Annotated in this window: 51 protein-coding genes, 2 tRNA genes and 2 pseudogenes (1 of these 55 running past the window's edge); 37 read left to right on the top strand and 18 right to left on the bottom strand. The window is 73.8% G+C overall.

The window, feature by feature from the left end:
* The 5 genes and pseudogenes from FB00_RS09090 to FB00_RS09110 all read right to left on the bottom strand — a co-directional run.
* A pseudogene (locus FB00_RS09090) lies at positions 1–495 on the bottom strand (hypothetical protein); the annotation flags it as partial.
* Positions 492–845 (bottom strand): GntR family transcriptional regulator, encoded by a 354-nt coding sequence (locus FB00_RS09095; protein WP_047232609.1) that lies wholly within the window; start codon positions 843–845, stop codon positions 492–494. The pseudogene FB00_RS09090 and the gene FB00_RS09095, both read right to left, overlap by 4 nt.
* Positions 846–937: 92 nt before the next feature.
* Complete coding sequence (epsC, locus tag FB00_RS09100; protein ID WP_047232610.1) at positions 938–1,567, bottom strand: serine O-acetyltransferase EpsC; 630 nt, start codon at positions 1,565–1,567, stop codon at positions 938–940.
* 1 nt (position 1,568) lies between these two features.
* Positions 1,569–2,504, bottom strand: a complete 936-nt coding sequence (cysK, locus tag FB00_RS09105) for a cysteine synthase A (protein ID WP_047232611.1) — start codon at positions 2,502–2,504, stop codon at positions 1,569–1,571.
* Between the two features lie 524 nt (positions 2,505–3,028).
* A tRNA-Gly gene (locus FB00_RS09110) sits at positions 3,029–3,099 on the bottom strand.
* A gap of 198 nt (positions 3,100–3,297) precedes the next feature.
* Here FB00_RS09110 and FB00_RS09115 point away from each other — a divergent pair.
* The 6 genes from FB00_RS09115 (at position 3,298) to clpX (ending at position 9,089) form a co-directional block, all read left to right on the top strand.
* Positions 3,298–3,371 (top strand) — tRNA-Pro (locus tag FB00_RS09115).
* Between the two features lie 85 nt (positions 3,372–3,456).
* Positions 3,457–4,410, top strand: coding sequence for a DMT family transporter (locus tag FB00_RS09120; RefSeq protein ID WP_197088782.1), 954 nt, complete (start codon positions 3,457–3,459; stop codon positions 4,408–4,410).
* Between the two features lie 109 nt (positions 4,411–4,519).
* Positions 4,520–5,929 carry a trigger factor gene (gene tig / locus FB00_RS09125; protein ID WP_047232613.1) on the top strand — a complete coding sequence of 470 codons (1,410 nt, stop codon included), beginning with the start codon at positions 4,520–4,522 and terminating at the stop codon, positions 5,927–5,929.
* A gap of 259 nt (positions 5,930–6,188) precedes the next feature.
* Positions 6,189–6,836: an ATP-dependent Clp protease proteolytic subunit gene (locus FB00_RS09130; RefSeq protein WP_047232614.1), complete on the top strand. Its 648-nt coding sequence runs from the start codon at positions 6,189–6,191 to the stop codon at positions 6,834–6,836.
* Positions 6,837–6,873: 37 nt separating this feature from the next.
* Positions 6,874–7,590, top strand: coding sequence for an ATP-dependent Clp protease proteolytic subunit (locus tag FB00_RS09135; RefSeq protein ID WP_047232615.1), 717 nt, complete (start codon positions 6,874–6,876; stop codon positions 7,588–7,590).
* A gap of 212 nt (positions 7,591–7,802) precedes the next feature.
* Positions 7,803–9,089, top strand: a complete 1,287-nt coding sequence (gene clpX / locus FB00_RS09140; RefSeq protein ID WP_047232616.1) for an ATP-dependent Clp protease ATP-binding subunit ClpX — start codon at positions 7,803–7,805, stop codon at positions 9,087–9,089.
* A 715-nt stretch (positions 9,090–9,804) separates the two neighbouring features.
* Here the strand turns inward: clpX and FB00_RS09145 are convergent.
* Positions 9,805–11,622, bottom strand: a complete 1,818-nt coding sequence (locus tag FB00_RS09145) for an AMP-dependent synthetase/ligase (protein ID WP_047232617.1) — start codon at positions 11,620–11,622, stop codon at positions 9,805–9,807.
* A 107-nt stretch (positions 11,623–11,729) separates the two neighbouring features.
* Between FB00_RS09145 and FB00_RS09150 the strand changes: the two genes are divergently transcribed.
* Both FB00_RS09150 and FB00_RS09155 read left to right on the top strand, forming a co-directional pair.
* Entirely contained in the window at positions 11,730–12,080 is a 351-nt protein-coding gene (locus tag FB00_RS09150) for a chorismate mutase (protein ID WP_047232683.1), read from the top strand.
* Between the two features lie 154 nt (positions 12,081–12,234).
* A complete protein-coding gene (locus FB00_RS09155; RefSeq protein ID WP_047232618.1) occupies positions 12,235–13,434 on the top strand; it encodes a Vms1/Ankzf1 family peptidyl-tRNA hydrolase in 1,200 nt (399 codons plus the stop codon).
* 84 nt (positions 13,435–13,518) lie between these two features.
* On the opposite strand, the gene valS is transcribed toward FB00_RS09155, so the two are convergent.
* Positions 13,519–16,326 carry a valine--tRNA ligase gene (gene valS, locus FB00_RS09160; RefSeq protein ID WP_047232619.1) on the bottom strand — a complete coding sequence of 936 codons (2,808 nt, stop codon included), beginning with the start codon at positions 16,324–16,326 and terminating at the stop codon, positions 13,519–13,521.
* A 65-nt stretch (positions 16,327–16,391) separates the two neighbouring features.
* On the bottom strand, positions 16,392–17,372 hold the full coding sequence (locus FB00_RS09165; RefSeq protein WP_156186353.1) for a hypothetical protein: 981 nt from the start codon (positions 17,370–17,372) through the stop codon (positions 16,392–16,394).
* Between the two features lie 181 nt (positions 17,373–17,553).
* Here FB00_RS09165 and FB00_RS09170 point away from each other — a divergent pair, with 181 nt between their 5' ends.
* From FB00_RS09170 to FB00_RS09185, 4 genes and pseudogenes are all read left to right on the top strand, one after another.
* Complete coding sequence (locus FB00_RS09170; protein WP_047232621.1) at positions 17,554–19,482, top strand: DUF4914 family protein; 1,929 nt, start codon at positions 17,554–17,556, stop codon at positions 19,480–19,482.
* 84 nt (positions 19,483–19,566) lie between these two features.
* Positions 19,567–20,565 (top strand): TIGR03557 family F420-dependent LLM class oxidoreductase, encoded by a 999-nt coding sequence (locus FB00_RS09175; RefSeq protein ID WP_047232622.1) that lies wholly within the window; start codon positions 19,567–19,569, stop codon positions 20,563–20,565.
* Positions 20,562–21,427, top strand: a pseudogene (gene cofE, locus FB00_RS09180) (coenzyme F420-0:L-glutamate ligase). The gene FB00_RS09175 and the pseudogene cofE overlap by 4 nt, the downstream one beginning before the upstream one ends.
* Before the next feature lie 65 nt (positions 21,428–21,492).
* Positions 21,493–21,882 carry a hypothetical protein gene (locus FB00_RS09185; protein WP_047232623.1) on the top strand — a complete coding sequence of 130 codons (390 nt, stop codon included), beginning with the start codon at positions 21,493–21,495 and terminating at the stop codon, positions 21,880–21,882.
* A gap of 28 nt (positions 21,883–21,910) precedes the next feature.
* Here FB00_RS09185 and FB00_RS09190 read toward each other — a convergent pair whose 3' ends face one another.
* The 3 genes from FB00_RS09190 to FB00_RS09200 all read right to left on the bottom strand — a co-directional run bounded on the left by FB00_RS09190 (position 21,911) and on the right by FB00_RS09200 (position 24,253).
* Positions 21,911–22,276: a VOC family protein gene (locus FB00_RS09190; protein ID WP_047232624.1), complete on the bottom strand. Its 366-nt coding sequence runs from the start codon at positions 22,274–22,276 to the stop codon at positions 21,911–21,913.
* Between the two features lie 86 nt (positions 22,277–22,362).
* Positions 22,363–23,583, bottom strand: a complete 1,221-nt coding sequence (locus FB00_RS09195; RefSeq protein ID WP_082141160.1) for an AI-2E family transporter — start codon at positions 23,581–23,583, stop codon at positions 22,363–22,365.
* Positions 23,584–23,659: 76 nt separating this feature from the next.
* Positions 23,660–24,253, bottom strand: coding sequence for an HhH-GPD-type base excision DNA repair protein (locus tag FB00_RS09200; RefSeq protein WP_047232685.1), 594 nt, complete (start codon positions 24,251–24,253; stop codon positions 23,660–23,662).
* A gap of 243 nt (positions 24,254–24,496) precedes the next feature.
* On the opposite strand from FB00_RS09200, the gene FB00_RS09205 reads away from it, so the two are divergent.
* Complete coding sequence (locus FB00_RS09205; RefSeq protein WP_047232625.1) at positions 24,497–25,756, top strand: chitinase; 1,260 nt, start codon at positions 24,497–24,499, stop codon at positions 25,754–25,756.
* A 96-nt stretch (positions 25,757–25,852) separates the two neighbouring features.
* Here FB00_RS09205 and FB00_RS09210 read toward each other — a convergent pair whose 3' ends face one another.
* The gene (locus FB00_RS09210) at positions 25,853–26,275 is read right to left on the bottom strand and encodes a hypothetical protein (RefSeq protein ID WP_047232626.1); all 423 of its coding nucleotides are present in this window, start codon (positions 26,273–26,275) and stop codon (positions 25,853–25,855) included.
* A gap of 50 nt (positions 26,276–26,325) precedes the next feature.
* Between FB00_RS09210 and FB00_RS09215 the strand changes: the two genes are divergently transcribed.
* Positions 26,326–26,829 carry a metallophosphoesterase family protein gene (locus FB00_RS09215; protein WP_047232627.1) on the top strand — a complete coding sequence of 168 codons (504 nt, stop codon included), beginning with the start codon at positions 26,326–26,328 and terminating at the stop codon, positions 26,827–26,829.
* Positions 26,830–26,835: 6 nt separating this feature from the next.
* Here the strand turns inward: FB00_RS09215 and FB00_RS09220 are convergent, their stop codons facing one another.
* Positions 26,836–27,786, bottom strand: a complete 951-nt coding sequence (locus tag FB00_RS09220; RefSeq protein WP_047232628.1) for an AraC family transcriptional regulator — start codon at positions 27,784–27,786, stop codon at positions 26,836–26,838.
* Positions 27,787–27,950: 164 nt separating this feature from the next.
* Here FB00_RS09220 and FB00_RS09225 point away from each other — a divergent pair, with 164 nt between their 5' ends.
* The 4 genes from FB00_RS09225 (at position 27,951) to FB00_RS09240 (ending at position 30,266) form a co-directional block, all read left to right on the top strand.
* Positions 27,951–28,856 carry an NAD(P)H-binding protein gene (locus FB00_RS09225; protein WP_156186354.1) on the top strand — a complete coding sequence of 302 codons (906 nt, stop codon included), beginning with the start codon at positions 27,951–27,953 and terminating at the stop codon, positions 28,854–28,856.
* Positions 28,853–29,323 (top strand): anthrone oxygenase family protein, encoded by a 471-nt coding sequence (locus tag FB00_RS09230; RefSeq protein WP_047232629.1) that lies wholly within the window; start codon positions 28,853–28,855, stop codon positions 29,321–29,323. The genes FB00_RS09225 and FB00_RS09230 overlap by 4 nt, the downstream gene beginning before the upstream one ends.
* A gap of 62 nt (positions 29,324–29,385) precedes the next feature.
* Positions 29,386–29,838, top strand: coding sequence for a CoA-binding protein (locus FB00_RS09235; RefSeq protein ID WP_082141161.1), 453 nt, complete (start codon positions 29,386–29,388; stop codon positions 29,836–29,838).
* Positions 29,839–29,840: 2 nt separating this feature from the next.
* On the top strand, positions 29,841–30,266 hold the full coding sequence (locus FB00_RS09240; protein ID WP_197088783.1) for a TIGR03667 family PPOX class F420-dependent oxidoreductase: 426 nt from the start codon (positions 29,841–29,843) through the stop codon (positions 30,264–30,266).
* A 64-nt stretch (positions 30,267–30,330) separates the two neighbouring features.
* Here the strand turns inward: FB00_RS09240 and FB00_RS09245 are convergent, their stop codons facing one another.
* From FB00_RS09245 to FB00_RS09260, 4 genes are read right to left on the bottom strand one after another with little or no spacing between them, the layout of a single operon-like run.
* Entirely contained in the window at positions 30,331–30,864 is a 534-nt protein-coding gene (locus FB00_RS09245; RefSeq protein WP_047232631.1) for a hypothetical protein, read from the bottom strand.
* 17 nt (positions 30,865–30,881) lie between these two features.
* Complete coding sequence (locus FB00_RS09250) at positions 30,882–31,787, bottom strand: putative F420-0 ABC transporter ATP-binding protein (protein ID WP_082141162.1); 906 nt, start codon at positions 31,785–31,787, stop codon at positions 30,882–30,884.
* A complete protein-coding gene (locus FB00_RS09255) occupies positions 31,784–32,869 on the bottom strand; it encodes a putative F420-0 ABC transporter permease subunit (protein ID WP_197088784.1) in 1,086 nt (361 codons plus the stop codon). Before FB00_RS09255 ends, FB00_RS09250 begins: the two co-directional genes overlap by 4 nt.
* Complete coding sequence (locus FB00_RS09260; protein ID WP_231581787.1) at positions 32,866–33,921, bottom strand: putative F420-0 ABC transporter substrate-binding protein; 1,056 nt, start codon at positions 33,919–33,921, stop codon at positions 32,866–32,868. Before FB00_RS09260 ends, FB00_RS09255 begins: the two co-directional genes overlap by 4 nt.
* A 229-nt stretch (positions 33,922–34,150) precedes the next feature.
* On the opposite strand from FB00_RS09260, the gene FB00_RS09265 reads away from it, so the two are divergent.
* Positions 34,151–34,987 (top strand): SDR family oxidoreductase, encoded by an 837-nt coding sequence (locus FB00_RS09265; RefSeq protein WP_047232691.1) that lies wholly within the window; start codon positions 34,151–34,153, stop codon positions 34,985–34,987.
* Positions 34,988–35,002: 15 nt separating this feature from the next.
* Here FB00_RS09265 and FB00_RS09270 read toward each other — a convergent pair whose 3' ends face one another.
* Complete coding sequence (locus tag FB00_RS09270) at positions 35,003–35,815, bottom strand: class I SAM-dependent methyltransferase (protein ID WP_047232632.1); 813 nt, start codon at positions 35,813–35,815, stop codon at positions 35,003–35,005.
* Between the two features lie 142 nt (positions 35,816–35,957).
* On the opposite strand from FB00_RS09270, the gene FB00_RS09275 reads away from it, so the two are divergent.
* From FB00_RS09275 to FB00_RS09360, 18 genes are all read left to right on the top strand, one after another.
* Positions 35,958–36,662 (top strand): winged helix-turn-helix transcriptional regulator, encoded by a 705-nt coding sequence (locus FB00_RS09275; protein WP_197088785.1) that lies wholly within the window; start codon positions 35,958–35,960, stop codon positions 36,660–36,662.
* A gap of 37 nt (positions 36,663–36,699) precedes the next feature.
* Positions 36,700–38,283, top strand: coding sequence for a molybdopterin-dependent oxidoreductase (locus FB00_RS09280; protein WP_047232634.1), 1,584 nt, complete (start codon positions 36,700–36,702; stop codon positions 38,281–38,283).
* 320 nt (positions 38,284–38,603) lie between these two features.
* Complete coding sequence (locus FB00_RS09285) at positions 38,604–38,870, top strand: hypothetical protein (protein ID WP_047232635.1); 267 nt, start codon at positions 38,604–38,606, stop codon at positions 38,868–38,870.
* Positions 38,871–39,114: 244 nt separating this feature from the next.
* Complete coding sequence (gene ileS / locus FB00_RS09290) at positions 39,115–42,573, top strand: isoleucine--tRNA ligase (protein ID WP_047232636.1); 3,459 nt, start codon at positions 39,115–39,117, stop codon at positions 42,571–42,573.
* A complete protein-coding gene (locus FB00_RS09295) occupies positions 42,570–43,991 on the top strand; it encodes a bifunctional folylpolyglutamate synthase/dihydrofolate synthase (protein ID WP_047232637.1) in 1,422 nt (473 codons plus the stop codon). Before ileS ends, FB00_RS09295 begins: the two co-directional genes overlap by 4 nt.
* 172 nt (positions 43,992–44,163) lie before the next feature.
* Positions 44,164–45,159 carry a dihydroxyacetone kinase subunit DhaK gene (gene dhaK / locus FB00_RS09300; protein WP_047232638.1) on the top strand — a complete coding sequence of 332 codons (996 nt, stop codon included), beginning with the start codon at positions 44,164–44,166 and terminating at the stop codon, positions 45,157–45,159.
* A 69-nt stretch (positions 45,160–45,228) separates the two neighbouring features.
* On the top strand, positions 45,229–45,873 hold the full coding sequence (dhaL, locus tag FB00_RS09305; protein ID WP_047232639.1) for a dihydroxyacetone kinase subunit DhaL: 645 nt from the start codon (positions 45,229–45,231) through the stop codon (positions 45,871–45,873).
* Positions 45,870–46,607 (top strand): dihydroxyacetone kinase phosphoryl donor subunit DhaM, encoded by a 738-nt coding sequence (gene dhaM, locus FB00_RS09310; protein WP_047232640.1) that lies wholly within the window; start codon positions 45,870–45,872, stop codon positions 46,605–46,607. The genes dhaL and dhaM overlap by 4 nt, the downstream gene beginning before the upstream one ends.
* 74 nt (positions 46,608–46,681) lie before the next feature.
* The gene (locus tag FB00_RS09315) at positions 46,682–47,371 is read left to right on the top strand and encodes a TetR/AcrR family transcriptional regulator (protein ID WP_231581788.1); all 690 of its coding nucleotides are present in this window, start codon (positions 46,682–46,684) and stop codon (positions 47,369–47,371) included.
* A 92-nt stretch (positions 47,372–47,463) separates the two neighbouring features.
* Complete coding sequence (locus tag FB00_RS09320) at positions 47,464–49,194, top strand: MDR family MFS transporter (protein WP_047232641.1); 1,731 nt, start codon at positions 47,464–47,466, stop codon at positions 49,192–49,194.
* Positions 49,195–49,198: 4 nt separating this feature from the next.
* Positions 49,199–49,693, top strand: a complete 495-nt coding sequence (locus FB00_RS09325; RefSeq protein WP_313663571.1) for a DUF4233 domain-containing protein — start codon at positions 49,199–49,201, stop codon at positions 49,691–49,693.
* A gap of 76 nt (positions 49,694–49,769) precedes the next feature.
* Positions 49,770–50,222, top strand: coding sequence for a nucleoside-diphosphate kinase (ndk, locus tag FB00_RS09330; RefSeq protein WP_047232694.1), 453 nt, complete (start codon positions 49,770–49,772; stop codon positions 50,220–50,222).
* Between the two features lie 145 nt (positions 50,223–50,367).
* Positions 50,368–53,925, top strand: a complete 3,558-nt coding sequence (smc, locus tag FB00_RS09335; protein ID WP_197088786.1) for a chromosome segregation protein SMC — start codon at positions 50,368–50,370, stop codon at positions 53,923–53,925.
* 150 nt (positions 53,926–54,075) lie between these two features.
* Positions 54,076–54,456: a hypothetical protein gene (locus FB00_RS09340; protein WP_047232642.1), complete on the top strand. Its 381-nt coding sequence runs from the start codon at positions 54,076–54,078 to the stop codon at positions 54,454–54,456.
* Between the two features lie 51 nt (positions 54,457–54,507).
* On the top strand, positions 54,508–55,698 hold the full coding sequence (ftsY, locus tag FB00_RS09345; protein WP_047232643.1) for a signal recognition particle-docking protein FtsY: 1,191 nt from the start codon (positions 54,508–54,510) through the stop codon (positions 55,696–55,698).
* Between the two features lie 215 nt (positions 55,699–55,913).
* Positions 55,914–57,227 (top strand): ammonium transporter, encoded by a 1,314-nt coding sequence (locus FB00_RS09350; RefSeq protein ID WP_047232644.1) that lies wholly within the window; start codon positions 55,914–55,916, stop codon positions 57,225–57,227.
* On the top strand, positions 57,224–57,562 hold the full coding sequence (locus FB00_RS09355; protein WP_047232645.1) for a P-II family nitrogen regulator: 339 nt from the start codon (positions 57,224–57,226) through the stop codon (positions 57,560–57,562). The genes FB00_RS09350 and FB00_RS09355 overlap by 4 nt, the downstream gene beginning before the upstream one ends.
* A 16-nt stretch (positions 57,563–57,578) precedes the next feature.
* Positions 57,579–57,671, top strand: partial view of a [protein-PII] uridylyltransferase gene (locus tag FB00_RS09360; RefSeq protein ID WP_082141164.1) — the 5' end (the start) only. Its footprint extends 1,770 nt past the window's final position; the window shows 93 of its 1,863 coding nt (coding positions 1–93); the start codon lies at positions 57,579–57,581; its stop codon lies beyond the right edge, outside the window.

A 57,671-nucleotide genomic window follows, 5' to 3' on the forward strand; every position in this document is an offset into this window, starting at 1 on the left:
GTCGCCGGGATCAGCACCCGACCGCGACGCCACGAGGAGACCGGCGCCCAGCGCGACGGCCGTGACGGCGCTCACGCCCCCGACGTCGTGGGCGTCGGCGAGGCCGCGCTGGATCCAGAGCGACCCGAGGGTGAGGACCGCGAGCATGACCGGGAGCCCGACGGCGACCCCCGCGGCGACGCGCCGGTTCGCGGCCGACCGCCCCAGGAACGCCGTCATCGCGGCGAACCCCGCCGAGGTGAGCAGGCCCAGGGCCGTGCTTCCCGCCACCGCCGCACCGAGCGACGCGAAGCCGTCCGCGCCGCCGGTGCCCCAGTGGATCGCCACGGGGTCGGGGAGCTCCGCCGACCAGCTCAGCGCGACGAGCGCCGCGACCACGGTAACGACCGCCCCCGCGGCGCCGACGAGGAGCGCGAGGGTGCGGTGGTCGTCCGGGCGCGGACGGCCGTCCTCGGTCGGTCGTCCGGGCGAGCGGCGCGGGGTGGCTGGGGTCATCGGAGGGCCTCCTTCACGAGGGTCAGGACGGTCTCGGGCGGCAGCGCGAGGGCGCGGGCCTCGTCCGCGACGCGGTCGACGGCGGCGCGCAGGGACGCGAGGTCGACGGCGGCGGGTGCCGTGACGACGGCGCCGCGCCCGCGGCGGAGGTCGACGAGGCCCTCGTCGCGCAGCGCCTGGTAGGCGCGCAGCACGGTGTGCACGTTGACGTCGAGCGCCTCCGCGAGCTCACGGGCCGCGGGCAGCCGCTCGCCCGGGGCGAGCCGCCCCCGGACGACGCCGAGGCGCACCTGGGCGACGAGCTGCGCGAACAGCGGCTCGTCGGCCTGCGGGTCGATGCGGAACATCACGAGCCCAGTCTAGTTGTTCTAGGGAAACTAGAACAAATACGTCCGACGGCGGGGCCGCCGTCGTTCCCGACGGCGGCCCCGCGTCCGTGCGCTCAGATGACGTACTCGATGAGGAGCGACGGGTCCTCGAGGGCGTCCCGCGCCGCGGGTGCGGCGGCGGGCGTGCGGATCTTGGCCGGGACCCCGACCGCGACCGCCCCGGCGGGCACGTCCTTGACGACGACGGCGTTGGCCCCCACCTGCACGTCGTCGCCGATCCAGACGGGTCCGAGGATCTTCGCTCCCGCCCCGACGACGACGCGGTCCCCGAGCGTCGGGTGCCGCTTGCCGCGCTTCATCGACCGCCCGCCGAGGGTGGACGTGTGGAAGAGCACCACGTCGTCGCCGACGACCGCCGTCTCGCCCACGACGACCCCCATGCCGTGGTCGATGAACAGGCGCCGGCCGATGCGCGCGCCGGGGTGGATCTCCACGCCGGTCAGCGCCCGCGCCGCCTGCGAGACGAGGCGTGCCGGGAGGCGCAGCAGGGGCTCGCGCCACATGCGGTGCGCGAGCCGGTAGGCCCACACGGCGTGCACGCCCGGGTACGCCAGCGCGACCTCGAGGCGGCTGCGGGCGGCGGGGTCCCGCCGCCGGGCGGCCTCGAGGTCCTCGCCGAGCACGCGCACGAACCGACGCAGCCGGTAGCCGGCCGTCCGGTGGTGGGGACGCGGGTCCGTCACGTCAGTCCAGCAGGTCGGCGTAGAGCACGGAGGACAGGTAGCGCTCGCCGAAGGACGGGATGATCGTCACGATGAGCTTGCCCGCGTTCTCGGGGCGGGCGGCGAGCTGGAGCGCGGCGGCGATCGCGGCGCCGGACGAGATGCCGACGAGGAGGCCCTCCTCCTTGGCGGCGCGGCGCGCGTACTCGACCGCGGTCTCCGCGTTGACGTCGATCACCTCGTCGTAGACCGAGGTGTCGAGGATCTCGGGCACGAAGTTCGCGCCGATGCCCTGGATCTTGTGCGGGCCGGGCTGGCCGCCGTTGAGGATGGCCGACTCCTCGGGCTCGACCGCGACGATCTGCACGCCGGGCTTGCGCTCCTTGAGCACCTGGCCGACGCCGGTGATCGTGCCACCGGTACCGATCCCCGCGACGACGATGTCGACGGCGCCGTCCGTGTCGGCCCAGATCTCCTCCGCCGTCGTGCGGCGGTGGATCTCGGGGTTGGCCTCGTTCGCGAACTGGCGCGCGAGGATCGCGCCCTCGCGCTCGGCGACGATCTCGTCCGCGCGGTTGACCGCGCCCTTCATGCCCTCCGACCCCGGCGTGAGGATGAGCTCGGCGCCGAACGCGCGGAGCAGGGCGCGCCGCTCCTTCGACATCGTCTCGGGCATCGTCAGCACGACGTCGTACCCCCGTGCCGCACCGACCATGGCGAGCGCGATGCCGGTGTTGCCGGAGGTGGCCTCGACGATCGTCCCGCCCGGCTTCAGCTCGCCCGACGCCTCCGCGGCGTCGATGATCGCCACGCCGATGCGGTCCTTGACCGAGTTCGCGGGGTTGTAGAACTCGAGCTTGCCCACGACGGTGGCGCCGAGGCCGTCCGTGAGCTTGTTGAGACGGACCAGGGGGGTGTTGCCGACGAGCTGCGTGACGTCGTCGTAGATGCGTGCCATGTCTTCCTCTTCTGTCGACGGCTCGGGGTGAGCCGGGGTGGGGGTACTGATCAGGGGACGAGGGCCGTCGCGGTCCGTGACCACGGTGCCCAGCGTCTCGCGGGGACGCTACGGGCGCGCGGGCACGACGGCGGGGGCGGGCTCGTGCGGACGGGGCGGCCTGGGTGCGGCGCGGAGCGGCGCGCGGGGTCGGCGGCGGTTCGTCAGCGACAGCCGAGACAGCGACAACAGGAGACGCGCAACTCGGCGCGGTGCAGCGGTGCGGGACGCGCGATCGTCGCGGTCATTCCTCGCTCCTCCTGGTCGGTCGCGCCGCGGTCGCCCGGAGGTCCGGGCCTGCGGGCGGCGCGTGTGACCCCGAGGCTATCGGTCCGCGTCCGGACCCTGCAACGCCGTCCACGAGACGGTCGCGCGGTCGGAGGCGTCGGTGTGCGAGCGAGACGACGAGGGGCGCCCCGCCGTCCTGGCGGGGCGCCCCTCGTCACGTTCGGGTTCCGCGGCGGGACGGAGCCCGAGAGCGTCGGAGCGGGCGACGGGAATCGAACCCGCGTAGCCAGTTTGGAAGACTGGGGCTCTACCATTGAGCTACGCCCGCACGGGCCGTGGGACCGGGATCCGGGCCCCGACCGGAGGGCCGAGGACCGGCACGGCGCCGACCTGCGGCCGCAACCTTAGCAAACCCCGGTGGCTCTGCCCGCCGTGCACCCGCCGCCGCCCGGTGGTCTGCGGCGCGCCGACGAGGGTGCCCTCACCCGCCAGTACACTTGCCCTGGCCCGCCGCCGTGGCGGGCGACGGGGTGTGGCGCAGGTTGGTAGCGCGTCCGCTTTGGGAGCGGAAGGTCGCAGGTTCAAATCCTGTCACCCCGACCTTCGCGCGGCGCCCCTTCTGGGGCGTCGCGGGGCGTCGTCGACGTCCGGGCCGTCTCGTCGGTCCCGTCCTCGAGAGGTGCCCGTGACCACGTCCACCACCGCGACCGGACCGGCGACGCGCGTCACCCTCGCCGCGGTCGTCGCCGCGGGCAGCGGCGCCGTGCTCTCGCTCCAGGGCCGCCTCAACGGCGACCTCGCCGCCGCCGGGACCGGACCCGTGGTCGCGGCCTGGCTCTCCTACGTCGGGACCTTCCTCGCGACCGTTCTGGTGGTGGTCGCCCGCCGTCGGGTCGGCTCCACGCTGCACGTCCTGCGCACCTCCGCGTCGTGGTGGTGGTTCGCGGTCGGGCTGTGCAGCGTCCCGATCGTCGTCGCCATGGCCGCCGGGGTCCCGCTCGTCGGCGTCGCGGTCGCGTCGGTGTGCTCGGTCGCCGGCCAGACGGTCGCGGGGCTCGCGCTCGACGCGCGCGGCGTCGGGCTCCCGGCCCCGCTGCGGCTCACCGCGCGCCGGGCCGCCGCGGGGCTCGCGGCGCTCGTGGGCCTGGGCGTCGCGGTGCTCGGCGGCGCGACGACCGACGCGGGGTGGGGCGCCGTCCTCGCGGGGGTCGCGCTCTTCGTCGGCGGCGCCGTCCTGTGCGGGCAGCAGGCCGGGAACGGCCGGGTCACGCAGCTCACGGGCGACCCGGTCGTCGCGACCCTCACCTCGGTCACGGGCGGGCTCGTCGGCATCTCTGTCGTGTGCGCGCTGGCCGCGCCCCTCGGCGGTCTCGACGGCGTCACGCTGCCCGGGCAGTGGTGGCTCTACCTGGGCGGCCCGCTGGGGACCCTCATCACCGTGGCGGCCGCGTACGCGGTGCGCCACCTCGGCACGTTCGTCCTCACGCTGACGGTCGTCGGCGGCCAGATGGTCATGGCCGTGCTGCTCGACGTGCTTGGCGTGGTCGGGCTGCGGTGGCAGACCGTCGTCGCGACCGCCGTCGTCGGGCTCGCCGTCGTCCTGGTGGTGCAGCGCCCGGGTCCGCGCACGTCGGCCTGACCGCGACGCTTGACCGCTCGCGTACCATGGAACGGTTGCCCGTACGCCTGCGTGCGGAGCCGTCCCCGGCCGGACGCCGGCCCACCCCGATCAGTTGGAGATCATCGAAGTGAAGAGCGCCGTCGAGACCCTGGACCCCACCAAGGTCAAGCTGACCGTCGAGGTGGAGTACGACGAGCTCAAGCCGAGCATCGAGCACGCCTACCAGCACATCGCGGAGCAGGTGAACATCCCCGGCTTCCGCAAGGGCAAGGTCCCGCCGCGCGTGATCGACCAGCGCGTCGGCTGGGGCGCCGTCATCGAGCACGCCGTCAACGACGGCCTGTCCGGCTTCTACCGCCAGGCCGCGAGCGAGGAGAGCCTGCGCCCGCTCGGCCAGCCCGAGGTCGAGGTCACCGAGATCCCGGCCAAGGCCGGCGAGGGCCAGCTGGTCTTCACCGCCGAGGTCGAGGTCCGCCCCGAGATCACGCTGCCCGCCCTCGACACGCTCGCCATCACGGTCGAGCCCGCCGAGGTCACCGACGAGGACGTCACCGAGCGCCTCGACGCGCTGCGCGAGCGCTTCGGCACCCTCGTCGGCGTCGACCGTCCCGCGGCCGAGGGCGACTTCGTCGTGCTCGACCTCACGGCCGAGATCGACGGCGAGGAGGTCGACTCCGTCTCCGGCGTCAGCTACCAGATCGGCTCGGGCAACATGCTCGAGGGCCTGGACGAGGCGCTGACCGGTCTCTCGGCCGACGAGACGACCACGTTCAACGCCCCGCTGGCCGGTGGCGAGCACGAGGGCAAGGAGGCGTCCGTCACCGTCACGGCGACGTCCGTCAAGCAGCGCGACCTGCCCGAGGCGGACGACGACTTCGCCCAGCTCGCGTCCGAGTTCGACACGCTCGAGGAGCTCACCGCCGACCTGCGCGAGCAGGTCGCGAGCATCAAGACCTCGAACCAGGCCGTCGCCGCGCGCGACGAGCTCCTCAAGGCGCTCAACGACGCGGTCGAGATCCCCGTGCCGTCGGGCGTCGTCGAGGCCGAGGTGCACCGCCACCTCGAGTCCGAGGGCCGCCTGGAGGACGAGACGCACCGCGCCGAGGTCACCGTCGAGGCGACCGACGCCATCCGCAACCAGATCCTGCTCGACACCCTCGCCGAGCAGCTCGAGATCAAGGTCGCGCAGAACGAGCTCCTCGAGTACCTCGTGAGCGCGTCGCGCCAGTACGGGATGGACCCGAACCAGTTCATCCAGTCGCTCGACCAGGGCGGGCAGATCCCCGCGATGGTCGGCGAGGTCGCGCGCTCCAAGTCGCTCGCCGTCGCCCTGCGCCAGATCGAGGTCAAGGACTCCGCGGGCAACGTCGTCGACCTGACCGAGTTCATCGGCTCGGACGACGAGGACGCCGCCGCGGACGAGTCGGTCGAGGACGTCGCGGCCGAGCCCGTCGAGGAGGCCCTCGTCGACGACTCCGCTGCCGCCGCCGCCGAGGCGCCGGTCGAGGACGACGAGAAGGACGCGACGAAGGCCTGACACGGCACTGGCCCTCCGGCCGGAGCAGGTCCCACGACGGCCCGCACCCTCCGCGCGAGGGGGCGGGCCGTCGTCGTGCCCGTGCCGCGACGGCGCGCACCGGCCACGTGGTGCGCCGTCAGCGAAAACGCGCGCTATCGGGACGAACGCCGGGCACGGACCGCGTTAGGGTCACTTGCAGCACGGCTGGACCGGGACACGCTTCCGGTACCGGCCAGGGCAGCGCAGGCGGGGGCGACCCGCGGGAGCGACGAAGGAGATGGATGTGAACGAGCTGTACCTGCCGTCCGACGCGACGGCCCCGGTCAACCGCGCCGAGGGTCCGGGCTTCGGACTCAACGACTCCATCTACAACCGGCTCCTCAAGGAGCGCATCATCTGGCTCGGCTCGGAGGTGCGCGATGAGAACGCGAACGCCATCTGCGCCCAGATGATGCTGCTCGCCGCGGAGGACCCGGAGAAGGACATCTGGCTCTACATCAACTCGCCCGGCGGGTCGATCACGGCAGGGATGGCGATCTACGACACCATGCAGTACATCCAGCCGGACGTCGCGACGATCGCCATGGGCATGGCTGCCTCGATGGGGCAGTTCCTGCTCTCGTCCGGCACCAAGGGCAAGCGGTACGCGACGCCGCACGCGCGCGTCATGATGCACCAGCCCTCGGGCGGCATCGGCGGCACGGCGACCGACGTGCGCATCAACGCGCAGCTCATCATGCACATGAAGCAGGTGCTCTCCGAGCTCACGGCCGAGCAGACCGGCAAGCCGCTCGAGCAGATCCTCAAGGACAACGACCGCGACAGCTGGTTCACGGCCGAGGAGGCGCTGGAGTACGGCTTCATCGACCACGTCGTCACCAACGCGTCGTCCGTGACCGGCGGCGGCGGCACCACGGGTTCCTGACCCCGCACCGGACACCAGACTTCACCGAGGAGAACCCGTGAGCTTCAGCGCCGAGTCCCAGTACCTGTCCACCGCGCAGCGCCTCGCCGGCGCGGGCGCGCGCCCCGGCGGCATCGCGCTGCCGGGCGGCGCGCCGTCGGCCCGCTACGTGCTCCCGCAGTTCGAGGAGCGCACCGCGTACGGCTTCAAGCGCCAGGACCCCTACACCAAGCTGTTCGAGGACCGCATCATCTTCCTGGGCGTCCAGGTCGACGACGCGTCCGCGGACGACGTCATGGCCCAGCTCCTCGTGCTCGAGAGCCAGGACCCCGACCGCGACGTCATCCTCTACATCAACTCGCCGGGCGGGTCGTTCACCGCGATGACCGCGCTCTACGACACGATGCAGTACATCAAGCCGCAGATCCAGACGGTCTGCCTGGGCCAGGCGGCGTCCGCCGCCGCGGTCCTGCTCGCCGCGGGCCAGCCGGGCAAGCGCCTCGCCCTGCCGAACGCACGCGTGCTCATCCACCAGCCCGCGATGGAGGGCGGCGGCTACGCGCAGGCGTCGGACATCGAGATCCACGCGAACGAGCTCATCCGCATGCGCGAGTGGCTCGAGGACACGCTCGCGCTGCACTCGGGCAAGTCGGTCGAGCAGGTCCGCCAGGACATCGAGCGCGACAAGATCCTCACCGCCGAGCAGGCGAAGGAGTACGGCCTCGTCGACCAGGTCCTCGAGAGCCGCAAGGCCGTCGCGGTCAACAAGCCCTGACGTGACCGCCCGACCAGCATGACCTCACGCCGCGCCGTCGTCCCCCGCCGGGGGACGACGGCGCGACACGTTGCGCCCCGTACGGGGAGCCCACCTGACAACGGGGGCCCCGTGGTGTGGAATGGGGAGCAGGACTCGCTCGGCCGTGCCCGGGCCCCGCGTCGTCGACCCCGACGGCAGGAGGCCTCGGCACCGGGACAAGGAGACGCGTAGTGGCTCGTATCTCAGACGGCGCCGACCTGCTGAAGTGCTCGTTCTGCGGCAAGTCGCAGAAGCAGGTCAAGAAGCTCATCGCGGGCCCCGGGGTGTACATCTGCGACGAGTGCATCGACCTGTGCAACGAGATCATCGAGGAGGAGCTCGCCGAGGCGACGGAGCTCGGCCTCACGGAGCTGCCCAAGCCCAAGGAGATCTTCGAGTTCCTCGAGCAGTACGTCATCGGCCAGGACGCCGCGAAGCGGGCCCTGGCCGTCGCCGTCTACAACCACTACAAGCGCGTCCAGGCGGGCGAGCAGTCCAAGCCGTCGAGCCCCGACGACCCGGACTACGTGGAGCTGGCGAAGTCGAACATCCTTCTGATCGGTCCGACGGGGACGGGCAAGACGTATCTGGCGCAGACGTTGGCGCGGATGTTGAACGTGCCGTTCGCGATCGCGGACGCGACGGCGCTCACCGAGGCGGGGTATGTCGGTGAGGACGTGGAGAACATTCTGTTGAAGCTGGTGCAGGCGGCGGACTTCGACGTGAAGAAGGCGGAGACGGGGATCATCTATATCGACGAGATCGACAAGGTGGCTCGTAAGGCGGAGAACCCCTCGATCACGCGTGATGTGTCGGGTGAGGGTGTGCAGCAGGCGTTGTTGAAGATCATCGAGGGCACGAGCGCGTCGGTGCCGCCGCAGGGTGGTCGCAAGCATCCGCATCAGGAGTTCATCCAGGTGGACACGTCGAACGTGTTGTTCATCGTGGCGGGGGCGTTCGCGGGGTTGGACGACATCGTGGCGGCGCGGGCGCGTAAGCGGGGTGTGGGGTTTGGTGCGCCGATCGAGACGGGTGCGGGGGAGGATCTGTTCGCGCAGGTGCGTCCGGAGGATCTGCACCGGTTCGGGTTGATCCCGGAGTTCATCGGGCGGTTGCCGGTGATCGCGTCGGTGTCGGCGTTGGACTCCGAGGCGTTGGTGCGGATCTTGACGCAGCCGCGCAATGCGTTGGTGAAGCAGTATCAGCGGATGTTCGCGATCGACGGGGTGGAGCTGGAGTTCACCGAGGGTGCGGTGGAGGCGGTCGCGGAGCAGGCGTTGTTGCGTGGGACGGGGGCGCGGGGGTTGCGCGCGATCATGGAGGAGGTGTTGCAGCAGGTGATGTTCGACGTTCCTTCGCGTGATGACGTGGAGCGTGTGGTGATCACGCGTGAGGTCGTGCTGGACAACGTGAACCCCACGATCGTGCCGCGCACGTCGACCGCGCGCAGCCGTACCCCGCGGGAGAAGTCCGCCTGACGCCGAGATAGAACCCTGGTCGGCCGAGGTCGACGCTTGGTCGCGTCTCAGGCCCGCGTGGTCGGGTCCGCGGCGCGGGTGGCCTCGGTGCTCGGGGCTGCGGCGCCGTCACCCTGGTCTGTCGGCCGTGGGTTCGAGGAGCGCCGCTCTGACGCCCCTTCGCATCCGAGCCCACCCCCACCGCTCGGCGATCGTCTCGCCCGGAGACGTCGGTCGCCGCTCGCGACCATCGAGCGGCCCACCGGAGCCAGTGCGCCTGTGGCGAGTCGGCACGAGCTCGACCAGGCCGTCCTGGTGGGTCGAGCAGGCGACAAGGACGCGTCCCGCGCGCCAGACGCGCCCGAACCACCTGCCCGACGTGACGGCGCCGCGACCGGCGACTGTCCCGGCGCGGCGGTGCGGCGACCCGGCCGGTCGCGCGGCCTGGCCGGTCGCGCGGCCTGGCCGGCCGGGTCGGCGCGGGCCGAGCCCCACTCCGCGGGCGGTCGCCCAAGGTGAGCATCGACCAGGGTGAGACGGAGTAGGGCGGGGTGGGTGGTGGTGCCGCGTCGTGGCGGGCCTGGCGGGAGCCGCGAGGAACGAGCGGCGGATGGTAGACGCGGCACCACCACCCACCCCGACCACCCAACCCAACCACGCGGCGTCGAGCACAAGAACCACGGCTCTACCTCGCGTGACCACGGTTCTACCTCGGCCGACCAGGGTTCTACCTCGGTCAGGCGTCGGCGCCGACCTTGGCGCCGTAGAGGGTGTCGATGGTGTCGGCGAAGTCCTTGATGACGAGCCCGCGCTTCACCTTGAGGGACGGGGTGAGGTAGCCGTTCTGCTCGGTGAAGTCGGTCGTGAGCACGGTGATCTTGCGGATCGACTCGGCGCGGGAGACCGCCTCGTTGGCGTGCGCGACGGCGCGGTCGAGCGCAGCGAGGACGTCGGGGTCCTGCGCGGCGGTGCCGACGTCCATGGCCGGCAGGCCGTGGGTCGAGAGCCAGCCGGGCAGCATCTCGGCGTCGAGCGTGACGAGGGCGCCGATGAAGGGGCGCTGGTCGCCCACGACGACGACCTGGCTCACGAGCGGGTGGGCGCGCAGGCGGTCCTCGAGCACGGCGGGGGCGACGTTCTTGCCGCCGGCGGTGACGATGATCTCCTTCTTGCGGCCGGTGATGCGCAGGTAGCCGTCGTCGTCGAACGCGCCGAGGTCGCCGGTGCGGAACCAGCCGTCCTGGAGCGCCTCGGCCGTGAGCTCGGGCTGGTTGCGGTAGCCGCGGAACACGTGGTCGCCCTTGACGAGGAGCTCACCGTCGTCGTCGATGCGCAGCGAGGTGCCGGGGAACGCGGGCCCGACGGTGCCGATCTTGGTGAGGCCGGGCAGGTTCACGGCGGTGGGGGCGGTCGTCTCGGTGAGGCCGTAGCCCTCGAGGATGCGCAGCCCGACGCCCCGGTAGAAGTGGCCGAGCCGCTCGCCGAGGGGCGCGCCGCCGGAGATGGAGTACGTGAGCTGCCCGCCCATCGCGGCGCGCAGGGTCGAGTAGACGAGCCGGTCGGCGACGGCGTGCTGCACGCGCAGCCCGAACGGCGGCCCGCCCGCGGTGTCGAGCGCGCGCGACCAGGTGATCGCGACCTTGGCGGCCCAGTGGAAGACCTTGCGCTTGGCACCGGTCCCGGTCTTCTGCTCGGCGGTGTTGTAGACCTTCTCGAAGACGCGCGGCACCGCGAGCAGGAACGTCGGGTGGAACGTCCCGAGGTCGGCGACGAGGTTCTTCGTGTCCCACGAGTGGGCGAGCACGGCGTTCGACGCGACGACGACGACCTGGATGAAGCGCGCGAAGACGTGGGCGAGCGGCAGGAAGAGGAGGGTGCGGGCGCCGTCGGAGTCGAGGATCTCGGCGAGGCCCGCGCGGCCGTTGAGGGCGAGGTGGACGAAGTTCCGGTGCGTGAGCTCGACGCCCTTGGGCCGCCCGGTCGAGCCGGAGGTGTAGATGACCGTCGCGAGGTCGTCGACGCGCTGGGCGGCACGACGGCGGTCGATCTCCTCCGCGGGGACGTCGGCGCCCGCGGCGCGCAGGGCGTCGACGGCGCCGTCCTCGACGACGAGCACGTCCTCCAGGTCGGGGAGGCGGTCGCGGACGGATGCCACCTCGGCGGCGTGGGAGGCGGTCTCCACGACGGCGAGGCGGACGGCGGCGTCCGACAGGATCCAGTGCACCTGCTCGGCCGACGAGGTCTCGTAGACGGGCACGGGGACGGCGCCCACGGCCCACGTGGCGAAGTCGAGCAGCGTCCACTCGTAGCGCGTGCGGGACATGATCGCGACGTGGTCGCCGGGCTCGATGCCGCGGGCCACGAGGCCGCGCGCGACGTCCACGACGTCCGCCTCGAACTCCTGCGCGGTGACGGGCTCCCAGGGGCCGTCCGCGGTGGTCCGGCGCTCGACGAGCGTCGCGTGAGGGCCGCGGGCGACGCGGTCGGTGAGGAGGGTGCTGATGGTCGCCGTGGGGGAGACCTCGACGAGGCTCGGCGACGCGTGTTCCGTCATGGGACTCTCCGCTGAGTGGGACGGCAGGTAGGGACGGCGTGACACTTTACTCCGTACTCCGAGTATCGCGTTCCTCGGCGGTCGCCGGGCGCGCCTAGGATCAGGTGGTGACGAACCAGCCCGGCCCGCCCGCCGTCCCCGCCGAGATCCTCACGCTGCGCGACAGCATCGACAACATCGACGCGGCGCTCATGCACCTGCTCGCCGAGCGGTTCAAGTTCACGCGCCGGGTCGGGGAGCTCAAGGCGCAGGGCGGGCTGCCCCCGGCCGACCCGGACCGGGACCGGCAGCAGATCGCGCGTCTCACGGGGATCGCCGGTGCCGCGGGCCTCGACCCGGAGTTCGCGGAGCAGTTCCGCGAGTTCATCGTCCGCGAGGTCATCCGCCACCACGAGCGGATCGCGGCGGAGCACGCCGCGTCGGGCGAGGGCACGCCCGTCCTCGACACCTACTCCTGACGCTCGGCGCCCGCGGAGGACGCGCCTGACGCGCGGTGGCGACCCCGGTCGATCTGACAGACCCTGGAGGGGTCCCAGGGTGGGCCCCGGCGTCGGTACGACCCGCGCGCCGGGCGGCCCGCCCGCCACGCCGACGGACGCTAGAGGTGTTCGCATGAAGATCGATTGGCTCAAGCCCCTCCTCGGCCACCCGGGCCCCTTCGCGACGGTGTACATCGACGCCACGCGGGCCAACGAGGCCGGGGACCGCGAGGTCGAGAACCGCTGGAAGGGCGTGCGGCGCACGCTGCGCCAGGAGGGCGCGCCCGACGCCGTGCTCGACGACCTCGAGGAGGTGGTGCTGCGGCCGACGCGGGTCGGCGGCACCCACGGGCGCGTGCTGATCGCGGACGACACGGGTGTGCTGGTCGATCGCGTCGTCAAGGACCCGCCGGCGCTCACCAAGGGGTCGTGGGGGCCCGTTCCCGCCCTGCTCCAGGCGGCGCGCGCGGCGGACGAGTCCGTCGACTACGTGCGCGTCGTCGTCGACCGCCAGGGCGCGGACCTCACGTGGTCCGTCGCGGGCGGGCACCTGCCGTACGCCGAGCCCGAGTCGGTCGAGGGCGGCCACGACGTCATCAACAAGGTCCGCACCGGCGGGCTGTCGCACAAGCGCATCGAGTCGCGCGCGGAGGACTCGTGGGAGCGCAACGCCGAGGCGGTCGCGGCCGAGCTCGAGCGCCAGGCGGCGGAGTACCGACCCGAGCTCGTGCTCCTCACCGGCGACGTGCGTGCGGTGCCCCTCGTCCGGGGCGCGCTCGGCCACGCCATCGCCGATCGCGTGGTCGAGGTCCCGGGAGGCGGTCGCGGACCGGGCATCAACGAGGCCGCGTTCGAGTCGAACGTCGCCGACGCGCTCGACAGCTTCCGCGAGCGGCGACGGGAGAAGGTCCTCGCGGAGTTCCGCCAGGAGCAGGGCCGCGAGTCGGGCGCCGTGACGTCCGTCGAGGACGTCGTGGCGGTCCTCGCGCGCGGGCAGGTGAAGGAGCTCGTCCTGGCCGACGAGTACGGTCAGGACGCCGCCCTGGACGGCCGCTCGCTGTGGATCGGGCCGAGCCCGATGCACATCGCCGCGACGAAGGAGGAGATCCAGGACCTGGGGGTCACCGACGGCCTCGAGAAGCTGCCCGCGACGGTCGCGCTCGTCCGCGCCGCGATCGGCCAGGACGCCGGGCTGACGTTCGCGCCCGAGGGCAGCGTCGAGCTCATCGAGGGGGTCGGCGCGACACTGCGCTGGGCCGACGAGGGCACGCCGCGCGAGGTCGCGGCCACGATGTCCGGCGACGACGCGCGGCTGCGCGGCGAGATCATCTGACTTCTCGGCTGCGGTGGGCATGGAACGGGCCCGGTTCTGCGGTCAGAACCGGGCCCGTTCCATGCCCACCACCGGGGTGGGTCGTCAGGCCTTCTTGCGGGCCTCGGGCTCGCCGAGCTCGGAGGAGACGACGACGATCCCGCCCTGGACGGCCGGGTCGCCCTGGCCCTCGGTGGCTGCGACGAGGTCGAGCGTGCCGGTGACGCGACCGCCGTTGCGGACGTCGACGACCGACGCCTCGACGCCGGCAAGGGATGCCGCCGGGACGGCGACCTGCGCCGCGAGGATCGGCGTACGCATCGAGACCTTCGCCTCCGACTTGATCTTGCGCAGCGCGGCCAGCGCGTGGCCCGCGGCCGTGAGCACGGCCGGGTCGGCGTCGCCGGCCGCCGCGCGCGCGACGTCGGACGTCGGCCACGGCGCGCGGTGGATCGAGCCCTCCGACGCGCGCCACCACGACCAGACCTCCTCGGTCGCGAAGGGCACGAACGGTGCGAAGAGGCGCAGGAGCGTGTCGAGCGCGATCGCGAGCGCGACGCGCGCCGACCGGGTCTCGGTCGACACGTCGGACGCCGCGGCCCCGGCGCCGTACGCACGGTCCTTGACGAGCTCGAGGTAGTCGTCGCAGAACGTCCAGAAGAACGTCTCCGTGGTCTCGAGGGCGCGCGTGTGGTCGTACGCCTCGAACGCCTCGGTCGCCTTCTCGACGACCGACGCGAGGCCGGCGAGCATCGCGCGGTCGAGCGTCTCGGTGACGAGCGCCGGGTCGAGGACGATCTCGCCCGTCCCGGTCTCGGCGTCGACCCCGAACGACAGCGCGAACTTCGACGCGTTGAGGATCTTGATCGCGAGGCGACGGCCGATCTTCATCTGCCCGACCTCGAACGCGGCGTCCGTGCCCAGGCGGGCCGATGCCGCCCAGTACCGCACGGCGTCCGACCCGTGCTCCTCCAGCAGGCCCATCGGCGTGACGACGTTGCCCTTGGACTTCGACATCTTCTTGCGGTCGGGGTCGAGGATCCAGCCGGAGATCGCGGCGTTCTTCCACGGCAGCGAGCCGAACTCGAGGTGCGATCGCACGACCGTGGAGAAGAGCCACGTGCGGATGATGTCCTGGCCCTGCGGGCGCAGGTCCATGGGGAAGACGCGCTCGAACAGGTCGGGGTCGACCTCCCAGCCGCCCGCGATCTGCGGCGTGAGCGACGACGTCGCCCACGTGTCCATGATGTCGTTCTCGCCCACGAACCCGCCCGGCACGCCGCGCTGGTCCTCGGTGTACCCGGCCGGCACGTCGGACGACGGGTCGACGGGCAGGACGTCCTCGGACGGCACGATCGGGCGGTCGTGGTCGACCTCGCCCGACTCGAGCACGGGGTACCACAGCGGGATCGCGACGCCGAAGAAGCGCTGGCGCGAGATGAGCCAGTCGCCGTTGAGGCCGCCGACCCAGTTCTCGTAGCGCACGCGCATGAAGTCGGGGTGGAACGCGAGCTCCTTGCCGCGGTTCAGCAGCTCCTGGCGCAGGTCGCGCGTCGTGCCGTCGGCCGTCGTCCAGTCGCGGCCGCCGTTGCGGATGTACCACTGGCGCGACGTGACGATCTCGAGGGGCTTGTCGCCCTTCTCGAAGAAGTTCGCCTTGCGCTGGGTCGGCACGGGCTCGCCGTCGAGGTCGCCCGCGTCGCGCAGCGCGTCGACGACGACCTGACGCGCGGAGAACGTCGTCTTGCCCTCGATCTCGGCGAACACGCCCTGGCCGGCGTGCGACGTGATCCACTCCGGCGTCTCGCGCGTGATGCGACCGTCGCGCGTGATGATCGAGCGCGTCGGGAGCTGGAGCTCGCGCCACCACTGCACGTCGGTGAGGTCGCCGAACGTGCAGCACATCGCGATGCCCGCGCCCTTGTCGCGCTCGGCGGCGGGGTGGGCCAGGACGGGCAGCTCGACGTCGAACAGCGGCGAGCGCACCGAGGTGCCGAACAGGTGCTGGTAGCGCTCGTCGTCCGGGTGCGCGACGAGCGCGACGCACGCGGCGAGCAGCTCGGGGCGCGTGGTCTCGATGTAGACCGGCGCGCCGTCGTCGGGCGTGCCCGGCGCGACCCGGTGGAACGCGACCTTGTGGAAGTGCCCGGGGTAGTCGCGCGCCTCGAGCTCGGCCTGCGCGACCGCCGTCTGGAACGTCACGTCCCACAGCCCCGGCGCCTCGGCCTGGTACGCCTCGCCGCGGCCGAGGTTGCGCAGGAACGCGCGCTGCGCGGCCGTGCGCGACCGCGCGTCGATGGTCTGGTAGTGCTGCGCCCAGTCGACCGAGAGCCCGAGGCGGCGCCACAGCGCCTCGAACTGCTTCTCGTCCTCGGCGGTCAGACGCTCGCACAGCTCGATGAAGTTGCGGCGGCTCACCGGCACCTGGTCCGCGGCCTTGACCGACTTGCCCTCGCCGCCCTCGTGCGGGGGCTCGAAGCCCTCGACGTAGGGGAGCGTGGGGTCGCAGCGCACGCCGTAGTAGTTCTGCACGCGGCGCTCGGTGGGCAGGCCGTTGTCGTCCCAGCCCATCGGGTAGAACACCTCGAGGCCGCGCATGCGCTGGAACCGCGCGACGACGTCGGTGTGCGTGTAGGAGAACACGTGGCCCACGTGGAGGGACCCGGAGACCGTCGGCGGCGGGGTGTCGATGGAGAAGACCTGCTCGCGGGCCTTCGAGCGGTCGAACGCGTACGTCCCCTGCTCGGCCCAGCGCGCGTCGTACGTCTCCTCGAGCCCGTCGAGGCTCACCCGGTCGGGTACTCCCGCGACCACCGCGCGGACGACGTCGCCGGCTACGCGGCCGGCGGAGGAGGTCGTTGCAGCAGTGGCTTCGGCCGCGCCCGTCGGCGCGTTCGTCGGGAAGTCGCTCATGGTCGCCCATTCTCCCAGATCTCAGGGCCGCTCCCGACGCCGTCTCGCGGTCCCGGCCGCCGTCGTCACCGGGTGCCGGGCGCACCGCCCGGACCGCCGGGCCCGTCCGCGCGGGACAGGCGTGCGGCCAGGTCGGTCGCCGTGCCCAGGAGGCGTTCCCAGACCGCGGGGTCGAGCAGGTCGAGCGCGCGCTCGCTGAAGAGGAAGAGCCGGTCACCGGACACCTCGGCCGCGAGCGGGAGGGGGCCGCGGACGAGCATCTCGACGATCTCCGGGGTGAAGACGGCGCGCGCGGTGCCGGTCGCGGACCGCACGGGTCCGTAGGCCTGGTGCCGGTCGCCGAACGGGCCCTCGACCGGCAGCTCCCACACGCGCTCGACCCCCCGCGGCGCCCGCGCGCCCCGCATGCCCCGGGCGGGCATCGTCTCCACGACGACGCGGGGCAGCGTGCGGTCGAGGGCGACCATGGCGTAGGTGAACGCGAAGGGCTCGCCGTCGCGGTAGCCGGCGCTGTACGTGTAGGTCGCGACCTCCACGGTGCGCGGGCCCCGCGTGCGGACGACGTTCCGGGCGATGCGGAGGATGCCGACGTCGAACGCCCCGCTGGGCCGTGCGGGCTCGTCGACCTGCGGCTCGACCTCGAACCCGTTCGCCACGGCGAACCTGCTCAGCCGGTAGGCCAGCGCGTGCTCCCGGGCGGACGACCCCCGCACGCCCCGGGCGACGAGGAGACCGACCGCGAGGACGCCGGCCGCCACGAGCCCGACGGCGACCGGGACGGCGACTCCGGCGGCGACGAGGCCGACCACGACGAGGGCGAGGACGGCGCCGACGACGAACACCGCGAGGGCGAGCAGGAGGACGAGGAGGGTGGTTCCGAGCACCCGGGCGAGCACCCGGGACGCCACCGAGGATCTCGTGCGCGCTCGTCCCGCACGCGCCCGGCGACGGAGCTCCCGGTGGTGCGCGCGCACAGCCGCGCGGTCCACGGGCTCCACGAGGGCTCGCGTGTCCAGGGTCACGTCGGGCGGGGGAGAGGCGCTCACCGGCGAGAGGCTATCCGGGGCCGCGTGGCGCGGGCACGCGTGCCCGACCTCTGGGGCACCTCATGACAGGTCCAAGGTCCCTGGGGGTGATTGGTCATCGGCTCGTAACCTGCACGCAAAGACCCGGGTGCTCGTGGGCGCACCTCGATCTCGTCCCTCGCGCCGACCACCGGGAGCAACCATGACCCTCACGACCACCGACAGCGCGTCCACGACCGCGGCGCTGCCACCCGGCGTCGTCCTCCCGCCGGCGCTCGAGGCGGCGCTCGCAGGGTGCCCGGACCTCGTCGTCCCGTCCTCGCGCGACGAGCTGTACCGTCTCGCGCTCGGTCCCGCAGGGGGACCGCGGTTCGTCGTGGAGTACGACGCCGACGGCACGCTCGTGCCCGAGGCGGAGGTCGTGCGGTGCCGGAACGGGATCGCCGTGAACTACCCCGAGGACTACATGCGCCGGCGCGACCCGGACTGCATGCGCATCGCCGACGACCTGCCGACCGACAAGCCGCGCTACCGCGACGTCTTCGGGACGGGGTTCGGCCCGGTCAAGGACGAGACGCTCGCGTGGCTCGGGACCCAGGAGCTCGTCGTCGTGCCGTTCCGCGCCGGCGGGCGGACCCACGGCTACCCGTCCCTCGCCGTCTGCCCCGTCAACGCGGCGTTCTTCGCGCTCGCGCTCGTCGACCTCCAGGGGTGGGTCACGTTCGACGAGCTCGGCCCGTTCGAGCCGCGCTCGATCCTCTACGTCGCCCCGCCGTTCCGCCACACCCGTTTCGACGGGCGCCAGGTCGTCGTGCACGACCGCTCCGAGACGCTGCACGAGGTGTTCGCCTACAACCTCTACCCCGGACCGAGCGCGAAGAAGGGCGTGTTCTCGGTCCTGCTCGACGTGGGCGAGCGCGAGGGCTGGGTCACGGCCCACGCGTCGTCGGTCCGCGTCACCACGCCGTACGAGAACGAGACCGTCGTCATGCACGAGGGCGCGTCGGGCGGCGGCAAGTCCGAGATGTGCCAGGAGATCCGGCGGCAGGAGGACGGCCGGATCCTGCTCGGCACGAACGTCGTGACCGACGAGCCGTACGTCATCACGCTCGGGGAGACGAGCGCGCTCGCCCCCGTCACCGACGACATGACGCTGTGCCACGCCGGGCTCCAGACCGGCGACGGCCGTCTGGTCGTCACGGACGCGGAGGAAGGCTGGTTCGTGCGGGTGGACAACCTCACCGGCTACGGCCAGGACGCGCACCTGGAGCGCGCGTGCATCCACCCCGACGTCCCGCTCGTCTTCTTCAACATCGACGGCGTCCCCGACGCCACCGTGCTGCCCTGGGAGCACTCGCTCGACTCGGACGGCCGGCGGTGCCCCAACCCGCGGGTCGTCGTGCCCCGCCACCTGCTCACCGACGTCGCGGGGCCGGCGGAGGTCGACGTCCGGACCTTCGGCGCCCGCATGCCGGCCTGCACCCGGGACCACCCGACCTACGGGATCATGGGCATGACCCACGTCGTCCCCGCCTCGCTCGCGTGGATCTGGCGGCTCGTCGCGCCGCGCGGCGACAAGAACCCCTCGATCGGCGAGTCGCGGTCGGCGACGGAGGCCCTGGCGCACGGCGGCATGGTCGCGGAGGGCGTCGGGTCGTACTGGCCCTTCGCGACCGGGACCAAGGTCGCGGCCGCGAACCTCCTGCTGCGTCAGCTCGTGGAGATGGACCGGACCCGGTACGTCCTGACGCCCAACCAGCACATCGGCGCGTACCAGGTCGACTTCGCCGCCGAGTGGCTGACCCGCGAGTACCTCGCGCGGCGCGGGGGTGGGCGCCTGCGCCCCGAGGAGCTCACCCCGGCCCGCTGCCCGCTCTTCGGGTACACGCTCACCGAGATGAAGATCGACGGCCAGCTCGTGCGGCCCACGTTCCTGCGCCCGGAGCTCCAGTCCCAGGTCGGCCTCGAGGCCTACGACGCCGGAGCGCGGATCATCACCGACTTCTTCGCGAGCGAGCTCCGGCAGTTTCTCACCGACGACCTCGACCCGCTGGGGCGGCAGATCATCGAGGTCTGCCTGCGCAACGGCTCCGTCGAGGAGTACGCGGCGCTGACACCGGTCTACTTCTAGCGCGGCGCCCGGCCGGGACCGTCGCAGCAGACGGCCCCGGCCCGCTCGGGCGAGTCGTCGCCCAGCGCGTACTAGGGTCGGAGCATGGGTCTGACGATCGGCTACGCCGCCATGCTGGAGCAGTTCCACCCGACCGAGGCCGTCGCGCTCTCGGCCTACGCCGAGGAGCACGGCTTCTCCGGCACCATGGCGGCCGACCACTTCCAGCCGTGGGTCCCGGCGCAGGGCGAGTCGTCGTTCGTGTGGAACGTGCTCACCGCGCTCGGCGAGCGCACGACGGGCGACCTCGGGCCGGGCGTCACCGCGCCGACGTTCCGCTGGCACCCCGCGATGGTCGCGCAGGCCTCGGCGACGCTCGCCGCGATGTACCCCGGTCGGCACTGGCTCGGGCTCGGCTCGGGCGAGGCGCTCAACGAGCACGTCGTCGCGGGCTACTGGCCCGAGGCGCCCGAGCGCATCAACCGCATGTTCGAGGCGATCGACGTCATCAAGAAGCTGTTCCAGTCGGGGCTGGACAACAAGGACGTCAAGCACTCCGGGCAGTTCTACAAGATGGAGTCCACGCGCCTGTGGACCATGCCCGAGGTCGCGCCCGAGATCCTCGTCGCGACGGCCGGCCCGGTGACGGCCAAGCGCGCCGGGCGGCACGCGGACGGCCTCATCACGGTCGGCGCGCCGCTGGAGAAGATCTCGATGCTGTTCGGCAAGTTCGACGACGGCGTCCGCGAGTCCGGTCGCGACCCGCAGGCGATGCCCAAGGTGCTCCAGCTCCACCTGTCCTGGGCCGCGACCGACGAGGAGGCGCTCGCGAACGCGATGACCGAGTGGCCCAACGGCGGCATGAAGTTCCCCAAGGCCGACATCCGCTCACCCCACGACTTCGAGCAGATGGCCAAGCTCGTGCGCCCCGAGGACTTCGAGGGCCGCATGGTGATCTCGGCCGACCCCGACGAGCACCGCGCGTACATCCAGAAGTTCGTCGACCTCGGCTTCGACCGGATCTACCTCCACAACGTGGGCCGCAACCAGCGGGAGTGGATCGAGGTCTTCGGCCGCGAGGTCCTGCCGAAGCTGGCGCGATGACCTCCGGCGGCGCAGGCGCAGGCGTGCCCGGCGGCGGGGGTGACGCCGCGCGCCTGTCCGTGTGGGCGCCGTCGGGCCTGGGCGAGGTGCGCCCGGGCGACGACCTCGCCGCGCTCGTCGGCGACCTGCTCGCCGCGGCCGCGCCGGGCGACGCGCTCGCGGAGGGCGACGTCGTCGTGGTGACGAGCAAGGTCGTGTCCAAGGCGGAGGGCCGCGTCGTCGCCGCCGCGGACCGCGAGCAGGCGATCACGGACGAGACGGTGCGCGTCGTCGCGACGCGCGAGCGCCCGGGCCAGGCGCCGCTGCGCATCGTCGAGAACCACCTGGGCCTGGTCATGGCCGCGGCCGGGGTCGACGCGTCCAACACGCCCGAGGGGACGGTGCTGCTGCTCCCGCTCGACCCGGACGCCTCGCCCGGGCGCTGCGGGCCGCGCTGCGCGAGCGGTTCGGTCTCGCCCGCCTCGGCGTCGTGGTCACGGACACCGCGGGGCGCGCGTGGCGCGACGGGCTGGTCGACGTCGCGATCGGCGCGGCGGGGATCGTCGTGGCCGAGGACCTGCGCGGCGGCGTGGACGCCCACGGCCGGCCCCTCTCCGTGACCGTCACCGCCGTCGCCGACGAGGTGGCCTCCGCGAGCGAGCTCGTGCGCGGCAAGACGGCGGGGAGGCCCGTCGCCGTCGTGCGGGGGCTCGGCCGGTACGTGGGCGACGACGACGGCCCCAGGGCGCGCTCGCTCGTGCGGCCCTCGGTCGACGACCTGTTCCGGGAGGGGAGCGCCGAGGCCTACGACCGCGGCTACCGCGACGGGTTCGGCGAGGGCTTCCGCGAGGGGTCGGGCGACGAGCAGGTCCCCGTCGACTGAGCGGACGAGCGCGACCGGGCCGCAATCCCGTGGCTCGCGGGACGGTGGGCGGCTAGCCTGCCGGGATGCTGCCCGCCGAGTGGATCCCGCACCGCCGCCCCGACGACCGCGAGCACGTGGGCTGGATCCGTCCCGACGGTGACGCCTGGGTCGCCGTCTCGCTCCTCGGGCGCGAGCTGACCGGACCGGTGGACTGGCTGGAGGCCGAGGAGGCGCTCGACGAGGTCAGCCTCGCGTGGCTGGCCGACGTCTGGATGCTCGAGCAGGAGGACGCGCCGCCGCTGCGCGTCCGGCTCGTGGAGGTCACGCCGGACGGCGTGGTCGTGCAGACCGACGACTTCGGCGCGATCGACGTCCCCGTGGAGCGCTACGACCTCCCGTGGCCGCCTCCGCCCACGCTACGGCCGCGCCGACCGGACGACCCGGACGGTCGCGTGCTGTCGCTCGGACCGTGACGACCGCCCGGGGTGCGCGCCCGGTGCGTCAGCCGGCGTCCGTCGTGCCCTCGTAGAGGCCGATCTGGTTCCCGTCGGCGTCCTCGAACGCCGCCCACCAGGACGTCGGGCTGATCTCGGACTTCTCCAGGACCACGCGCCCGCCGAGCTCGCGCACCTTCGCGAGCGTGTCCTCGATCGAGTCGACCTCGACGTAGCTGCGCGGGGTCGTGAACCCCTCGGACCGCGGCGCGAGGCCGCCGCCGCTGATCTTGTTCGGTGCCTGCCACATCGGGTAGCCCTCGAAGCCGGGGACCTCGGCGATCTGCCAGCCGAACAGCTCGCCGTAGAACTGCGTGGCCCTGCCGCTGTCGCTCACCGGGATGTCGATGTGCGTGATGTCTCCGTGCGCCATGGTTCCTCCCCCGTACCGGTGACGGGCGGACACCCGCCGTCTGCCAGCCTAAGGACCGCCGGCACCGGCGCAACAGGGTGTGCGCGCTAGGACTTCTCCGGGGCGGCACGGTCGCCGACCACAAAACCCTCAGGCTGCACCTGAGGCTCTGGCTCTGGCTCGGGCACCGGCTCGTCGGCCGTCTTGCCGTCCGGTACGGCCGGGTCCGCCGTCCCCACCGGTGCGGCGTCCGGGGTGGGGCCCGGCGTCGGGTCGTGCCGCGGGACGTCGTCGCCGGAGAGCCAGCGCAGCCAGCCCGAGCCCGGGTCGGGCTCGAGGACGAGCGCGCGCACGAGCAGCGTGAGCGGGATGGCGAGGATCGCTCCGAGCGGCCCGATGACGAAGGTCCAGAACACGACCGAGACGAAGCTGAGGGTCAGGCTGAGGTTCACCGCGTCCGCCACGAACTTGGGCTGGACGAGCACCTGGAGCACGACGTTCACGACGCAGTAGACCGCGACGACGGCGAGCGCGAGCTGCCACCCCCCGACGACGAACGCCATGATCGCGGGCGGGACGAGGCCGAGCACGAAGCCGATGTTCGGGACGAAGTTCGTGACGAACGCGAGGATCGCCCACACCGTCGGCGCGGGGACCGAGAGCAGCCACAGCGCGACGCCGTCGACGATCGCCACGACCGCGCCGAACGACGCGTTGACCACGAAGTAGCGCCGCACCCCGCCGCTGAACCGGGTCGCGCGGTCGATGGTCGCGGCGCGCTCGGCGCCGAAGACGGTCGTCGCGGTCGAGTACCGCGCGGCGTCCGCCGCCAAGAAGATCGCGTAGGCGAGCACGAAGAAGAAGGCCGTCGCGATGCCGAGCGCCATGCCCGACACGTTCCCGGCGAGGCTGAGGACCCGGGCGGGCTCCAGCCAGGACGTCGCCGCCTCCGCGACGTCCGCGTCGATCCCCACGGCGGAGAGCTGGTCGACGACGTCCTCGACCGAGCGCACCAGCGCCGGCAGGTACTCGCGCACCAGGTCGGCGAACCGGAAGCCCGCGAACACGAGCATCGCGACGAGCACGGCGAGGATGAGGTAGGCGACCACCACGACCGCCGTCGTCGCGGCCCACCGCGGCCAGCCCCGGCGCTCGAGCGGGAACCGGACGGGGTGGCAGATGATGACGATCACCGCTGCGAGGAGGATCGGCGCGAGCACCTCCCGGGCCGTGTGCACGCCCGCGAGCACGACCACGCCCGCGGCGAGTGCCAGGAGCGTACGGGTGGAGGGAGGCAGCGCCGGGGCGCGCGGCGTCGTCGTGGTCACGCGCCGACGATATCGGTCGGGCGTCGTCGCGCACGCAGGCGTCCGCCGCGGTGCGGCCGGCGGCGCGTCCGCGCGGTCAGGCCTTCGCGGCCTTCGCGGCGGCCTTCTGCGCCTTCTTGAACGTGCGGACCTCCGCGAGCGACTCCGGGCTCGTCACGTCGGCGATGGACCGGCGCGACCCTTCGTCCCCGTAGTGGCCCGCCGCCTCGCGCCACCCCGCGGGCTGCACGCCGCGCTGCTTGCCGAGGAGCGCGAGGAAGATCCGGGCCTTCTGGTCGCCGTACCCGGGCAGCGCGCGCAGCCGGGCGAGGACCTCCGCGCCGGTCGGGGCACCGTCGGCGCCGGGCGCGGTCCAGATCCGGGTCGCGTCGCCGTCGTACTCGTCGACGACGACGCGCGCCAGGTCCTGGACGCGCGCGGCCATCGAGCGCCCGTACCGGTGGATGGCGGGCGGCGTCGTGGCGAGCATGACGAACGCGTCGGGGTCCGCCTCCGCCACGGCGCGCGGGTCGATGGAGCCCAGGCGGTCGCGGATCTTGCGCGGCCCCGCGAACGCGTGCTCCATCGGGTACTGCTGGTCGAGGAGCATGCCGACGAGGAGGGCGAACGCGTCGTCGCTGAGGAGCGCGTCCGCGTCGGGGTCGCCGGTGATCCAGAGCTGGTCGGTCATGCCGTCCATCATGGCAGGACGGCGGCGAGCACGTCCGGTCGCCGGCCTGGTGGAGCCGCGCACGGAGTCGTCGCCCGGGGCATCCGTATACGGGGTGCTACGGACGCGTAGATCGCGAAAGATACGCAATCACCGATGGGCGCGGATCGCGGACGCCGTAGCGTCGATCCGTCGGTCGCCCGGTGCGCCGACGTCTCCCGCACCCGGCGCCATGGACGACGCCGGCCTGGACCGGAGGTTCCCATGTTCCGAAGGAAGCTGCTCACGCTCGCGACCGCGACGGCGCTCGCCGCCGGCGCGGCCGTCGGCCTCGTCGCGCAGCCGGCGTCCGCCGCGACGCCCATCCCCGACCACGTCTTCTCGCCGTACTACGAGATGTGGCTGGGCGACGACATCAGCGCCGTGTCCCAGCAGGCGGGCGCCGACCACATCACGCTCGCGTTCGCCCAGACCGAGCGGCAGGGCTCGTGCACGCTCTACTGGAACGGCGACACGTCGCTGCCGATCGCCCAGTCGATCTTCGGCGCCCAGGTCGACGCGGTCCAGGCGCGCGGCGGCGACGTCATCCCGTCCCTCGGCGGCTGGACGGCCGACGACGCGACCGAGGACGGGCAGCTCACCGAGCTGGCGGACTCGTGCACGGACGTGAACAAGATCGCGGCGCAGATCCAGAAGCTGATCACGACGTACGACGTCGAGCGCATCGACTTCGACATCGAGGCGGACTCGATCAACAGCAGCGCCGGGGTGGACCGTCGCAACAAGGCGCTGAAGATCGTGCAGGACTGGGCCAAGGCCAACGGCCGCACGTTCGAGGTCCAGTACACGCTGCCCACCACGACGCAGGGTCTGGCCGCAGCGGGCAAGAACCTGCTGCGCAACGCCGTGACGAACGGCGTCGAGGTCTCGGTCGTCAACGTCATGACGTTCGACTACTGGGAGGGCGACCGCGCGAACATGGCGCAGGACACCGTCACCGCGACGACCGGTCTGGTGAGCTTCCTCAAGACGATCTACCCGTCGAAGACGGACGCGCAGCTCTGGAGCATGGTCGGCATCACGGAGATGATCGGCGTCTCGGACTGGGGCGTCGGGGAGACGTTCTCCCTCGCGAACGCCGACTCGGTGCTCGCCTTCGCGCAGCAGAAGGGCGTCGCCTACCTGTCGTTCTGGGCGCTGCACCGCGACACGGGCGGCTGCGCCGGGGCGCAGACGACGCAGGACGACTGCTCCGGACTGGCGCAGCAGAAGTACGAGTTCTCGAAGAAGTTCGCCGCGTTCACCTCCGGCGCGACGGACCCGACCGACCCGACCGACCCGACGGACCCGACGGACCCCACCGACCCGACCTGCACCGCGGCGCCGTGGAGCGCGTCGCAGGTGTACGTGGGCGGGACGACGGCGTCCCTCGAGGGGCACACGTGGAAGGCCAGGTGGTGGACGTTCGGGGAGAAGCCCGGCGCCGCGACCTGGGGGCCGTGGACCGACCTCGGCGCGTGCTGAGCCGAGAGCGCTCGCGGACGCCCGGTCGGACCTCCGGCCGGGCGTCCGCCCTCCCACGGTGCACGGCCGTCGGCCGGACGACGGGGCAGGGCAGCGCTACGCGGACGTCGCGGTCGACGCCCGCAGGAGCCTTCCGGTCCGGAACTCGTCCACCCCCGTGCGGCGCAGGACGGCGCTCGTCCACCCGGGCAGGATCCGCAGCCCCTCCTCGCCCGTGACGCGTCGCAGGTCCTCGACGCGGAACTCCTCGCCCCGGCGCTCCAGCACGAACTCGCCCGCGGCGTCGACGTTGCGCACCCAGTCGACGTCGGGCCCGTACGTGAGCGCGAGGACCACGCGGACCGGGTCGGTCGGCGAGGCGCGGTACGCGAACGCGAAGACGGGCGTGCGGTAGACGCGGCCGCTGCGCCGGCCGACGTGCCGGACCACCGCCATCGGCCCGACCCCCGTCGCGACGCGGAGCATCACGGGGTTGAGGAAGCGCTTGTTGCTGCGGGTCACCCAGCGAGGGATCGGCATGCCCCATCGTGGCCCGGCGCGGCCCGCCCGCGCGACCTATCGTGAGACCCGTGCCGACGCGCCTGCTCCTGCTGAGCGACACCCACGTCCCCGTGCGGGCGCGGGTGCTCCCGGACCAGGTGTGGCGTGCCGTCGACGACGCCGACGTCGTCGTGCACGCGGGCGACTGGGTCAGCGTCGACCTGCTGGACGCCTTGGAGGCGCGGGCGTCCCGGCTGGTCGGGGTCGCGGGCAACAACGACGGCCCCGCGCTGCACGCGCGCCTGCCCGAGGTCGCGCGTACGACGGTCGACGGGCTGCGGCTCGCCGTCGTGCACGAGACGGGGGCGAAGCAGGGGCGTGAGCGTCGGGCCGACGCGGCCTTCCCCGACGCGGACGTCCTCGTGTTCGGGCACAGCCACATCCCGTGGGACACGACCTCGCCGGGCGGGCTGCGCCTGCTCAACCCCGGGTCGCCGACGGACCGCCGCCGTCAGCCGGTCGGCACGGTCCTCACGGCCGTCGTCGACGACGGCGCGCTCCGGGACGTCGCGCTCGTGCCGGTGCCGCGCTGAGCCGTCTCAGGCGGCGCCCGCGCGTGCCCGGTGCACGGCCGGGCTCACGCCGCGCACGCGCTTGAAGGCGGCGCTCAGCGCGAACGGCGACGCGTACCCGACGGTGCGCGCGACGGACGTGAGCGTGGCGTCGGGCTCCAGCAGGAGGTCCGCGGCGAGGTCGAGGCGCCAGCCCGTGAGGTAGCTCATCGGCGGCTCGCCGACGAGCGCGGTGAAGCGGCGCGAGAACGCGGCGCGCGAGAGCCCGACCTCCCGCGCGAGGGAGTCGACGGTCCAGGCGCGGGACGGGTCGTGGTGGATGAGACGCAGCGCCGCGCCGACCACCGGGTCCGCGTCGGCGCGGTACCAGCCGGGCGCGTCGTCGCGCGAGAGCCACGTGCGCAGGCAGGAGATGAGGAGCAGGTCGAGCAGACGGTCGAGCACGGCCTCCTGGCCGGGCAGGTCCTGCACGACCTCGCGCGCGAGCATCTCGACGAGCGTCCCGTCCACGTCGCCGCTGCGCAGCACCACGCGCTGCGGGAGCACGCGCAGGACCCTGCGGCCCACCTCGCCGTCGAGCGGGTAGGTGCCCGTGATGATGACGGTCTCGCCGCCGGGGTCGTTACCCCACGAGCGGACGCCGAGCACCGTCATGGGAGAGGGCCCGCCGTCGACCGCGCGGCACATGTCGGACTCGGGCCCGATGACCACCTGCGGCGCGGTCGTCGGCGCGTCCGCCACGACGTAGTGGTCGGGGCCGCGCAGCAGGACGACGTCCCCCGCCCCGACGCGCTCGCCCTGGTCCGCCCCGGTGTCGCCCACGACCGGCCCGACCCAGCCCGACCCGCGCAGCACGGGCACGATCGTCAGCGGCGCCTCGTCCTCGATGCGCATGCCCCAGGGTGCGCGGAGGTGGCTGCGCAGGAGGAAGGCCCCGCGGGCGCGCGGCCCGTCGAGGAGCCCGGCGACGACGTCCATCCGGTCAGGGTACGCACGCACCGCGTCCGCGACCAGAGACAGAGGGAGCGCAGGGAGCCCGAGACGATCGCGTATGGAGTCGAGCGTCAGGGCCATGTCGCGTCTCGCCGGTGCCCGGTTGACTGGCATTCGTCCCCGCACGAATCCTCGACAGGAGAGACGCCATGAGCGCCACGACACCGCGACCGACGGCCGCCCTGACGGCCGCCCCGACCGACGCCCCCGCACCCGGCCCGGTCCTCGTCCTCGGCGCGACGGGCAAGACCGGCCGCCGGGTCGCCGACCGCCTCGACGCGCTCGGGATCTCCGTGCGCCGCGCCTCCCGTTCCGGTGCCGTCCGCTTCGACTGGGAGGACGAGACCACGTGGGGCCCCGCCGTCGAGGGGGCCGAGGCGGTGTACGTCGTGTACGTGCCCGACCTCGCGGTCCCGGGCTCCCCGGAGACCGTCGCCCGGTTCGCGGCCCTCGCCCGGGAGGCGGGCGTGCGCCGGCTCGTCCTGCTCTCCGGTCGCGGCGAGGTCGAGGCGCAGCGCGCCGAGGTGCTCGTCGCCGACGCGTTCCCCGGCCGCACGGTGGTGCGGTGCGCGTTCTTCGACCAGAACTTCAGCGAGAGCTTCCTGCTCGAGCCCGTGCTCGACGGCGTCCTCGCCCTGCCGGTCGACCGGGTCGCCGAGCCGTTCGTCGACCTCGAGGACGTCGCCGAGGTGGCGGTCACGGCCCTCGTCGACGACGCGCACGCCGGCCGCGTCTACGAGCTCACCGGGCCGCGCGCGATCACGTTCGCCGAGGCGGTCGCGGAGATCGCGGCCGCGAGCGGGCACGACGTGCGGTTCGCGCCGATCACCATGGACGAGTTCGTCGCGGGGCTGCGGGCGATCGGGCTGCCCGAGGACGTCGTGGGACTCATGCGCTACCTCTTCACCGAGGTGCTCGACGGGCGCGGGACCCCGGTCGCCGACGGCGTCCGGCAGGCGCTGGGCCGCGAACCGCGGGACTTCCGCGAGTTCGCCGCGCGCGAGGCCGCGACCTGGTCGGCGACGGTCACGTCGACGTCCGGGCAGCCCTCGTGAGTGCCTTCACGGCGCTCGTCGTCGCAGGTGCGGTCGCGACGGGGCTCGCCGGCGGGGTGCTCTTCGCGTTCTCCACGTTCGTGATAGGCGGCCTGCGCCGCCTCCCGGCCGCCGACGGGGCCGCAGCCATGGTCGCGATCAACCGGGACGCGCTGCGACCCCCGCTCATGCTCCTGCTCGCGGCGAGCGTGCTCGTGCCCGCCGCGGCGGCCGTCGTCGGCCTGGTCGGCGGGACGACCGGAGCGGGGTGGGCGCTCGCGGGCGCGGTGGTCGCCGCGGTCGGGATGCTCGGCGTGACGGCCGTGGGCAACGTCCCGCTCAACGAGCGCCTCGACGCCGCGGCGGAGCGGCCCGGGGACCTGGCCGCCGCGTGGGCGACGTTCCTCCCGCGCTGGCTCGCCTGGAACCACGTGCGGACCGTCGCCGGCGCGGCGGCCACCGCGCTGCTCGCGGTCGCGCTGGTCTGACCTGCCGGGGCGCCGGGCCCCCGTCGCGGAATAGCCACGGCGGGGGCCCGGTTGCGCACGACATGAGCGACGTCGCAGCGGCCGTGCCGGCCGACGAGCAGGAGACCATCCGTCGGGTGCTCGAGGGCACCGAGACCTGGGCCGTCGTCGGCCTGTCGAACAACACGTCGCGCGCCGCGTACGGCGTGGCGCGCGTGCTCCAGCAGCACGGCAAGCGCATCGTCCCCGTCCACCCGTCGGCGGAGACCGTGCACGGCGAGCAGGGCTACGCGACGCTCGCGGACGTCCCGTTCCCCGTCGACGTCGTCGACGTGTTCGTGCGTTCCGAGCTCGCGGGCTCCGTCGCCGACCAGGCCGTCGCGATCGGCGCGAAAGCCGTCTGGTTCCAGCTCGACGTGATCGACGAGGACGCCGCGCGCCGCGTCCGTGAGGCCGGGCTCGACATGGTCATGGACCGCTGCCCCGCCATCGAGCTGCCGCGCCTCGGCGCGACCACCACCACGAAGGAGGCGTGACCGTGACCGCGATCGACACCACGTCCGACCTGGGCTCGCGCGCCGCGTCCCGGTTGAGAGACGAACCGGTGCTGTGGTTCGTGAGCGTCGACCCGCACGACGCTCCCCAGCCGACCCCCGTGTGGTTCCTGTGGGACGGCGCGGACGAGGTCGTGGTCAAGTCCCAGCCGCGCACCGCGAAGCTGCGCAACGTCCGCGGCAACGCTCGGGTCGCGGTGCACCTCAACAGCACCCGGTCGGGGGACGACGTCGTCGTCCTCACCGGCACCGCCGCGATCGACGACGTCGGCCTCTCGCCCGACGAGCGCACCGCGTACGACGCGAAGTACGCCGAGGGGATCCGCGGCCTCGGCATGACTGCCGACGGCTTCCACGAGGACTACTCCGTGACCGTGCGCGTCCGCCTGGAGCGCCTCCGCGGCTACTGAGCGAGCACCGAGCCTCCGGCCCGGCCGGTCCGGTTCGGTGAACGCACGACCTGGCGGGCCGCGCTCAGCGATCGAGGCGGGCCACGGCCAGCTCGAGCGCCGTGTCGAGCTCGTCCTCCGGGATGCGCACCTCGCCGAGCGACACGGAGAAGGGCGACTCGTCGAGCCCGAGGGCCCGAGCCGCGGGATCGAGGTCGAGGCCATCTCCGTCCTCGGAGACACCGGTCCTGACGTAGACCGGCATGCCCGACACCTCGGGCAGCACGACCACCAGCACCGCGGCCAGCGCGTCCGGGTGCAGGTCGGGGCGTCGCGCGTCCTCGGGCGGGAGCAGGCTCACCCCGACGCCCAGGTCGCACGCGCCCTCGCAGTTGCTCGAACCGGTGTAGAGGCTCGCCTCGACGGGGAGCTCCGCCTCGTCCAACGCGTCCTGGACCGCGGGCAGGGCCTTCTCGACGTCGGCGTACGAGACGTTCGAGGTGTCGAACGGGGAGCGCCCGTCGAGCACCGCGCAGCCGGAGACGGACACGACGCACGTCGCGACGAGCGCGGCCGCGACGAGCGTCCGCGGGGCGCGGCGGACCGGGGAGAGGCGCACCCGCAGAGAGTACGCGCTCAGTCCTGGGGCGCGAACGTCAGCACCGGCCGACCCGTGCGCGGGTGCGCGAGCACCTCGCACCGCACGCCGTAGACCGGGTCGAGCACCTCGGGGACCAGGACCTCGCGCACGTCGCCCGCGGCGACGACCCGCCCGTCCGCCAGGACGACGACGTGGTCGCACGTCTGCGCCGCGAGGTTGAGGTCGTGGAGCGCGGCGAGGACGGTGACGCCGTCGTCGGCGAGGTCGCGCAGGACGCGCATCGTGTCGAGCTGCGCGGCGATGTCGAGGTGGTTGGTCGGTTCGTCGAGCAGGAGCAGCGCGGGCTCCTGGGCGAGCGCGCGCGCCAGGTGGACGCGCTGGCGCTCGCCGCCGGAGAGCGTCGCGACCTCCCGCTCGGCGAACGCGGCCATGCCCGCGCGGGCGAGCGCCGCGGTCGCCACCTCCCGGTCGTGCGCGGAGTCGCCCGCGAGGAGCGAGCGGTGGGGGATGCGGCCCAGCAGGACGGCGTCGAGCACGGAGAGCGGGAGGTCGGTCGTCGCGTCCTGCTCGACGAGCGCGAGGACGCGCGCGCGCCGCCGCCGCGGCATCGTCAGCAGGTCCGCGCCGTCGAAGCGTGCGTGCGCGGCGTCGTCGGACCCCGTGGACGGGGCGCGCACCCCCGCGAGCACACGCAGGAGCGTCGACTTGCCGGAGCCGTTGGGACCGAGCAGCCCGCTCACCGCGCCGGCCGGGGCGGTGCAGTCGACGCCGTCGAGGATCAGGCGACCGTCGACGGACCACGACACGCGCGCGGCGTCGAGCCCCGCCGCGCTCTGCTCTCCGGACGGGTTCCGCACCGCCGCGTCACCGGGGTGCTCCCGCACGGTGTCGGCGCCGACCGTGGGTCCCTCCTGCGTCGTCGTGCGCGTCGCCTCGCTCATGCGGCCTTCCTCCCGCGCCACAGGAGCAGCGCGAACACCGGCGCGCCGATCGCGGCGGTGACGATCCCGACGGGCAGCTCGCGCGGCGCGAACACGGTGCGCGCGAGCGTGTCCGCCCAGACGAGGAAGGTCGCGCCGAACAGCGCGGACAACGGCAGCAGGAGGCGGTGCCGCGCGCCCGTGAGGAGCCGCACCGCGTGCGGCAGGATCAGCCCGACGAACCCGATCGACCCCGACTGGGAGACGAGCGCCCCGGTGAGCAGCGCGACGCCCACGAGCAGCGTCCAGCGCACGCGCGCGACGTCGACGCCGAGCGTGGACGCCGCCGTGTCGCCGAACGTGAAGGCGTCCAGCACGGAGCCGGTCGAGGCGAGCAGCGTCCCGAGCACGAGGGTCGCGCCGCCCGCGATCGCGACGGACGTCCACGTCGCTCCCGCGACGGACCCCATCAGCCACGAGAGGATCTCGCGGTAGGAGTCGCCGGTCGCGGACCAGAAGATGACGAAGCTCGTCGCGGCCGCGGCGAGCTGGCTCACCGCGAGGCCCGCGAGCACGGTCCGCGTGGGCGTGAGCGCCCCGAGCGCGCCCGCGAGGCCGAGCGCCGCGACGAGCGCGAGGACGGCGCCCCCGAACGCCGCGACCGGCAGGAGCACGGTCCACCCGGCGACGAGCACGAGCACCGCGCCGAGCGACGCGCCCGACGACAGGCCGAGGAGGTACGGGTCCGCGAGGGGGTTGCGCGTGAGGGACTGCATGACGACGCCGCACACGGCCAGGCCGGCGCCGACCGCCGCGGCGGTGAGCACGCGGGGGAGGCGGAGCTGCCAGACCATGCCGTCCGGGAGCGCCCCGAGCGGCTCGAGGCCGAGCAGCCCGCCGAGCCCGAGGTGCGTCGCGACCGAGCGCCACACGTCCCCGACCGCGAGGTCCGCCGGGCCGATCGTCACCGTGACCAGCACCGTCACGACGAGGACGCCGACGCCGACCGGCACCCACCAGGCCGCGCCACGGCGCGCGCCGGTCCCCGCTCCGTCCCGTCGGGAGGGCGGCGCGGGCGCGGGCCGGGTGCGCAGCGTGGTCACAGGCCGAGCGCCTCCAGCTGTGCCGCGAGGTCCACGACGGCATCGACGTTGCGCACGCCGGCCTCGGTCGCCGGGAACGGGATCGTCAGGTAGCGGCCCTCGCGCACCGCGGTCATCTCGGCCGTCGCCGGGTTGGACTCGAGCCGCTCGATCTTGGCCTCGGCCGTGTTCCACGCGGCGTCGACGAGGACGAGGACGTCGGGGTCGGCGGCGATCGCCTCCTCCCACGCGAACGCGGTCCAGGTGTCGTGCACGTCGCCCGCGACGTTCTCCAGCCCGACGGCGTCCATGATCATCTGCGGCGCGCCGATGCCCGCGCCGACGTACGGGATGTCGTCGCCGGACGAGTACCACAGGGCCGTGAGCCCGCGCTCGTCCCGGGCGACGCCGTCGAGCGTCGCGCGCTGCTCCGCGACGAGGTCGGCGGCCGCGTCCTGCGCGTCGAAGATCGTGCCCACCTCGGTGATCTCGGCGAAGACGTCGTCGAACGTCAGCGGGTCGGGCATGTACTCCGGTGCCTTGCACGCGGCGGGGGAGACGTACGTCGCGACGCCGAGCTGCGCGAGCGTCTCGCGGTCGCCCGCGCCCTCGGCCGTGAGGTTGGACTCCCAGCCCGCGTAGACGAGGTCGGGCTCGGTCTCCAGGACCGCCTCGGCACCGGGTACCTGGTCCGAGAGCGGCTCTGCCACCGCCGGGACGTCCGCCGCGGCGTCGGCCAAGGACTCGGGGACCGGGCCGTCCGCGAACGCGCTCGCGACGATCCGGTCGCCCAGCCCGAGCGCGAGCAGCATCTCCGTGGTGCTCGACTTGATCGTCACGACGCGTTCCGGCGCCGCGTCGAAGGTCACCTCGAACCCGCAGTCGTCGAGCGTGAGCGGGTAGGTCGTCGCTGCCGCACCGCCCGTCGGCGCGGCGTCGCCGTCCGCGGTCGGGTCGTCACCCGGCGTGGTGCCCGACGAGCAGGCGGCGAGCAGCACGGCGAGCGTGGCGGTCGGGAGCGCGAGGACGGCGCGGCGGACGGGCTGGCGGTGCACGGTGCGGGAAGAGGGCACGGGCGAGGTCTCCGGGGGTCGGGCGCGGTGCGGCGTGCGCTCGGCGGGCACGCCGCTGCGGCGGTGCGTTCTCGATGCCGACCGGCGAGCGCCGGCCGGGACCGACGCGTCATCTCGCGTCGCGCGGACCCGCGGCACAGATCCGTGCCGCCCGGACGGGCCAGTGCGGGGCCCGTGGTCCTCCGTCAGCCTAGTCCTTCCCGCGGTCCGTCGTGGCAGAGTGTCCGTCGTGACGGAGCCATCGAACCTGCCTGCCCAGAGCCCCTCGACCGCACCGCTGCGCGCGGTGGTGACCGGCGCGTCGTCGGGCATCGGCGAGGCGTGCGTGCGGTTCCTGCGCGCCCGCGGCTGGGACGTCGTCGCGTTCGCGCGACGCGCGGACCGGCTCGCCGAGGTCGCGGAGCGCACGGGCGCCCACCCGGTCGTCGGCGACGTCACGTCGGACGACGACGTCGCGCGCCTCGTCGCGGAGGCCGGTGCGCGCGGGCCGGTGCACGCGCTGCTCAACATCGCCGGGTTCGGGCTCGGCGTCGACCCCGTCGACGAGGCGAAGATCGACGAGTGGCGCGCGATGTACGAGACGAACGTGCTGGGCACCGTGCGCGTGACGAAGGCGTTCCTGCCGCTCCTGCGCGCGTCGCGTCGCGGCGACATCGTGCTCATGACGTCGACCGCCGGCCACGACACCTACGTCGGCGGGTCCGGCTACGTCGCGTCCAAGCACGCGCTGCTCGGGGTCGCCAAGACGCTCCGGCTGGAGCTGGTGGGCGAGCCGATCCGCGTCATCGAGATCGCGCCCGGCCTCGTGCACACGCCGGAGTTCTCGCTAAACCGCTACCACGGGGACCAGGCCGGGGCCGACGCGGTGTACGCCGGCGTCGTGGACCCGCTCACCGCGGACGACGTCGCGGACGTCGTGACCTTCGCCGTGACGCGCCCGCACCACGTCAACATCGACTCGCTGGTCCTGCGTCCCGTCGCCCAGGCGTCCACGTACTCCCTGTGGCGCGCCCCGCTCGTCCCGAAGGGCGTCCCGGCGGCCGCCGACGAGCACCGGGACGCCTGACGCCGGGACGACGCCTCAGGAGCGCGTCGCCGTGAGGAGCAGGTAGTCCCAGCCCATCGCGCCCTCCTCGAGCCGGTGGTCGGCGAGGTCGCGCAGCGCCTGGTCGAGCTGCTCCAGCCGCTCGGGATCGTCGGCGAGGCTCCGGCGCACCGCGATCGTCGGGCCGTACCGCTCGGCGAAGAAGGAACGGAAGGCCTCGCCGTCGGGGAAGAGCGTCACCGGCAGCGACCGCGTCTCCGCGCGCACCTCGTGGACGCGGTCCCCGAGCAGGGCCCGCACGTGCTCCTCGTCGCCCCACAGGGGCGGGGGCTGCGCGCCGGGCGGCGGCGCGGGCGCGAACGGCTTCATCGTCGCGAAGAGCTGCCCGATGAACCCACCGGGCGTCCAGCTCGCGAGGGCGAGCGTCCCGCCGGGGCGGAGCACGCGCACCAGCTCGTCCGCGGCGGCCTGGTGCTGCGGCGCGAACATCGCGCCGATGCACGACAGCACGACGTCGAACGACGCGTCCGCGTACGGCAGCGCCTCCGCGTCGGCCTGCTCCCACACGAGCCGCGCCCCGCGCTCCTCGGCGGCGCGCCGGCCGACGTCGAGCAGCTCCGGCGTGAGGTCCGACGCGACGACGTCGGCGCCCGCCAGCGCGGCCGCGATCGCCGCGTTCCCGGTGCCCGCGGCGACGTCGAGCACGCGCTGCCCGGCGCGCACGCCGGCCGCGTCGACGAGGGTCTCGCCGAGCTCGTGCACCAGCTCGGCGACGGCGGGGTAGTCCCCGGACGCCCACACCGCGCGGTGCTTGGCCTTGAGGTCCGACAGGACCACGGTGTCCGTCATGTGCTTCTCCTGCTGTCCAGCCCGCGGTCGCGGGCGTGCGGTGGGTCACGTCCCCTCAGGATCGCGCTCCCTCCTGGAGGCATCCAGTACCGGATCTGTAGTGCTCGGGAGGAGCGACACCTGGCGGCGGACGGTCCCGCGGGTGTCTCCTGGAGGAACGATCGAGGAGGCGGCGATGGCGGGCTACGGCCAGTTCTGCCCGGTGGCGAAGGCCATGGACGTGCTCGACGAGCGCTGGACCCTGCTCGTCGTCCGCGAGCTGCTCGCGGGCAGCACGCACTTCAACGAGCTGCGGCGGGGGAACCCTCGGATGTCGCCCGCGCTGCTCGCGAAGCGGCTGCGCACGCTCGAGCGCGCCGGCGTCGTGCGGCGCGACGAGGCCGGCGGACGGCCGACCTACCGGCTGACGGCGGCGGGCGAGGAGCTCCGTCCCGTGGTGGAGTCGCTCGGCGCGTGGGGAGCCCGCTGGATCGCCGACCTGGGCGACGAGGACCTGGACCCGCACCTGCTCTTCTGGGACGTCCGTCGCACCGTGCCGACGGACGTCTGGCCGCGCGAGACCACGGCGGTCGAGTTCCGGCTGCACGACGTCGATCGCCGGGTGTCGCGGTGGTGGCTCGTCGTGCGGGCGGGCGACGTCGACCTGTGCGACGTCGACCCCGGTCTCGAGCCGGCGGTCGTGGTCCGGTCCGGGCTGCGCGCCCTGACCCGCGTGTGGCGGGGCGACACGTCGTGGGCGGGAGCGCTGCGCACCGGCGACGTCGTGCTCGTCGGGCCCGCCGAGGCTCGGCGCGAGCTGCCCGCGTGGATCGGTCAGTCGGACCTCGCGCGCGTGCCGCGGCCGTAGGGCGCCGCCGCGCGGCAGCACGTGCCAGGCTGGGGGCATGAGCGCCTCCTCCCGTCGTGCCCCCGCGCTCTCGGCGTTCGCGGGCGTGGTCTGCGCGGGCGTCGGGTTCGCGGTCGCCGAGCTCGTCGCGGCGCTCGTGGGGCCGGGGTCGAGCCCGCTGTTCGCCGCGGGGGCCGGGGTGGTCGACGCCGTGCCCGGGCCGGTCAAGGAGTGGGCGGTCGCGACGTTCGGGACCGCCGACAAGGCGGTGCTGCTCGGCGGCATGGCGGTCGTCCTCGCCGCGGGCGCGGCGCTCGCGGGCTGGCTCGAGCTGCGCCGTCCGCCGTGGGGGTCCGTGCTGCTGGGCGTCGTGGGGGCCGTCGGAGCCGTCGTGGCCGCGGGCCGGCCGGGTGCGAGCGTCGCGTGGGCGCTGCCCTCGCTCGTCGGGGTCGGGGTCGCGATCCTGCTGCTGCGCGCCTCTCTCGCCCCGCTGCGCGGGCCCGCGGAGGCCACGGTCGTCGGTGCGGGCCTCGACGGCGGCGCGGCGGGTTCCGGCTCCGCAGGTGCGTCGATGGACCGGCGGCGCTTCCTCCTCGTCACCGGCCTCGCCGCCGCGGCGGGCGTCGTCGCGCTCGCGACGTCCCGCGCGGTGTCGGCCGGGTCGCGCGCCGTCACGGCCGCGCGCGACGCGCTGCGGCTGCCCTCCCCGGCGACGCCCGCGCCGGCCGTCCCGGCGGGGGCGGACCTGGGCGTCCCGGGCCTCGCGCCGTACGTGACCCCGAACGGCGACTTCTACCGGATCGACACCGCGCTGCGCGTGCCGCAGGTCGACCCCGCCTCGTGGACGCTGCGCGTGACAGGGCTCGTCGACGAGCCGTTCGAGCTCACGCTCGACGAGCTGCTCGCGCTCCCGCTCACCGAGCACCACGTGACGCTCACGTGCGTGTCGAACAAGGTCGGCGGCGACCTCGTGGGCAACGCGCGGTGGCTCGGGTACCCCGTGCGCGAGCTGCTCGCGCGCGCCGGGGTCCGCGACGGCGCCGACATGGTCCTGTCCACGAGCGCCGACGGCTGGACGGCGAGCACGCCGCTCGACGTGCTCACCGACCCCGACCGGGCGTGCCTGCTCGCGGTCGGGATGAACGGCGAGCCGCTGCCCGCGGAGCACGGGTTCCCCGCGCGGCTCGTCGTCCCGGGGCTCTACGGCTACGTGTCCGCGACCAAGTGGGTCACCGAGCTCAAGGTCACGACCTTCGCCGACGACGTCGCGTACTGGTCCACGCGCGGCTGGTCGGAGCGCGGCCCGATCAAGCTCGCGTCGCGCGTCGACACGCCGCGCGCGGGGGCGTCGGTCCCGGCGGGCGTCGTGACGGTCGCGGGCGTCGCGTGGGCGCAGCACACGGGGATCTCCGGCGTGGAGGTCCGGGTCGACGACGGCACCTGGCGCCCCGCGACCCTCGCCGGCACCGTGGGTCCCGACACGTGGCGGCAGTGGTCGTACGCGTGGGACGCGACACCCGGAGAGCACCGCCTGACGGTCCGCGCGACCGACGCCGACGGGCGCACGCAGACCGCAGACGTCGCCCCGCCCGCGCCCGACGGCGCGTCCGGGTGGCACGAGGTCACCGTCCGCGTGGGCTGACGTGACCCGCGTCCGGTCCGTGGACCCGGGGTTGTCCGCCCCGGGCCCGCCCTGGCACCATGTCCGCGTGACCTCCCCGCGCCCCACGAGCAGCTCGCTCGTCCTCGTGCGCCCGCGGGTCGCCTTCGCCACCTGTTGTTGAGGGCTCGCGGCGCCCTGCGCAGCCTCGACCGGGTGTCCGCGAGCAGCCTCCCGCCCCTCCCTCCTGACGAAGGGGCGTGACGGTCGCCGGTCTCGTGCCACGGGCTCATCGATGAGTCCCGCGCGACGCCCGGGTCTGCACCTCCGGACGCCCGCCGAGCACAGGACGCGAGACCACCATGTACGTTCCCCCGAGCTTTCCCCGCTACCGCCCGACGACGCCGCTCGCCGCGCCGTCGCCCGAGGCCGCCCGCCCGTCCGTGGCGCCGCTCGCCGTCGGGCACGACGCCCGCCCGCCGCTCACGCTCGAGTGGCTCGTCGCGCGGGACATCGACGCCTACACCGCGCGCCGCCGGTCGGCGGCTACCATGGACGCACAGGCGTCGACCCGGCCATCACCGGCGAGCCTCCGGAAGAACGGGACCCGCGCCGTCGGGCAGGCCTGACGGCCCGCGGCCAGGTCCTCACTAGAACCGGACGGGTGGGCCCGTCACAGCCTGCGACGAGCGGTCGGTGACCGCCCGCCGAGCCCGACGGCGTCGGGCCCGGGGGACGACGCCGGCAAGCGAGGTGGTACCGCGGCGAGCCCGCCCCTGGGTGGGGGAGTCGTCCTCGCAGGAGAGCACGACCGACCCGTACCACCACGGCGGACGAACCCGCCGGCCGCTACCCACCGGAGTCCTCGAGACCATGGCCTACCCGCTGCACCGCGCACCCTCGTCCGCCGACTCGCACCCCGGAGCCGCGTTCGGCGTCCCCGCCTCCCCGGACCTGCCCGCCATCGAGCGCGAGGTGCTCGCCTACTGGGACGCGGACGACACGTTCCGCGCCTCGGTCGAGCGCAACCCCGCCGGCGAGAACGGCAGCAACGAGTTCGTCTTCTACGACGGCCCGCCCTTCGCCAACGGTCTGCCCCACTACGGGCACCTGCTCACGGGCTATGCGAAGGACGTCGTGCCGCGCTACCAGACGATGCGTGGCAAGCACGTCGAGCGGCGCTTCGGCTGGGACACGCACGGCCTGCCCGCCGAGCTCGAGGCGATGGACCAGCTCGGGATCAAGACCAAGGAGGAGATCCTCGAGCTGGGGATCGAGCGGTTCAACGACGCGTGCCGCGCGTCGGTGCTCAAGTACACGAGCGAGTGGCAGGACTACGTGACCCGCCAGGCGCGCTGGGTCGACTTCGAGCACGACTACAAGACGCTCGACCCCACGTTCATGGAGTCGGTCCTGTGGGCGTTCAAGCAGCTCTACGACAAGGGCCTCGTCTACGAGGGCTTCCGCGTGCTGCCGTACTGCTGGAACGACCAGACGCCGCTGTCGAACCACGAGCTGCGCATGGACGACGACGTCTACCAGGTCCGCCAGGACCCGGCGGTCACCGTCGGCTTCCGGCTCGAGACGGGCGAGCTCGCGCTCATCTGGACGACGACGCCCTGGACGCTGCCGTCGAACCTGTTCGTCATGGTCGGCCCCGACGTCGAGTACGTCGTCGTGGAGTCGTCGTCCACGGGCGTCAAGGAGCGCTACGTGATCGCCGCCGAGCGTCTCGCGGCGTACGCGCGCGAGCTCGCCGACGAGGGCGTCGAGGACGTGACGACGCAGGTCGTCGAGCGGCTCACGGGCGCCGACCTCGTCGGGCGCTCCTACACGCCGCCCTTCTCCTACTTCGCCGGGCACGCCGGTGCGCACCGCGTCGTCGAGGCGGACTTCGTCACGACCACGGACGGCACCGGCCTCGTGCACAACGCCGGCGCGTTCGGCGAGGAGGACAAGGTCGTCTCCGACCGCGAAGGGGTCGAGCCGGTCCTCCCGGTCGCGTCCGACGGCAAGTTCGTGTTCCCCGTCGTCGACTACGAGAGCCTCCAGGTCTTCGACGCGAACGCGCTCATCATCGACCACCTCAAGGGCCGGACGCGGCACGACGCCGCCGTCGCCGCGGGCGAGCAGACCCCGGACCTCGCGCTCGGCGCGACGAGCCCTGGGACGGTGCTGCTGCGCCGCGAGTCGTACGCGCACTCCTACCCGCACTGCTGGCGCTGCCGGCAGCCGCTCATCTACATGGGCGTGTCGTCGTGGTTCGTCGCGGTGTCGAAGTTCAAGGACCGGATGGTCGAGCTCAACGAGCAGATCTCCTGGACGCCCGAGCACATCCAGCACGGCCAGTTCGGCAAGTGGCTCGAGAACGCGCGCGACTGGTCGATCACGCGCAACCGGTTCTGGGGGAGCCCCGTCCCGGTGTGGCGCTCCGACGACCCGCAGCACCCGCGCGTCGACGTGTACGGGTCGTTCGCCGAGCTCGAGCGCGACTTCGGCACGCTCCCGCGCAACGAGAAGGGCGAGCCCGACCTGCACCGCCCGTTCGTCGACCGCCTCACCCGGCCGAACCCCGACGACCCGACGGGCCGCTCGACCATGCGCCGCGTCGAGGACGTCATGGACGTCTGGTTCGACTCGGGCTCCATGCCCTACGCGCAGGTGCACTACCCGTTCGAGAACACCGACTGGTTCGAGCACCACAACCCCGGCGACTTCATCGTCGAGTACATCGGCCAGACGCGCGGCTGGTTCTACACGCTGCACGTGCTCGCGACCGCGCTGTTCGACCGCCCCGCGTTCCGCTCGGCCGTCTCGCACGGCATCGTGCTGGGCTCCGACGGCCGCAAGATGAGCAAGTCGCTGCGCAACTACCCGGACGTCAACGAGGTCTTCGACCGCGACGGCTCCGACGCGATGCGCTGGTTCCTCATGAGCTCGCCCATCCTGCGCGGCGGCAACCTCGTCGTCACCGAGGACGGGATCCGCGACGCCGTGCGCCAGGTGCTCCTGCCGCTGTGGAGCACGTACTACTTCTTCACCCTGTACGCGAACACGTCGAAGGCGCAGGCCCGGGCGGGCGAGCCCGGCGAACCCGCGGGGTACGTCGCGCAGAAGGTCGCGCCCGAGCGCGTGGCCGGGCTCCCGGCGCTCGACCGCTACCTGCTCGCGCGCACGCACGACCTCGTCGTGCGCGTGACCGGGCAGCTCGACGCGTACGACATCGCGGGCGCGTGCGAGACCGTGCGCGAGCACCTCGACGTCCTGACCAACTGGTACGTGCGCACCCAGCGCGACCGGTTCTGGGCGGAGGACGCCGACGCGTTCGACACGCTGTACACGGCGCTCGAGACGCTCACGCGCGTCATGGCCCCGCTCGCGCCGCTGCTCGCGGAGGAGGTGTGGCGCGGCCTGACCGGCGGGCGCTCGGTCCACCTCACCGACTGGCCGGCGTCCACCGAGGAGGTCGGCGAGCGGTTCGTCGGCGAGGACGGCTCGTGCGCCGTGGCGGTGCGCCAGGTCCCGGACGCGTCCCTCGTCGCCGACCCGGCGCTCGTCGCCGCGATGGACGAGGTCCGCGCCGTCGCGTCGGCCGCGCTCGGCCTGCGCAAGGCGCACCAGCTCCGCGTGCGGCAGCCGCTCGCGAGGCTCACGGTCGTCGTGGACGACCCGGGGGCGCTCGCGCCGTACACGGACCTGCTGGCGCGCGAGCTCAACGTCAAGGCCGTCGAGCTCGAGTCGACCGACTCGGACGCCGCGGAGCGCTTCGGCATCACGCAGCGCCTCGCGGTCAACGCCCGCGCCGCGGGCCCGCGCCTGGGCCGCGGGGTCCAGGCGGTCATCAAGGCCGCGAAGGCCGGTGCGTGGCGCGTGGACGACGCCGGGGACGTCGTCGTGACGACGGCCGACGGCGACGTCGCGCTCCTGCCCGCGGAGTACGAGCTGACGACGGTGGTCGCCGACCGCGGCGTCGCCGAGGGGGAGGCGCCGAGCGTCGCCGCCGCGGTGCTCGCGGGCGGCGGGTTCGCCGTCCTCGACCTCGTGCTCGACGACGCGCTGCTCGCCGAGGGCTACGCGCGCGACGTGATCCGCGACGTGCAGGACGCGCGCAAGGCCGCCGGCCTCGACGTCGCCGACCGCATCCGGCTGTCGCTCGACGTGCCGGGCGAGTGGCTCGTCGCCGTCGAGGAGCACCGCGAGCTCGTCGCGCGCGAGACCCTCGCGGTCGAGGTCGTCGTCGAGACGTCGCCGACCGACGTGCGCTCCGTGCGCGTCGAGAAGGCCGACGGCACCGTTCCGGACGCTGGCCCCGTCGAGGAGGCGAACCTGTGAGCGCCGCACGCAAGGACCCCGGCGCCGCACGACGGCAGAGCGCGAAGGAGGCCCGCGCGGCGGCGGAGGACGCCGCCGCGCAGGCGGACCTCGAGCGCGTCTACCAGCACATCGTGTCGCGTGCCCCCGAGCACGACTTCGACCCGACGATCGACCGGGTGCGGCGGCTGTTCGAGCTGCTGGGCGACCCGCAGCACGCGTTCCGGACCATCCACCTCACCGGGACCAACGGCAAGACGAGCACCGCGCGCGTCGCCGAGCGCCTCGTGCGCGAGCACGGCCTGCGCACCGGCCTGTTCACGAGCCCGCACCTGACGAGCGTCACCGAGCGGATCGTCGTCGACGGCGAGCCCCTCTCGGCACGCCGGTTCGTCGAGGTCTGGGAGGACGTCTACCCGTACGTGCAGGTCGTCGACGCCGAGCTCGCCGAGGCCGGGCAGTCGCAGCTCAGCTTCTTCGAGGTGCTCACGGGCGTGGCGTTCGCGGCGTTCGCCGACACGCCGGTCGACGTCGCGATCGTCGAGGTCGGCATGGGCGGGGAGTGGGACTCGACCAACGTGGTCGACGCGGAGGTCGCGGTCGTGACGCCCGTCGCGCTCGACCACGAGCGGTGGCTCGGCAGCACGCTCGAGGAGATCGCGACGGTCAAGTCGGGCATCGTCAAGGACGGCGCGACCGTCGTCTCCGCCGCGCAGCGTCCGGAGGTGGAGGAGGTGCTGCGCGCCCGCGCCGAGCGCGTCGGCGCACGCCTGCTGCGCGAGGGCGTCGACCTCGACGTGGCGGCACGGCAGGTCGCGGTCGGGGGGCAGCTCCTCGACCTGCGCACGCCCGCGGCGCTCTACACCGAGGTGTTCCTCCCGCTGCACGGCGAGCACCAGGCGCACAACGCGCTCCTCGCGCTCGCCGCGGTGGAGGCGTTCCTCGGCGGCCGCGCGCTCGACGGGCAGCTGGTGGAGACCGCGTTCGCGGACGTCACGTCTCCCGGTCGGCTTGAGGTCGTGCGGTCCAGCCCGACCGTCCTCGTCGACGCGGCGCACAACGCCGCGGGCGCGGAGGCGCTCGCGGTCGCGCTCGGCGAGGCGTTCGACCTGCGCCACCTCGTCGGGGTGGTCGCGATCATGGCGGACAAGGACGCCGAGCCGCTCCTCGCGGCGCTCGAGCCGGTGCTGTCCGAGGTGGTCGTGACGCGCAACAGCTCGGAGCGCTCGGCCGACCCGACCGACCTCGCCGAGCTCGCCGCGGACGTGTTCGGCGAGGACCGCGTGCACAGCACCGAGCGGCTCGACGAGGCGCTCCAGGTCGCGGTCGACCTCGTGGAGCGGGACGACGCGGTGGGCGTCGGGACGGGCTCGGGCGTGCTCGTCACGGGTTCCGTGGTCACGGTCGCCGACGCGCGGATCCTCCTCGGCCGCGGCTGACGTCCCGGGCGGGCACGCGGCGCCCCGCTCCGGCGGGGCGCCGCGTGCCCGGGGATCTCGCGCGGCCCCGTGCGCCCGGGTGTTTGATGGAGGCGACGACGGCGGCGGGCACGCCGGGCGGGGGCGTCGGCGTCCGGGTCCCCGGGCGCACGGACCGATGGAGGGATGACCGGTGAAGAAGCTGCTCAACGATCCCCAGGACGCCGTGACGGAGTCCCTCGAGGGCTTCGGCCAGGCGCACGCGGACCTCGTCGAGGTGCACGTCGCGCCGCCCTACGTGTCGCGTGCCGGGGGCCCTGTCCCCGGGAAGGTCGGACTGGTGTCGGGCGGCGGCTCGGGGCACGAGCCGCTGCACGCGGGCTTCGTCGGCCTCGGCATGCTCGACGCCGCGGTCCCCGGCGCGGTCTTCACCTCGCCGACGCCGGACCAGATCGTCCCGGCGATCCTCGGCGCCGACTCGGGCGCGGGCGTCCTCGCGATCGTCAAGAACTACACGGGCGACGTCCTGAACTTCGAGACGGCGGTCGAGCTCGTCGAGGCGGAGGGCACGCAGGTCACGAGCATCCTCGTCAACGACGACGTCGCGGTCGAGGACTCGCTCTACACCGCCGGCCGCCGCGGCGTCGCGGGCACGGTCGCGGTCGAGAAGATCGCGGGCGCCGCGGCCGAGCGCGGCGACGACCTCGGAGCGGTGACGGAGATCGCGGGTCGCGTCGTCGCGAACGTGCGCTCGATGGGCGTCGCGCTCACCGCCTGCACGGTTCCGCACGTCGGCAAGCCGAGCTTCGACCTGGGCGACGACGAGGTCGAGATCGGGATCGGCATCCACGGCGAGCCCGGACGCCACCGCATCCCGCTCGCGTCGGCCGACGAGATCACGCAGCGGCTCGTCGACCCGGTGGCGGACGACCTGGGGCTCGCCGACGGCGAGGACGTGTTGCTGTTCGTTAACGGAATGGGCGGTACGCCGCTGTCCGAGCTGTACGTCGTCTATCGTCAGGCGAGGAGGCTGCTCGAGGGGCGCGGCGTACGGGTGACGCGCTCGCTCGTCGGCAACTACGTCACGTCGCTGGAGATGCAGGGTGCGTCGGTCACCGTGCTGCGCCTGGACGACGAGCTCACCGCCCTGTGGGACGCTCCCGTCCACACGGCTGCGCTGCGCTGGTGAGGCGGTGCCCTTTCGTGCAGTCTCCGAGAGCCGGCGGACCGCCGGCTCGACGGCGAGGAGAGGTGGGGCATGACGCTGGACGTGGCCTGGGCGGACCGGTGGACGCGGCTGAGCGCGGAGCGCATCGCGGCGGCACGGGACGAGCTGACCGAGCTGGACCGCCAGATCGGTGACGGCGACCACGGCGAGAACCTCGACAGAGGGTTCCGTGCGGTGGCGGTCAAGCTCGACGGGGCGGCCGCGGGGGAGCAGCCGCCGGGCCAGATCGGCGACGTGCTCAAGCTCGTGGCCACGACGCTCATGTCGTCCGTCGGCGGGGCCTCGGGGCCGCTCTACGGCACCGCCTACCTGCGTGCCGCGAAGGTGACGGGCCTCGCCGAGCTCGACGCGCACGGCGTCGTCGCGCTCCTGGAGGGCGCGCTGGAGGGCATCACCGCACGCGGGAAGGCCCAGGTCGGCGAGAAGACGATGGTGGACGCGTGGCAGCCCGCGGTCGACGCCGCCGAGGCGGCCGCCGACGCCGGGGCGTCGACCGCCGACGTGCTCGCCGCGGCGGCGCAGGCTGCGCGCGCGGGCGCCGAGGCGACGATCCCGCTCGTCGCGACCAAGGGCCGCGCGAGCTATCTCGGGGAGCGCAGCGCCGGGCACCAGGACCCGGGGGCGACCTCGACCGCGATCCTCCTCGAGGCCGCGCGCGACGCGGCGACCGCGTGAGCGGCGCTGCCGCGCCGGTCGGGGCGCGGGCGCGCGTGGCGCTGGTCCTCGTCTCGCACTCGCAGCGGCTCGCGCAGGGTGCGGTCGAGCTCTCCGCGCAGATGGCGCCCGGCGTGCTCCTGCTCGCCGCGGGCGGGACCGACGACGGCGGGCTCGGCACGAGCTACGACCGGGTGTCGGCCGCGGTCGAGGAGGCGCTCGGCGTCGCGGACGGCGTGGTCGTTCTCGCCGACCTCGGCTCGGCCGTCATGACGGTCGAGTCCGTCCTCGACATGGAGGACGGGTACGACGGCAAGGTCCAGCTCGCCGACGCCCCGTTCGTCGAGGGCGCCGTCGCGGCGGCGGTGACCGCCCACGGCGGCGGCGACGTCTCCGAGGTGCTCGCGTCCGCGGAGCACGCGGGCGGGACGTTCGCGGTCACGGCCGGAGGGCCCGAGGACGACGAGCCCGCCGCCGAGGCCGCAGCCTCCACGGACGGGGGCGCGCGCGCCGTCGTCACGCTGCGCAACCCGCTCGGGCTCCACGCGCGTCCCGCGGCGGTGCTGGCCCGCCTCGTCGCGGGCTTCGACGCGAGCGTCGCCATCGACGGCGTCAACGGGGCGAGCGTGCTCGAGCTGATGAAGCTCGGCGCGACCGGCGGCCAGGAGCTCACCGTGACGGGGGAGGGGACCCAGGCCGCCGACGCGGTGGCCGCGGTCGTGGCGGCCGTGGAGGGCGGGTTCGGCGAGGTCTGACCGACGCCCGTGTGACGGCGATCACGCGCAATTGCAGTTGATGCAAAATTGCACAGGATGCAAGAATGGTCCTCGTGCCCACCACTCTCCCCGACGTGCCCGCTCGCCCCTCGTTGGCCGAGCGGGCCGCGGCATGTCTGGCGCCGTCTCCCGGCGGCCTGCGCGAGCGCAAGAAGCGCGCCCGGCGCGAGGCGCTCGTCGAGGCGGCGCAGACGCTCGTGCTGGAGCGCGGCTTCGACGCGGTGACTGTCGAGGACATCTGCGCCGAGGTCGGGGTCTCGCCGCGCACGTTCTTCAACTACTTCCCGTCGAAGGACGACGCCGTGCTCGGCCTCGAGGACCTCGCCGTGCGACCCGAGATCGTCGCGGTCTTCGTCGGGGGCGGTCCCACGGGGGCGCTGCTCGACGACCTCGAGGTCGTCGTGGCCGACGTGCTCGCGCAGCAGGTCGTCACGCCCGAGCGCATGGCGCGCACGCTCGAGCTCGTCCAGCGCGAGCCGCACCTCGTCACCCGGCACGTCGCCTGGGTCGAGGGACACCGCGCCGAGCTCGTCGACATGTTCCTCGCACGCCGCGCCGTGCGGCCCTTCGTCCCCGACCCCGAGCTCCTGGCCCTCGTGGTCATGAGCCTGCTGCGCGCCAGCACGCTCGAGTGGCAGCAGCACGACCGCGAGGGCGAGCCGGTCGACCACCTGCCGACCGTCGTCGGGCAGCTCCGGGCGCTGCTCCAGGACTCGCGCGCCCCCGATCCCGCGGCTCGCTAGCCGCCGGTCGCCCCGCTCCACCCTCCCCACCACCCGACGACGGGCCGCGCCCGTCGGCGCGCCCCCGCCCGTCCTGACCGAACCGGATCCTCATGGCCTCCTCCACCGCTGCACCGCCCGTCGACGGCGGCAAGCCTCTCGTCGTGCTCACCCCGCGCACCGTGTGGGTGATCTTCGGCGCGCTCATGGCGTCGATGTTCCTGTCCTCGCTCGACCAGTCGATCGTCGGTACCGCGATGCCGACGATCGTCGGCGAGCTCCACGGCGTCGAGCACCAGGGCTGGGTCATCACGGCCTACATCCTGGCGATCGCGATCGTCATGCCTCTCTACGGCAAGTTCGGCGACCTCTGGGGTCGTCGGTGGCCGTTCCTCGTCGCGATCGGGCTCTTCACGATCGCGTCGGCGGGCGCGGGCTTCGCGCAGTCGTTCCCCGAGCTCGTCGCCTGGCGCGGCGTGCAGGGCCTCGGCGGCGGCGGCCTGATGATCCTGTCGCAGGCGATCATCGCCGACATCGTGCCCGCCAAGGACCGCGGCAAGTACATGGGCCCGATGGGCGCCCTGTTCGGCATCGCGGCCGTGATCGGCCCGCTCCTCGGCGGCTGGTTCACCGAGGGCCCGGGCTGGCGCTGGGCGTTCTGGATCAACGTCCCGATCGGCGTCGCGGCGTTCGTCGTCGCGTGGGTCGCGCTCAAGCTCCCGTCGCACCGCTCCGGCCGCAAGATCGACGTCGCCGGCATCTTCTTCCTCGTCGTGGCCACGTCCGGCATCGTGCTCGTCACGAGCTGGGAGTCGCTGACCAGCTCGCGCGGCTACGACTGGTCCGACCCGTGGCTCCTCGGCCTCGTGGCCGCCGTGGTCGTCTCGGTCGCCGCGTTCGTCGTGGTGGAGAACCGCGCCGAGGAGCCGCTGCTCCCGCTGCACCTGTTCAAGAACCGGACGTTCACGATCGCGACCCTCATCGGCCTCGTGCTCGGCATGGGCATGTTCTCGGCGCTCGCCTTCCTGCCGACGTTCCTCCAGATGTCCACCGGCGCGGGGGTCACCGAGTCCGGGTTCCTCATGCTCCCGATGATGGTCGGCGTCATGCTCACGGCGATCGGGTCGGGTATCGCGATCACGAAGACCGGCCGCTACAAGATCTACCCGGTGCTGGGCCTCGCGATCACCGCTGCCGGCATGATGTGGCTCACGCGCATCACGGGCGACATGTCGATGTGGCTCTTCGGCGCGATGATCTTCGTCATGGGCGCCGGCATGGGCCTCGTCATGCAGACGATCGTCCTCGCGGTGCAGAACTCGGTCGACCCGCACGAGATCGGGACGGCGACGAGCGCGAACAACTTCTTCCGCGAGATCGGCGCGGCCGTCGGCACGGCGCTGTTCAGCACCATCTTCACGTCGCGCCTCGCCGACAACCTCGAGGGCGTCTTCGCGGGGCTGCCCGCCGGCTCCGCGCCCGCCGGGGCCGAGGGGTCGTCGCTCACGCCCGAGATGGTGCAGCAGCTCCCCGAGCCGATCCACACCGGCGTCGTCGACGCGTTCACCGACGCGCTCGCCCCCGCCTTCTGGTACCTCGTCCCGCTCGTGCTCGTCGGGTTCGTCCTCGCGCTCTTCCTGCGCGAGGTCAAGCTCTCCGACGTCGCCGGGATGGTCGCGCGCGGCGAGGCCGTCGCGGACCACGGCGACCTCGTCGAGGACGCCCCGGCGCAGGGCGCGGACGGCACGGAGGACGACGTGGTCGTCGTGACCGCGGGCGGCGGTCCCGGCACCGGCGACGACCGGCCGGAGGGCCGGGAGCGCGACGGCGCGCCGGTATCCTGACCGGGTGAGCACCTCGCCGTCGCAGCCCGCCGCGCAGCCGTCCCGCCACGGCCGCGCGGCGGGCCCGGTGCGCCCGTCCCCGGGCGACCGCATCAAGCCGAAGAAGCCCGCGAAGGTCCAGTTCGCGTCGACCACGCTGCTGCTCGAGGCCTTCCTCGTGGTGTTCGCCACGCTCGTCGCCTACGGGCTGCGCGACGTGCCCTACTCGCGGGGGCCGCTCGAGCTGCCGAGCGCGACGTCGATCTGGCTCGTGGGCGGCGTCCTCGCCGTCGTGCTCGTGGTCCTCTCCCGCATGGTCGGCACGCCGGGCGGCTACGTCGCCGGGTCGGTCGTCCAGGTGCCGGTCCTGGCCTTCGGGCTCGTGGTGCCCATGATGTTCGTCGTCGGCGGCCTCTTCGTCGTGCTGTGGGTCGTCTCGATCCGGCTCGGCGGGCGCATCGACCGCGAGCGCGCGGCGTACGACGCCGAGCACCCCGAGACCGCTCCCAACGCCGACTGAGGCGAGGCGCGCCCGCGCCCTCGCGCGGGTGGTCACGGCGTCCCGCACGCCGGTGCGGCCGGTAGGCTCGGCGACCATGACCGACGTCGCACCTGCACTGACCGAGACCATCGAGCGCACCCTCATCCTCGTCAAGCCCGACGGCGTCCGCCGCGGCCTGTCCGGCGAGGTCCTGCGCCGGGTCGAGGCCAAGGGCTACACGCTCGCCGCCGTGCGTCTGCTCGACGCGACGCCCGAGCTGCTCGCGGCGCACTACGCCGAGCACGAGGGCAAGCCGTTCTACCAGCCGCTCGTCGACTTCATGCTGTCGGGCAAGGTGCTCGCGGTCGTCGCCGAGGGTCAGGGCGTCATCCCCGGCTTCCGCTCCCTCGCGGGCGCGACGAACCCGACCGAGGCGCTCCCCGGCACCATCCGCGGCGACCTCGGCCGCGACTGGGGCCTCAAGGTCCAGCAGAACCTCGTCCACGGTTCCGACTCGCCCGAGTCCGCCGCGCGCGAGATCGCGCTCTGGTTCCCCGAGCTCGGCTGACGCACCGGCACGCAGCACCGCGCCCCGTCTCGGCCGCACCGGCCGGGGCGGGGCGTCTCGCGTCCGGGCACCCCCGGCGACGGCGCCCGGCCGCGCGGGGCGCAGATCCGCGGGTTCGTCGGGGGCCGCCACTAGGCTCGGGTCCGTGCACCTCAAGACCCTGACGCTGCGCGGCTTCAAGTCGTTCGCGTCCGCGACGACGCTGAGCTTCGAGCCCGGGGTCACGTGCGTCGTCGGGCCGAACGGCTCGGGCAAGTCCAACGTCGTGGACGCGCTCGCGTGGGTCATGGGGGAGCAGGGCGCCAAGACCCTGCGCGGCGGCAAGATGGAGGACGTCATCTTCGCCGGCACGGCGGGGCGCCCGCCGCTCGGCCGTGCCGAGGTCTCCCTGACGATCGACAACACCGACGGCGCGCTGCCGATCGACTACACCGAGGTGACGATCTCCCGCACGCTGTTCCGCAGCGGCGGCTCCGAGTACGCGATCAACGGCTCCGCGTGCCGCCTGCTCGACATCCAGGACCTCCTCTCGGACTCCGGCCTCGGCCGGGAGATGCACGTGATCGTCGGGCAGGGACAGCTCGACGCCGTCCTGCGCGCGACGCCCGAGGACCGGCGCGGCTTCGTCGAGGAGGCCGCCGGCGTCCTCAAGCACCGCAAGCGCAAGGAGAAGGCGCTCCGCAAGCTCGACGCGATGCAGGCCAACCTCACCCGGCTCGCCGACCTCACGACCGAGATCCGTCGCCAGCTCGGCCCGCTGGGCCGCCAGGCCGAGATCGCCCGCAAGGCCGCGACGATCCAGGCCGACCTGCGCGACGCGAAGGCTCGCCTGCTCGCGGACGACCTCGCCCAGCTCACCGCCACCCTGGAGCAGGAGATCGCCGACGAGGCGGCGCTGCGCACCCAGCAGGCGGACGTCGAGCGCGCGCTCGCCACGGCGCGCGACGGGCTCGGCCGGCTCGAGCGCGAGGCGGCCGAGGCTGCGCCCGCGCTCGGTGCCGCGACCGACGTGTGGTTCCGGCTCTCGTCCCTGCGCGAGCGCCTGCGCGGCACGCAGACGCTCGCGGAGGAGCGGGTCCGTCTGCTCGGTCGCCCGGAGCCTGCCCAGCGCGGCGAGGACCCCGACGAGCTCGAGGCCCAGGCGGAGCGGGTGCGCGCGACCGAGGCCGAGCTCGAGGCCGAGGTCGCGCGCGCACGGGACGCGCTCGCGGCGGCCGTCGCGGACCGTGAGGACGTCGAGCGGTCGGCGGGCGAGGCCGAGCGCGCGGTCGCGACCCTGCTCCGCGGTGCCGCCGACCGCCGGGAGGGCCTCGCGCGTCTCGCGGGCCAGGTCGCCGCGCAACGCACCCGGGTCGAGGCCGCGGAGGCGGAGATCGGGCGGCTCCGCGAGTCGCTGGCGGAGGCCGAGCTCCGGGGCACCCAGGCGCGCACCGACTTCGCGGTGCTGGAGACCCAGGTGGTCGGGGCCGAGGAGGGCGAGGAAGGTCTCGACGCCGAGCACGAGGCCGCGGCCGACGAGGTCGAGCGGACGACGACCGTCGTGCGGGAGCTGGAGGACGAGGCCTCTGCGGCAGATCAGGAGCGCGCCACGTGGAGCGCGCGGATCGAGGCGCTCGAGCTGAGCCTCGACCGCAAGGACGGCGCCGGTGCGCTGCTCGCCGCCGACGGCGTCGGCGTGGTGGGATCGCTCGCGGCGCTGCTGGGCGTCGAGGCCGGGTACGAGGACGCGGTCGCCGCGGCGCTGGGGCCGGCCGCGGACGCCGTCGCCGTCGAGTCGGTCGACGCCGCCGTCGACGCGCTGCGCTACCTGCGCACCGAGGACGCCGGCCGGGCCGGGCTCGTCGTCGCGGTCGACGCGGCGCAGGGGAGCGGGCGCGACGCGGCCGCCCTGCCGGACGGCGCGCGCTGGGCCGTCGACGTCGTGACGGCGGGCGGGGGCGTGGGTCACGCCGTGCGCGCCCTGCTCACGGACGTCGCCGTCGTCGACGACCTCGCGCAGGCACGCGCCCTGGTGGCGCGGCACCCCGGCGTCGCGGTCGTGACGCGCGGGGGTGACCTCCTGGCGGCGACGCGCGCGTGGGGCGGGTCGGCGTCGGCGCCGAGCGTGCTGCACCTGCAGTCGGCGCTCGACGAGGCTCGCACCGCGCACGCCGACGCGACCGGCCGCGCCGAGCGCGCCCGGTTCGCCCTCGTGGGCGCGCGCGAGGCCGCGCAGGAGGCGCGGGCGCGCTACGAGGACACGCTCGACCGGCTCAACGAGTCGGACGCGCAGCTCGCCGCGGTCGCGGAGCAGCTCGGGCACCTGGGGGCGACGGCACGCTCGGCGGCCGCGGAGGCCGAGCGGGTCCGCGCCTCGCTCGCGCGCGCGTCGCAGGGCGTCGACGACGCGCGCGAGGCGCTCGCGGGTCTCGTGGAGCGGCTCGACGCGGCGGAGGCGGCGCCGGAGCAGTCGGAGGAGGCCGTCGCCGAGGCGTCGGCGGAGCGCGACCGCCTCCTGGCCCTCGCCTCGGCGGCGCGCACCACGGAGACCGAGGCGCGCCTCGCGCTGCGGACGAGCGAGGAGCGCGCGCGGGCCGTGGCCGGCCGCGCGCAGTCGCTGGCCCGGGCCGCCGCGACGGAGCGCGAGGCGCGCGACCGGGCGGCGCGGCGGGAGGCCGCGCGGGTGCGGCAGGCAGAGCGCGCCTCGACGGTGCGCGACGGCGCCGTGCGTGCCCTGGGCGCGGTCGACCGCTCGCTCGCGCGTGCAGGGGCCGAGCGCGAGGCCGCCGAGGCCGCGCGCGCCGAGCGTGACGCCGCGGTGACGGCGGCCCGGCGCGAGGTCGACGACCTCGCCTCCCGGCTCCGGGAGCTGACCGACGTCGCGCACCGCGACGAGGTCGCGCGGGCGCAGCAGCAGCTGCGGATCGAGCAGCTCCAGGCGCGCAGCGTCGATGAGCTCGGCCTCGACCCCGCCGTCCTCGTCGAGGAGCTCGGGCCGCACCGTGAGGTCCCGGTCGCGTCCGACGACGACGCGCCGCGCACGGTGCCCTACGACCGCGCGACCCAGGAGAAGCGGCTGCGCGCCGCCGAGCGCGACCTGGGCCGCCTCGGCAAGGTGAACCCGCTCGCGCTCGAGGAGTTCGCGGCGCTCGAGGAGCGGCACAAGTTCCTCGCGGACCAGCTCGCCGACCTCAAGAAGTCGCGCGCCGACCTCCTGGAGATCGTCAAGGAGATCGACGAGCGGGTCGAGCGGGTGTTCGCGGACGCGTACCGCGACACCGCCGAGCAGTTCGAGCGGGTGTTCGCGCGCATGTTCCCCGGCGGCGAGGGGCGGCTCGTGCTCACGGACCCGGACGACATGCTCACGACCGGGATCGAGGTCGAGGCGCGACCGGCGGGGAAGAAGGTCAAGCGGCTCTCGCTGCTGTCCGGCGGCGAGCGCTCGCTCACGGCGGTCGCGCTGCTCGTGGCGATCTTCAAGGCACGCCCCTCGCCGTTCTACGTCATGGACGAGGTAGAGGCAGCGCTGGACGACGTCAACCTGGGCCGTCTCCTGGAGATCTTCCGGGAGCTCCAGGAGGACTCGCAGCTCATCGTCATCACCCACCAGAAGCGCACGATGGAGATCGCCGACGCGCTCTACGGGGTGACGATGCGCGGCGACGGTGTGACGACCGTCATCAGCCAGCGGATGAACGAGGCACGCGAGGACGTCCCGGTGTGAGGGGACTCACCCGGTGCGCGAGCACCCTGCCGACCTGCGTCGATGCCTCGAAATCGTTGGAATTCCGCGCCTTGTGAAGATGTGGTGCTGATCGGACGGCACGGCGTGGCACCGCTCGCGGCACGTGCCTCGACCCGGATACTGGACCTCATGATCTGGATGTTCGTGTGGCTGGGGCTCACGCTCGGCGTCGCCGCCGTCGTGTTCCTGTTCGCGAGCGTCGTCGCGCGCTCCGAGGCCCAGTCGTCGGGCGCGCAGGGGGACCGGTCCGGAGACGAGGGGATGCGCGCGTTCTGGCGCGACTTCCGGTCGGGGCTGCGTCGGCGGCGTCGGCGCGGGAGCCTCGACGCGCACCACGTCGGGACCGTGCGCATGCCCCGGCCGGTCGACACGAGCATCGACGACTTCTTCACCGCGACCGAGGTGACGTCCAACGCGTATGTCGACGCGGAGGAGCTGACCGACGTCCTGCACCGCGCCCGCGAGCGCGTGCGGCCGCTGCACACGGGGGAGCGTCCTCCGCAGGCGTAGCCGCCGCGTCACCACCGCGTGACCTCGGCCCTCGTCTGAGAGACTTCCGGGGTGAACGACCTCCTCCCGCTCTGGATCGTCCTCGGCGTCGTCCTCCTCGTCGCCCTCGCCACCGTCGGGACCGTGACGGTCCGCCGGCGCGCTCGCCGCGACGTCGTCGAGCCGCCGCCCGCTGCGCCCGCCGCGCCTCCGACGACACCCGACACCGGCACGGCTCCGCCCGGGACCGTGTCGGTCGAGGCCCCGCCCGAGGTCGAGGAGCCGGCGGCAGCCGCGACCGCACCCGCGATCGAGCGACCGGAGCCCGTCGGCGGCCGGCTCGTCCGGCTGCGCGAGCGGCTCGCCCGCTCCGGCTCCCCCCTGGGCGCCCGCCTGCTCTCGGTGCTGTCGCGCGACCACCTCTCGGAGGACGACTGGGACGAGCTCGAGGAGACCCTCCTGCTCGCGGACGTCGGCGCCGGCCCGGCGGGGGAGCTCATCGACGCGCTGCGCACCAAGGTCCGCGTGCTCGGCGTCCGCGACGCCGCGAGCGTGCGGGACCTGCTGCGCACCGAGCTCGTCGCCCTCGTCGACCCGTCGCTCGACCGCTCGCTCGCGACGTCGCCCACCACGGGGGAGGACGGCTCCGCGGTCCCGGCGGTCGTGCTCGTCGTCGGCGTCAACGGCACCGGCAAGACGACCACCGTGGGCAAGCTGGCGCGCGTGCTCGTCGCGGAGGACCGCAGCGTCGTGCTCGGCGCGGCGGACACGTTCCGCGCCGCGGCGGCGGACCAGCTCGAGACGTGGGGCTCGCGCGTGGGCGTGCCGACCGTGCGGTCGGACCGCGACGGCGCCGACCCCGCCGCGGTGGCGTTCGACGCCGTGCGCCGTGGCCGCACCGAGGGCGTGGACGTCGTGCTCGTCGACACCGCCGGGCGGCTCCAGAACAAGCAGGGCCTGATGGACGAGCTGGGCAAGATCCGGCGCGTCATCACCAAGGAGGCGCCGCTCTCCGAGGTCCTCCTCGTCCTCGACGCGACGACGGGGCAGAACGGCCTCAACCAGGCGCGCGTGTTCGGCGAGGTCGCCGGCGTGACGGGCATCGTCCTGACGAAGCTCGACGGGACGGCACGAGGGGGCATCGTCGTCGCGGTGCAGCGCGAGCTGGGCGTCCCCGTGAAGCTCGTCGGGCTGGGGGAGGGTCCCGACGACCTCGCCCCGTTCGACCCGGAGCAGTTCGTCGACGGCCTCCTCGGCGACTGACGGGCCGCTCGCCGCGGATCACGATCGTGTCACGCCGTGATCACGAGCGTGTCGCGATCCGGACGCCGCGCCCCACCCTGACGGGGGTGAAACGGAACGTTTACGTCCGAGCGAGGCTTGTCACACCCGCGTAACACGGTGACACCGCGGGGGAAACCCGCCCGCACCACCGTAGTCCCCGACCGGCCGCCCGGCTGGCGAGGGGAGATGATCCGATGGAGTGGGACACCGGGGCAACCGCGTGGATGCTGACCTCAGCATCCCTCGTGCTCCTGATGACGCCCGGACTGGCGTTCTTCTACGGCGGCATGGTCCGCGCCAAGTCCGTGCTGAACATGATGATGATGTCGTTCGGCGCGATGGCCGTCGTGGGCGTCGTCTACGTGCTGTGGGGCTGGTCGATGTCCTACGGCGAGGCCGGGACGGGTGGCCTCGTCGCCAGCCCGTTCGCGCAGTTCGGCCTCTCGGGCGCGATCACGGACGCCGACGGCAGCGCCGTGGCGAGCACGCTCGGCAACTACCCGAACGTGGTGGACATCGCGTTCCAGGTGACGTTCGCGATCATCACGGTCGCGCTCATCTCCGGCGCGCTGGCCGACCGCGTGAAGTTCGGCACCTGGCTCACCTTCACGGCGATCTGGGTCACCGTGACGTACTTCCCGCTCGCCCACATGGTCTGGGGCGGTGGCTTCCTCTCGGGCAACGAGAACGGCCTCGCGGCGAGGATCTTCGGGGTGACCGACGGCGCCGCCACGGTCGCGCCGATCGACTTCGCGGGCGGCACCGTCGTCCACATCAACGCCGGTGTCGCGGCCCTCGTGCTCGCGATCCTCATCGGCAAGCGCAAGGGCTTCGGCAAGGAGCCGATGCGCCCGCACAACCTGCCGTTCGTCATGCTCGGCGCGGCCCTCCTGTGGTTCGGCTGGTTCGGGTTCAACGCGGGCTCGGCCTTCGGGGCGAACGAGACCGCGGGCCTCGCCTGGGTCAACACGACGAGCGCCACCGCGGCGGGCATCATCGGGTGGCTCCTCACGGAGAAGATCCGCGACGGCCACGCGACGTCGCTCGGTGCGGCCTCCGGCGTCGTGGCGGGCCTCGTCGCGATCACCCCGGCCGCCGGGGCCCTCAACCCCGTCACGTCGATCGTCCTGGGCCTTGTCGCCGGCGCGCTCTCCGCCCTCGCGGTGGGCCTCAAGTACCGGTTCGGCTACGACGACTCCCTCGACGTCGTCGGCGTCCACCTGGTCTCCGGCCTCTGGGGTACCGTCGCGATCGGCTTCCTCGCCACCGACACGGGCCTGTTCTTCGGCGGCGGCGCGCAGCAGCTCGTCGTCCAGGTCCTCATCGCCCTCGTCGCCATCGTGTTCTCGGCGGCCACCACGCTCGTCATCGGTCTGATCCTCAAGGTCACGATGGGCTGGCGGGTCAGCGAGGACGCCGAGGTCGGCGGCATCGACCTCGCGGTCCACGGCGAGACGGCGTACGAGTCCATCCAGCAGGGCAGCGTCATCAAGGAGGTGCGGGCATGAAGCTCGTCACGGGAATCATCCAGCCGCACCGGCTCGACGACGTGAAGTCGGCGCTCGAGGCCGCGGGCGTGCGGGGCATGACGGTCAGCGAGGCCAGCGGCTACGGGCGCCAGAAGGGCCACACCGAGGTCTACCGCGGCGCGGAGTACACGGTCGACCTGGTGCCCAAGGTCCGCATCGAGGTCCTCGTCGACGACGCCGACGCGACCGTGGTCACCGAGGTGATCGTCAAGGCCGCGCAGACCGGCAAGATCGGCGACGGCAAGGTCTGGACGGTCCCGGTGGACGACGTCGCCCGCGTGCGCACGGGCGAGCACGGCCCCGGCGCCCTGTGAGGCGACGGACCATCGGATGACCGACCACGCCGACACCCCGACCACGGGCGGGGTCGCAGGGGGATCGGCGGGGCGCCTCGGGCAGCAGCCGGGCGAGCAGAGCGCGGAG

Source organism: Cellulosimicrobium funkei, from assembly GCF_001019615.1.
GTDB lineage: Bacteria > Actinomycetota > Actinomycetes > Actinomycetales > Cellulomonadaceae > Cellulosimicrobium > Cellulosimicrobium cellulans_E.

What these genes read in the sequence shown, in the direction of transcription:
- cysK (WP_047232611.1), bottom strand. Translation starts at nt 2,504, where the DNA reads ATGGCACGCATCTACGACGACGTCACGCAGCTCGTCGGCAACACCCCC.
- FB00_RS09130 (WP_047232614.1), top strand. Translation starts at nt 6,189, where the DNA reads ATGGATGTGAACGAGCTGTACCTGCCGTCCGACGCGACGGCCCCGGTC.
- FB00_RS09145 (WP_047232617.1), bottom strand. Translation starts at nt 11,622, where the DNA reads ATGACGGAACACGCGTCGCCGAGCCTCGTCGAGGTCTCCCCCACGGCG.
- FB00_RS09155 (WP_047232618.1), top strand. Translation starts at nt 12,235, where the DNA reads ATGAAGATCGATTGGCTCAAGCCCCTCCTCGGCCACCCGGGCCCCTTC.
- valS (WP_047232619.1), bottom strand. Translation starts at nt 16,326, where the DNA reads ATGAGCGACTTCCCGACGAACGCGCCGACGGGCGCGGCCGAAGCCACT.
- FB00_RS09170 (WP_047232621.1), top strand. Translation starts at nt 17,554, where the DNA reads ATGACCCTCACGACCACCGACAGCGCGTCCACGACCGCGGCGCTGCCA.
- FB00_RS09175 (WP_047232622.1), top strand. Translation starts at nt 19,567, where the DNA reads ATGGGTCTGACGATCGGCTACGCCGCCATGCTGGAGCAGTTCCACCCG.
- FB00_RS09185 (WP_047232623.1), top strand. Translation starts at nt 21,493, where the DNA reads ATGCTGCCCGCCGAGTGGATCCCGCACCGCCGCCCCGACGACCGCGAG.
- FB00_RS09190 (WP_047232624.1), bottom strand. Translation starts at nt 22,276, where the DNA reads ATGGCGCACGGAGACATCACGCACATCGACATCCCGGTGAGCGACAGC.
- FB00_RS09200 (WP_047232685.1), bottom strand. Translation starts at nt 24,253, where the DNA reads ATGACCGACCAGCTCTGGATCACCGGCGACCCCGACGCGGACGCGCTC.
- FB00_RS09205 (WP_047232625.1), top strand. Translation starts at nt 24,497, where the DNA reads ATGTTCCGAAGGAAGCTGCTCACGCTCGCGACCGCGACGGCGCTCGCC.
- FB00_RS09210 (WP_047232626.1), bottom strand. Translation starts at nt 26,275, where the DNA reads ATGCCGATCCCTCGCTGGGTGACCCGCAGCAACAAGCGCTTCCTCAAC.
- FB00_RS09220 (WP_047232628.1), bottom strand. Translation starts at nt 27,786, where the DNA reads ATGGACGTCGTCGCCGGGCTCCTCGACGGGCCGCGCGCCCGCGGGGCC.
- FB00_RS09225 (WP_156186354.1), top strand. Translation starts at nt 27,951, where the DNA reads ATGAGCGCCACGACACCGCGACCGACGGCCGCCCTGACGGCCGCCCCG.
- FB00_RS09235 (WP_082141161.1), top strand. Translation starts at nt 29,386, where the DNA reads ATGAGCGACGTCGCAGCGGCCGTGCCGGCCGACGAGCAGGAGACCATC.
- FB00_RS09250 (WP_082141162.1), bottom strand. Translation starts at nt 31,787, where the DNA reads ATGAGCGAGGCGACGCGCACGACGACGCAGGAGGGACCCACGGTCGGC.
- FB00_RS09270 (WP_047232632.1), bottom strand. Translation starts at nt 35,815, where the DNA reads ATGACGGACACCGTGGTCCTGTCGGACCTCAAGGCCAAGCACCGCGCG.
- FB00_RS09280 (WP_047232634.1), top strand. Translation starts at nt 36,700, where the DNA reads ATGAGCGCCTCCTCCCGTCGTGCCCCCGCGCTCTCGGCGTTCGCGGGC.
- FB00_RS09285 (WP_047232635.1), top strand. Translation starts at nt 38,604, where the DNA reads ATGTACGTTCCCCCGAGCTTTCCCCGCTACCGCCCGACGACGCCGCTC.
- ileS (WP_047232636.1), top strand. Translation starts at nt 39,115, where the DNA reads ATGGCCTACCCGCTGCACCGCGCACCCTCGTCCGCCGACTCGCACCCC.
- dhaL (WP_047232639.1), top strand. Translation starts at nt 45,229, where the DNA reads ATGACGCTGGACGTGGCCTGGGCGGACCGGTGGACGCGGCTGAGCGCG.
- FB00_RS09320 (WP_047232641.1), top strand. Translation starts at nt 47,464, where the DNA reads ATGGCCTCCTCCACCGCTGCACCGCCCGTCGACGGCGGCAAGCCTCTC.
- ndk (WP_047232694.1), top strand. Translation starts at nt 49,770, where the DNA reads ATGACCGACGTCGCACCTGCACTGACCGAGACCATCGAGCGCACCCTC.
- FB00_RS09340 (WP_047232642.1), top strand. Translation starts at nt 54,076, where the DNA reads ATGATCTGGATGTTCGTGTGGCTGGGGCTCACGCTCGGCGTCGCCGCC.
- FB00_RS09350 (WP_047232644.1), top strand. Translation starts at nt 55,914, where the DNA reads ATGGAGTGGGACACCGGGGCAACCGCGTGGATGCTGACCTCAGCATCC.
- FB00_RS09355 (WP_047232645.1), top strand. Translation starts at nt 57,224, where the DNA reads ATGAAGCTCGTCACGGGAATCATCCAGCCGCACCGGCTCGACGACGTG.